We start from the raw sequence: 46,782 nt of genomic DNA on the forward strand, positions 1-46,782 counted from the left end.
TGGGCGGCGGCGTCCACATCTCAGCCTGTCCGGCGTTTCAGGACGGACACCGTGGTTCACCGCACGGGAGCGGTACGCCATTCCAGTCCGTCCGGCGCTTGAGGACGGACACCCCGGAGCCGCCGGACAGGGGCGGCACACCCCTGCCGAGGGCCGGCGGCCCCGGGGCACCCCGTACCCCGCCGAGGTCAGGAGCGGAGCTCCTGGGTGCAGCACTTGACGCTGCCGCCGCCCTTCAACAGCTCACCGAGGTCCACCCCGACCGGCTCGAAGCCCCGGGCCCGCAGCGGCCCGAAGAGCCCCACGGCCTCCTGCGGGAACAGCACGTGCCGCCCGTCGCTCACCGCGTTCAGCCCCATCGCCGCCGCGTCCGCCTCACGTGCGACGAGCGCGTCGGGGAAGAGCCGTGCCAGGACCGCGCGGCTGCCGGGCGAGAAGGCCCCGGGGTAGTACATGATCTCGTCCGCCTCGTCGTCGAGAACGGACAGCGCCGTGTCGAGGTGGTAGTAGCGCGGGTCCACCAGATCCAGTCCGATCACCGGCCTTCCGAAGAACTCCTGCGCCTCGTCGTGCGACAGCGGGCTCGACCGGAAGCCCCGCCCCGCCAGCACATACGTCGAGGTCACCGCGAAGTCGCCCTCGCCCTCGTTGATGTGCACCGGCTCATGGATCTCGGCGAAGCCGTGCGCGCGGAACCACTCCAGGTGTGCCGCGGCCTCCGCCTCCCGCTCGCGGTGGGCGAAGCGTGCGCCGAGCACGCGCCCGTCCACGACGGTCGCGCCGTTCGCGGCGTAGACCATGTCGGGCAGGTCGGGCTCAGGTTCGAGCAGTTCCACCGTGTGCCCGAGCGCACGGTAGCGCTCGCGCAGGGTCTCCCACTGGGCGAGCGCCAGCGGCAGATCGACGGGCTTCCCGGGGTCCATCCATGGGTTGATGGAGTACGTCACCTCGAAGTGCGTGGGTGGGCACATGAGGTAGCGGCGGGGTCTGGCGTCACGGGGCAATGAGGGCTCCTCACGAGCGGCAGCGCTGCGACGCACGGTTGTGCGTGTTGCCATGGTGCGGTGTACGGCGGCGCCGCGCAGTGATCCGAACGGGTGGTTCATCACACGTACGCCCCGAGTACAGCCGAGCGCAGAGACGATACGTATCGTCACGCCGCTGGTAGATTGACCCGTATGGCAGACACCAGGGTCCCCGACGCCTCCCGCCGCAGCGAACGCTCCCGCCGCGCCATCTACGATGCCGCGCTCTCCCTCGTCGGCGAGGTCGGTTACACCAGGACGACCATCGAGGGCATCGCCGCCCGGGCCGGCGTCGGCAAGCAGACCATCTACCGCTGGTGGCCCTCCAAGGCCGCGGTCCTCCTCGAAGCCTTCCTCGACCGGGCCGAGCAGGCCGCCCAGGGCGAGCCGGAGCTTCCCGACACCGGTGACCTGGAGGCCGACCTCAAGCTCGTCCTGCGCGCCACCGTCGACGAGCTGAACTCGCCGCCCTACGACGCCCCCGCCCGCGCCCTCGCCGCCGAGAGCGTCGTCGACCCCGCCCTCGGCGCCGAGTTCGTCCACAGGCTCCTCGAACCCTCCCTCCAGCTGTATGTACGCAGGCTGCGCGCCGCCCAGGACGCCGGTCACGTACGTCCCGGCGTCGACCCCCGCATCGCCCTGGAGCTTCTCGTCGGCCCCCTCGCCCACCGCTGGCTGCTGCGCACCCTCCCGCTCACCCACGAGTACGCGGACAAGATCGTCGAGTACGCGCTGTACGGCCTTGCGCCGAGGCGCTGAGTGAGGCACCGGCCACACGATCGGGGGGCGCGGCCACCCGGCGCGCGCGATGGTGCGACCATGGCAGGGTCCGCCAGGGGCGAGCAGCGAGGTGTGAGGGGATAGATGGGCGACGGTATCGGCCGCTACCGCGGCACGGAGAGCAGGATGTCCTGGGACCGTCGACTGCCGCAGTGGCTGCGCAGGCGCCCGAGCGAGGACTCCGGGAAGGCCTCCGATCACCGCCTGCCCCTGCTGCTGGCCGTCGCCGCCGCCGGACTGCCGCTCGCGCCCGCCGCGTACCCCTCGGGCTACAGCTGCTCCTGTGAGCGCATCGGGTGCCCCACCCCGGCCCGCCACCCCGTCTCCTTCGCCTGGCAGACCCAGTCCACGACCGACCGCGACAAGATCGAGCGCTGGGCGGCCGACGAGCCCGAGGCGAACTTCATCACCGCCACCGGCATGGTCCACGACGTCCTCGACGTGCCGCTGGAGGCGGGCCGCGCCGCCCTGGAGCGGCTCCTCGCCGAGGGCATCGACGTCGGCCCGGTCGCCGAGTCCGGGGGTGCCCCCACGCCGCAGGGCGTAGGGGGAGAAGAACGGATGCTGTTCTTCACCGCCACCCGCGGCACGCCCGAGGACGAGGACGAGTGGTGGCCGTGTGAGCTGGACTGCCATCCCGAGACGATGGACGAGCACCCGGGGCTGCGCTGGCACAGCCGCGGCAGCTACGTGCTCGTGCCGCCCGCTCGGCTCCCGAACGGCCTCACCGTCGAGTGGGCCCGCGGCCCCGAGCACCCGCTGCCGGACCCGCTGACGCTGCTCGAGGTGCTCGCCGACGCCTGCGCGACATACGCGGACCAGGCGGACGAGCACGACGACGACCGCCCCTCCGTGGCGTGGCCGCTGCACCGCTGAGACCACCCGGGCCCTGCCGCATGCCGACGCCGGGCCGGATGGGAAAGCCTCGTCGCCCCACAGCCGTGGACCGGTCAGCCGGCCTCGAACGCCGGGCGGGCTCGGTGAGCGGGTGCCGTCGCGCGGCCGGTGGGCCCGCGGTGGACCCGTGTGCCCGGCCTCGAACGCCGGGCGGGCCGATTCGGCGACACCGGCGGTGCGGAAGGCCGCCCGCCTACGACCCCTTCGCCGACGTCACACCCTGCAGCCGCCCCACTATCGTCACGGCAGGGCCCGTCGCGCCGCTCGGAGCCAGCAGGACCGCCTGGCTGGACATCCACTCCTTCGTGAGGGTGTTCTTCACTTCACCGGTCATCAGCGCCTTCACGTCCGGGCTGACCTTCGGCCGGTAACCCTGCGCCGCCGTCTGCCGGTCGAAGAAACGCATCGCGAAGAACACCAGTGCGCCGCCGTCCTCCGTGGCCAGACCGAGCGGCGCGAAGTCCCCGGTGTCCAGCGGCTGGTCGACGAACTGCGTCGACAGGCCCGGCCGTTGCGCGATCTGCTTGCGCTCCTCCCGCCAGCCGGTCGTGTGCACGCCGGCGGCGAAGTGGTCCGGCTTGCCGTCCTGCATGTACGAGGCGTACTCCTCGCTCAGATCGCGCGGGGCGACCGCCGTCGCCGTCGAGTCCGGCGCCATCGGCTCCGCCCAGCCGTCCTTGTCCGTACGGAACTTCGGCATCTCGTCGGGCGTGAGGATCGCCAGATAGGCGGCCTCCCACAGCTGGTCGTTGCCGTTCCGGACGAACGCCACCAGCCAGCGGCTGTCCTGCCGGCCGCTGTCGACGTCGCGGTTGCTGTCGGTGTCCGCGAAGAAGTACCGCGGCCAGCCCGCCTTTTTCGGCACGTGGAACTTCGCGTCCGTCAGCTCCAGCGGCCGGTGCTGCGGGTTGCCGTCCGGCTGCGTCACGCTGCGCGCCTTCAGGCCCGCCTGGTTGATCGCGCCGAGCGCGCCCGTGACCCTGCCCGCGTCGAGGGCAGGGTCGTACGCCTTGTCCGCCTTGTTGTACGCGTCGGTGAAGTCCTTCAGGGCCTGTGCGGCCTCAGTTGTCGTCGCCGCCGGTACGACTTCCAGTTCGCCGTGAACCGTCACGCACCCGCTCGCCGTCAGCGACAGCACCGTCGTCGCCGCGAGCCCCGTCGCCACCCGACCCAGCCTGCTCATCGGTTGCCTTCTGCGCCTTCTGCTTCTCGTCCCCCACTGACCGTCCGAACCCTACCGGGAGGAGGAACAGGGCGAGCGTCGGGACCAGATACAGCAGCCACACCGTGACCTGCAGCACGGTCGGATCGGGCTGGAAGTTGAAGACGCCCTTCAGCAGCGTGCCGTACCAGCTGTCCGGCGGGACGGTCGCGCTGATGTCGAACGCCTTGTCCGAGAGGCCGCCCAGGAACCGGGCTTCCTGCAGGTCGTGGACACCGTACGCGAACACACCCGCGGCCACGACGACCAGCATCGCGCCGGTCCAGGTGAAGAACTTGGCCAGATTGATCCGCAGCGCGCCCCGGTAGAACAGCCAGCCCAGCACGACCGCCGTCGCGATCCCGAGCAACACCCCGGACAGCGGGGCCGACGAGCCCTCCGCGTCGGCGGCCGCCCGTACCGACGCCCACACGAACAGCGCCGTCTCCAGCCCCTCGCGGCCCACCGCCAGGAACGCCGTCGCGACCAGCGCGCCCGTCCCCATCTGCAGCGCCGCGTCCAGCTTGCCGTGGAGCTCGGACCTCAGATGCCGTGCGGTGCGCCGCATCCAGAAGACCATCCAGGTGACAAGGCCGACGGCGACGATCGACAGCGAACCGCCGAGCAGCTCCTGCGCCTCGAACGTCAGCTCCTGCGAGCCGAATTCGAGGGCCGCGCCGAACGCGAGCGAGAGCCCGCATGCGACCCCGATGCCGATCCAGATCGGCTTCAGGGCGTCCCTGCGATCCGTCTTCACGAGATACGCGACGAGGATGCAGACGACCAGACTGGCCTCCAGGCCCTCGCGCAGGCCGATCAGATAGTTGCCGAACACGTCGGTGCGTCCTTCCTGTTGCGCTCGTTTCGCCCGCTACGAGAACAGCGCCCGGCCCCACCAGTCGTCCTTGCCGCGGACGCCCGGCGGGATCGCGAACAGCGCCGAACCCACGTGCTGGATGTACTCGTTGAGGACGTCGCTCGCGGCGAGGCTCCGCTGCACGGGAACGAAGCCCTTGGCGACGTCCCGCTGGTACGCGAGGAAGAACAGCCCCGCGTCCAGCCGGCCCAGACCGTCCGTGCCGTCCGTGAACGAGTAGCCGCGGCGCAGCATCATCGCCCCGCCGTTGGAGTCCGGGTGGGCGAGGCGCACATGAGCGGTCGGCAGCATCGCGGGCAGGAACGGCTCGTCGTGCTCCCCGGCCTTGCCGACCGGGGCGCCCTCGCGCTTGTCCCGGCCGAAGATGTCCTCCTGCTCCTGCAGCGGCGTGCGGTCCCAGGTCTCGATGTTCATCCGGATCCGGCGTGCCACGAGGTATGAGCCGCCCGCCATCCAGGCCGGGCCCTCCTTCCCGGACACCCACACGTGCTTGTCCAGGGCGGCCTTGTCGGTGCCCGGGATGTTCCGGGTGCCGTCCTTGAAGCCCATCATGTTGCGCGGCGTCTGCGCCTCGGGCGTCGTCGACGACGTCTTGCCGAAGCCGAGCTGCGACCAGCGGACGGCGACCTTGCCGAAGCCGATGCGGGCGAGGTTGCGGATCGCGTGCACGGCGACCTGCGGGTCGTCCGCGCAGGCCTGGACGCACAGATCGCCGCCGCTGCGCGCCGGATCGAGGTTGTCGCCGGGGAACTTCGGCAGCTCGACGAGCGCGGCCGGCCTGCGGTCCTTCAGCCCGAAGCGACCGTCGAAGAGGGTCGGACCGAAGCCGATGGTGAGGGTGAGCCGGGACGGCTGCAGGCCGAGCGCCTCGCCCGTGTCGTCCGGCGGGGCCTCGGCGAGACCGCCGTACGCGCCGTCGCCGACCGTCTGCCCGGCCGTCATCCGCTCGGCGGCCCGTGTCCAGTCCTTCAGCAACTGGACGAGTTCCGCACGGTCCTCGGTCTTCACGTCGAAGGACGCGAAGTGCAGCCGGTCCTGCACGGGCGTGGCGATACCGGCCTGGTGCGATCCGTGGAACGGCACCGCCGCGCCGCTCGCGGCGGCGAGGGCGGTCTCGTCCCCGTCGCGCGCCACGGCGGCGATCGCGCCGCCCGCCGCGGCGGCGCCGAGCGCGAGCCCGGCACCTCCCCAGCCGAGCAGGGCGCGCCGCGAGGGGGCGGCCTGGCCCGTGGTCGCCGAGGCTTCCTCCCGAGTGGCGTCGGCGGCTTCCCCGGCGGATTCCTCGGTGGCTCCCCCGACGGGCTCCTCGGTGGGTGTTCTGCTCATCGTCGCATCCTTCTGATGGTTACTTCACGGCTACTTCACGACCGCGGCGGCGAGCTTCGACAGAGGCTCGGCCAGCGCGTTCACACCGTCGGACAGCTCCTTGCGCTGCGGCTCGGTGACCTTGTCGTACGAGGTGAAGACGTACGAGGTCTTGTCCGTGCGGTACTTGTCGAGCAGCGTGTTCAGTGCCGCGAACTGCTTGTCGAGCTCGGCGACGAGCTTCGGGTCGTTCTTGGAGGCGACCGGCTTCAGCAGCTCGTACGACTTCTGCGCGCCCTCGACGTTCGCCTTGAAGTCGACCAGGTCGGTGTGGGAGTAGCGCTCCTCCTCGCCCGTGACCTTGCCGGTCGCGACCTCGTCGAGGAGTTCCTTCGCGCCGTTCGCCATCGACGTCGGTGTGATCTCGGCGGTGCCGACCTTCTTCACCCAGTCGGCGAGGTCCTTGTCGAGGGTGTCGGCGAGCGTCTTCGCCTCGGGGCCGAGCTTCTTGTCCTGCCACAGCGCCTTCTCCAGGCGGTGCCAGCCGGTCCACTCCTGGCCCTTCTCCAGGTCCCCGATGCCGTCCTCGCGGAGGTCGACCTTCGGGTCGATGTCGCCGAAGGACTCGGCGACGGGCTCGGTGCGCTCCCAGCCGATGCGGGAGTCCGCGTACGCCTTCTTCGCCGCCTCGGTGTCCCCGGCGCGGACGGCGGCGGTGAACACCTTCGCCTTCGGCAGCGTCTCGTCGGCCTGCTGCTGGACGTACGTGCGGTACTCGGCGACCGCCTTGTCCATCTCCGGGGACCGCTTGGCCACGGTGCCGCCGGTCACCTTGACCTGCCGGCGGATGCCCTCGCCCGTCATGCCGGGCTTGCAGGCGATCGCGTAGGCACCGGCCTTCACCTCGGCGGTGAGGCTCGCCTTGGTGCCGGGGCCGATGTTCTCGCGCTCGGTGACGATGCGGTCGTCCGGGAAGAGGATGTAGACCTCGGTGACCTTCGAGCCCTTGTTCTCGATGTCCAACTGGACGTGCCCGGCCGGGAACTCCTTCTTGGACACCTCGCAGGAGTCGTCCTTCGCGGTGACGGTGACGGCACCGTCACCACCCTTGGCGTCGCTCTTCTCGGCACAGCCCGTGACGGCGGTCAGAGCGGCCGCGGTCGCGGCGGCGGTGACGACGGTGAGGCGGACGGCTCGCATACAGGCTCCACGGAGGACGGGACGGGGGACGGAGTGGGGTGGTACGGCAGTGAGGCGGACCTAACTTAGCCGAGGCTTACCTGGGCGGTACCCCGCCGGATGGTGATTCAGCTCTCATGAGCGGCCTGAGACCATGGGCCGGTCACGCGCCGGTCAAGCGCTGGTCAAATGCCGCGCTTTGTCGGGACGGCCTCCCGGGGATGGTTCAATTCCGGCGTGATGGAACGACCCCATGGCATCGATGTACTGCGCGTCTTCTGCGGCGCCGACGGCCACCACGGCAACGCCCTCGGTGTCGTACGCGACGGACGTGCGTACCCCGACCGGCAGTCGCGGCAGGCGCTGGCCCGGGAACTCGGTTTCAGCGAGACCGTGTTCGTCGACGATCCCGAACGCGGAGTGGTCGACATCTACACACCGGGACTGCGGCTGCCGTTCGCCGGGCATCCGCTCGTCGGCGCGGCCTGGCTGCTCGACCTGGAGGTCGTGAACCCGCCCGCGGGTGAGGTGTGGGCCCGCCACGACGGCGAGTTCACCTGGATCACCGCGCGCACCGCATGGGCACCGCCGCGGACACTGCGCCAGTACGCGTCGGCCGCCGAGGTCGAGGCGCTGGAGGTGCCCCCGCCGGGGGTGGGGGTACCTCCCACGCCCGAAGGGCTGTGGGGGAGGGGCTACGCGTGGGGCTGGGAGGACGAGGCCGCCGGCCGGGTCCGTGCGCGGGCCTTCCCGGGGCGAATCGATGAGCGCGGCGGCAGCCGCTCCGGTGGAGCCGGGGCTTGCGCCGGGGGGATCGACGAGGACGAGGCGACGGGCGCGGCGGCGCTGCTGCTCACCGGGCAGCTGGGGCGGGCCCTGAACATCACTCAGGGCCGGGGTTCGCAGATTCTCACCGCCCCCGGCCCCGACGGCACGATCGAGATCGGCGGCCGCGTGCGCCTCGCCTGACGAGACGCTGACCAGGCGCTGACCAGGCACCGCCAAGGCCCGGTCGGGCCCGGTCGAGCCTCCGTCAGGCGCTGAGCGGGCCCCGCTCGTCCGGACCGCAGGCCTGGCCGAGCTCCCGGAACACCGCGCCGTTGAAGTCGAACGCCCGCTTGCACTCGTCGATGATGCGCTGCTTCTCCAGGTCGTCCGCGTTCACCCGGTCCAGCAGCTCCCGGTAACTCCGCTTGAACGCCGCCGGGTTGGCGATCCGCTCGAAGACGTAGAACCGGACGCCGTCGCCCTTGCGGTCGAAGCCCCAGGTCCGCTCGGCCTTGTCGCGGATGATCTGGCCGCCGGAGAGGTCTCCGAGATACCGGGTGTAGTGGTGCGCCACATACCCCGCGGGCCAGGTGCGGGCGCACTCCTCGACCCGTGCCGCGTACGCCGCGGTCGCGGGCAGCGGCCGCAGCTCGTCCTGCCAGTCCGCACCGCGCAGATGTGCGAGGTCGCGCTCCAGCTCGGACGTCCGGAGCAGCTCCGGCTGTATGAAGGGACCGGCGACGGGGTCGCCCGAGAGCGACTCGGCCGCGCCCTCCAGTGCCCGGTACACGAACCACAGCTGCTCGGTGTAGCGCGCATAGGCGTCCACCCCCAGCCGGCCGCCGAGCAGGTCGCTCATGAAGGTCGAGGTCTCCGCCTGGGTGTGCTGCTCGTGCGACGCGACGCGGATCAGGGTCGAGAAAGGCGTGTCCGACGTGTCCAGCGTGTCCAGCGTGTCCAAGGCGGACCTCCGAGGGGCCGAGGGGGACGGGAACCAGTAGGATCCTGCTGCTTAGGCTTACCTAAGTCAACTGGTTCCCGACGACCTGTCGGTAAAAACGCTACCCCTCTTCGCGGTCAGGGCAACGTCAGAATCTCGGTGCCGCTCTCGGTCACCACCAGCGTGTGCTCGAACTGCGCGGTCCGCTTCCGGTCCTTCGTCACGACGGTCCAGCCGTCGTCCCACATGTCGTACTCGTGGGTCCCGAGCGTCAGCATCGGCTCGATCGTGAAGGTCATTCCCGGCTGGATGACGGTGGTCGCGTGCGGGCTGTCGTAGTGCGGGATGATCAGCCCGGAGTGGAACGACGCATTGATGCCGTGCCCGGTGAAGTCGCGCACGACGCCGTAGCCGAAGCGCTTCGCGTACGACTCGATGACCCGCCCGATGATGTTGATCTGGCGGCCGGGCCTGACCGCCTTGACGGCCCGGTCGAGCGACTCCCGCGTCCGCTCGACGAGGAGCTTCGACTCCTCGTCCACGTCGCCGCAGAGGTAGGTGGCGTTGTTGTCGCCGTGCACGCCGTTGATGTACGCGGTGACGTCCAGGTTCACGATGTCGCCGTCGCGCAGCACCGTCGAGTCGGGGATCCCGTGACAGATCACCTCGTTGATCGACGAGCACAGCGACTTCGGGAAGCCGCGGTAGCCGAGCGTCGACGGGTACGCGCCGTGGTCGCACATGAACTCGTGCGCGACACGGTCCAGTTCGTCCGTGGTCACCCCGGGCTCGATGAGCTTCGCTGCCTCCGCCATCGCCTGCGCGGCGATGCGGCCCGCGATGCGCATGCGCTCGATCGTCTCGGCATTCTGGATCTCCGGCCCGGTGTACGGCGTCGGCGCGGGCTTCCCGACGTACTCGGGGCGCCGGATGTTTCCGGGAACGGAACGGATGGGAGAGAGCTCCCCTGGTACGAGCAGCGACTGGCCAGACATGCCAGCGAGTCTAACCAGCCGTGCTGGGGCAGCATGGCGTCAGAGGAAGGAGCCGACGATGGCCCTGTTCAAGAAGCGCACAGTGGGCAAACCGGGTGAGTGGTACTACTGCCTGGAGCACAAGAAGGTCGAGGAGGGCCCCGAGTGCCCTGCCAAGGACCGCTTCGGCCCGTACGCCTCACGCGAGGACGCCGAGCACGCGATGGCGACGGCCCGCGAGCGGAACCTGGAGTGGGAGACCGACCCCAGATGGCACGACGCTCCCCGTGACGAGGACACGGCCGACTGATCAGAGGGTGGCCCCCCGTACGGCCGCCGCCCCTTCCTCCGCCGCCGCTCGCTCCTTCTGGGCGCGGCGGCGGAGGGCGTCCTCGTCCGTCTCGGCGTCGTAGGTCACGAGCTTCGGAAGGGCCGCGGCGAGCAGCCCGACCGAGGCGATGCACGCCAGGCCGCCGGTCCAGAAGGCCGCGCGCGTCCCGGTCCAGCCGGCCATGGCGCCCGCGCGGACCTGGCCGAGCTGAGGGCCGACGCTGTACGAGAGGACCTCGATGCCGGCGAGGCGGCCCCGCAGGGACTCCGGCACGGTCTGGTTCCAGATCGTGGAGCGGCCGAGTCCGCTGAGCATGTCACCGGCCCCCGCGAACGCCAGGCACAGCAGCACCAGCCACACGTTCGTCAGCCATCCGGCCGCCGCGATCGCCAGCCCCCACCCGGCCGCGCCGAAGACGACGAACAGCCCGTGCCGCCGCACCCGCGACGTCCAGCCGCTGGTCAGGCTCAGCACGAGCGACCCCACCGACCCCGCCGCGTACATCAGCCCCAGCGACCACTGCGCGTCCAGCTCGTCCGCGAGGAACGGGAAGATCGTGTTGGGGAACGCGAAGAGCATCGCGGCCAGGTCGATCGCGTACGTACCGAGCAGCACCGGCCGGCTCCACGCGTACCGCGCGCCCTCCGCGATGCCCCGCAGTGAGGGCTTCTCCGCGTCGTGCGCGGGCGGCGCGGCGGTGAGCCGGCCGCACAGCAGCACGGAGACGACGAAACCGGCAGTCGTCGTCGCGTACGCCGCGGCGTGGCCCGCGTACGCCACGACCAGACCGGCCAGCGCGGGCCCGGCGATCGAGCCGAGCTGCCAGCGCAGGGCGTTCAGCGCGGCCGCGGCGGTCTGCTGGTCGTGCGGCACGATCCGGGCCAGCAGCGAGTCCAGCGCGGGCCGCTGGAGTCCTGCGAGGCCCGAGACACCAGCCGCGACCAGGTACAGCGGCCAGAGCACGGGCGTCGGCAACAGCGCGTTCACCAGCAGAATCAGGGCGAGCACGCCCAGCCCCGCCTCGGTGAGCAGGATGACTTTCCGCCGGTCGACGGCGTCCGCCAGCGCCCCGCCGTACAGCCCGAACACGACCAGCGGCACGAGCTCGACGGCACCCATCGCGCCCACGGCGAACGGGGAGCCGGTCAGCTCCTTGATCTGCAGGGGCAGTGCCACCATCGCCATGAAGCTGCTGAAGTAGGTCACCAGCCCCTGGCCCCACAGCAGCCGGAAGTCCCGCGACGACCTCCACGGGGCGAGGTCGGGAAGCAGCGCGCGACATCGTTCTCCCACGACCGGCCATCCTCCGCACCCGGCACGGGGCGGGCAACAGATTTACGCCCGGACGGGGCGCCGGATCCCCGGGCGCGCCCGGTACCGGCCGGCGGGCCGGGGTGTCCGTCCTCAGGCGCCTGATGGGCTCCACAGGAGCCGCGTGTCCCCCACACCCCGCCAGGGCCCCGCCGGGGTGTGGGGGCAGATTGAAGCGCGGGGTACGAGGGCGGAGCCCTCGAAACGGGTCCGGGGCGGAGCCCTCGGTTTAGGGAAGGGGCGCGGCGGGGGCTGTATCCGGGGCGGGGGCCGTATCGACGTGCGGCTCCGCCGCGTGGCCCGCCGCAGGTGTCGCCCGCATGCGCGCCCGCACCCGTGCCTCACCTACCAGCGCGGCGGCGGCGGGCCCGTGAGCTGGTCCGCGAGTCGGGAGAGGCGGTCACGGAATCGGCGCCGCCCACGCGGCGCGGGCGGCAGACCGTTCTCGCCGGCCGCCGCGCTCACCAGGTGCTGCACCGTGTCGAGGTCCACCTCCGCCCCGCCCTCCACCGTGAGCCCCTCGTGCGCGAGGCCCCGCACCTCTGCATCCCCGCCGTCCAGCGCCAGCACCGTCGCCCCGGAGCGCCGCGCATCGTGCACCCGCTCCAGCAGGCCCGCGTCCGCTCGCTTCGGCGCCACCACCAGCAGCGTCTCGCCGCGCCTGGCCGCCGCAAGACGGCCGAGCCCGACCGCCAGATGCGCCGGGTCCCCGGACCGCACCCGGTGGCGCACCAGCGTCGGCGCCAGCTCCGGCTGCCCGGACCACGCGGCCTCGTCCACGAGATGCGCGGCGAGATGCCACGGCTCGTACTCGGCCGTCCCCACCAGCAGCAGCCCGCCGCCCTGCGGGACGACGGACGACCGCAGCACCCCCGCGAACCGGCGGGCCGCCGCCGGCCATGCGGTCCCGGCGAGCACCTCACGCAGCAGTGCGACGCGTACGGCATCCATGGCCCGCATCCTGCCCGAACCGCGGCCCCCGGACCGGCCGTTGGCGGCAGCTCACCCGTACGGGATGTCGCCGGCAGCGGGCAGGATGCCCGCGCACCGGACCCGGGCCTCATGACGCCATGAGCTCCCCTGGATATGGGTGACGGAGTCGACGGCCGTCGCGCTGCCCCTCGCGTTACTGCTGTTCCTGGGCAGGGCACCCGGCCGGCTTCACCGTCGCGGCGGCCCGCGGGGCCTCAGGGCCCGTGGCGCGCGCTGATTCTCGCCGCGTATGCCGGGGCGCTCGTGCAGGGGATGCTGGACCTGGCCGGGGTCGCCCGGACCGACCGGTACGCGGTGCGGCTGCTGACCGGGCCGGTGCTGATCGTCGTCGCGATCGCCAGGCTCGTATGGGTCGATCTCGTCGAACGTCGGTCCGCCCGCGCCCACCCGACCAGCCAGTAATGTCGGGGGCATGACTTCAGAAGACAACGCCGCCGCCCCGAAGGCCTCCGCTCCCGCCAAGGACCCCTGGGACCTCCCCGACGTCTCCGGACTCGTCGTCGGCGTCCTCGGCGGCACCGGTGACCAGGGCCGGGGCCTCGCATACCGCCTCGCGCGCGCCGGTCAGAAGGTGATCATCGGCTCCCGGGCCGCCGAGCGCGCCGGGACCGCCGCCGCCGAACTGGGGCTGGGCATCGAGGGCGCCGAGAACGCCGAGTGCGCGCGACGCAGCGACGTCGTGATCGTCGCCGTGCCGTGGGAGGGTCACGGCAAGACGCTGGAGGCGCTGCGGGACGAGCTCGCCGGAAAGCTGGTCGTCGACTGCGTGAACCCGCTCGGCTTCGACAAGATGGGCGCCTACGCCCTGAAGCCGGAGGAGGGAAGTGCCGCCGAGCAGGCCGCCGCCCTGCTGCCCGAGTCGCGTGTCACCGCCGCCTTCCACCACCTTTCGGCGGTGCTGCTCCAGGACGAGTCGATCGAGGAGATCGACACCGATGTGCTGGTCCTCGGCGAGTCGCGCGCCGACACGGACCTCGTCCAGGCGCTGGCGGGCCGCATCCCCGGCATGCGGGGCGTCTTCGCCGGCCGCCTGAGGAACGCCCACCAGGTCGAGTCGCTGGTCGCCAATCTGATCTCGGTGAACCGTCGCTACAAGGCACACGCGGGTCTGCGCGTGACCGACGTCTGATCCGGCGTCCGAACCGGAGTCCCGGCGTCCGAACCGACGTCCGACGTCCGACGGCCGGGCGGCATGGGGGACACTGGACGGGCACCAGCAGCCCCCGGACAGGAGCCGACCCCCATGCCCCGCCTCGCCCTCTACGCCGTCGTCATCTGCCTGCTCGCCGTCGCCGCGGCAGTCGTGTCCTTCGCGCAGGGCAGCTGGCTCGGGATCGTGTGGGTGCTGCTGGCCGGAGTGTCCTCGAACATGGCCGTGTACTACGTCCGGCGCGCGAAGGCGGCGAAGACTACCGGCTGATCACCGCCGTACATTCCGGGTACTGCTCGGTCCAGAAGCGGTAGAGGTCCTGACCGCACGCGTACTCGCCCCGTGACACACCCAGCGCGTCCATGACGGCGAAGATCCCGTCGAAGAACGCGTGATTGACCTCGGGGATGAAGAGGACGCCGAAGACGGCGAGCAGCCCGAACGGCGCGAACGGCTCCACCTGGCGGCGCACCGTGTGCGACAGCCACGGCTCGATCACCCCGTACCCGTCCAGCCCCGGAACCGGCAGGAAGTTCAGGATCGCCGCCGTCACCTGCAGCAGCGCCAGGAAGGCGAGGGCGAACTGGAACGCCGGCGGTACGCCGTCCAGGGCGCCCAGCCAGAACGGCGCGGTGCACACGATCGCGAACAGGACGTTCGTCAGCGGGCCCGCGGCCGAGATCAGACTGTGCTTCCAGCGGCCCTGGATGCGGTGCCGCTCGATGAAGACCGCGCCGCCGGGCAGGCCGATGCCGCCCATGATCACGAAGATGACGGGGAGCACGATGCTCAGCAGCGCGTGGGTGTACTTGAGCGGGTTGAGCGTCAGATAGCCCTTGGCGCCGATCGTGAGGTCGCCGCTGTGGAGCGCGGTACGGGCGTGCGCGTACTCGTGGAGACAGAGTGAGACGATCCATGCGGACGTGACGAAGAGGAACACCGCGATGCCCGGGTCGGGGGCGAAGCCCGTCCAGACGGCCCAGCCGGTGACCGCCATGATCGCGGCGATGCCGAGGAAGACGGGGGAGATGCGGCGCTCGCTGCGGCGGGTCGCGGCGGTGGTCATGGGCGGGGCTCCTCGGTCCGGGGGCCTGGGGCGGCGGGCGGCGGGCGGCGGGACGAGAGTAGACCGTCCTCGTGACACGGGGGCAACGTCCCGGAGGACCGCGAGCGTTCCTGCCGATCGATGACAATGGGGCGGTGCACTACCGCGTACTCGGCACCACCCAGGCAGTCCATGACGACGGCACCCCCGCCGTGCTCGGCGGGGCGCGGCTGCGTGCGCTGGTGGCTGTGCTGGCGCTGCGCGCCGGGCGTACGGTCCCGGTCGGCGTGCTCGTCGACGAGGTGTGGGACGGGGAGCCGCCCGCCGACCCGGTGGGGGCGGTGCAGGCGCTCGTCGGGCGGGCGCGACGGGCGCTCGGGCGCGGCGCGGTGGTGTCGTCCGACGGTGGGTACCGGCTGGGCGCCGGGCCCGAGGCCGTGGACCTGCACCGCTTCGAGCGGCTCGCGGGGGAGGCGGCGCGGGCGCTGGCGCAGGGCCATGCGGGCCGGGCGGCGGAGCTGCTGGACGAGGCGTTCGCACTGTGGCGCGGCCCGGTGCTCGCCGATCTGCCGCACCGCACCGCCGAGGCGGCACGGTGGGAGGCGCGCCGCCTGGACGCCCGCCGCACCCGGCTCGCCGCGGCACTGGCCCTCGGCCGTGCGGAGGAGACGCTGCCGCAGCTCGCCGTGCTCTGCGGGGACCATCCGCTCGACGAGCCGCTGCAGGCGCTGCGCATCCGCGCCCTGCGCGCCGCGGGCCGTACGGCCGAGGCCCTCGCGGCGTACGAGACGGTACGCCGCGAGCTGTCGGCCCGGCTCGGCACGCACCCGGGCCCGGACCTGCGCGCGCTGCACGCGGAGCTGCTGAACCCGGACGAGGAGCCGGGGCCGGAGCCGAAGGCAGTGGCGGCCGGTGCGCCCGCCCCGGTGGGGAACCTGAGGGCGCGGCTGACCAGCTTCGTCGGACGCGAGGCGGACATCGAGGCCATCCGAGGGGACCTCGCGCGGGCGCGGCTGGTCACGCTGCTCGGGCCCGGCGGGGCCGGCAAGACGCGGCTGTCGCAGGAGGCCGCCGAGCGGGCGGCCGGGGCGTACGCCGACGGCGTCTGGCTGGTGGAGCTCGCGCCCGTCGGCGACCCGGAGAACGTGCCCGAGGCCGTGCTCTCGGCGCTCGGCGCGCGCGAGACCGTGCTGCGCGGCGCGGGCGCGGAGGAGCTGCGGGCCGCGTCCGACCTGCACGGCGACGACCCGCTCGTACGCCTCACCGAACACTGCGCGCGCCGCCGCATGCTGATCGTCCTCGACAACTGCGAGCACGTCGTGGCCGCGGCCGCTGCGCTGTGCGAGCAGATCCTGGAGCACTGCCCGGGACTCACGGTCCTCGCGACCAGCCGCGAACCCCTCGGCGTCCCCGGCGAGTCGGTGCGCCCCGTCGGCCCTCTGCCCGACCCGATGGCGCTGCGCCTTCTCGCGGACCGGGGCGCGGCCGCGCATCCGTCCTTCCGGGTGGAGGACGACCGGGAGGCGGCCGCGGAGATCTGCCGTCGCCTGGACGGACTGCCGCTCGCCATCGAGCTGGCCGCCGCCCGGCTGCGGATGCTCACGCCGCGCCAGATCGCCGACCGTCTGGATGACCGTTTCCGGTTGCTGACCAGCGGAAGCCGTACGGTGCTGCCCCGTCAGCAGACCCTGCGCGCCGTCGTCGACTGGTCCTGGGACCTCCTCGACGACGCGGAACGGTCGGTCCTGCGCCGCCTCTCGGTCTTCGCCCGCGGCTGCGACCTGGCGGCGGCGGAGCGGGTCTGCGCGTCCCCGGCCGCCGCCCTGGACGACACCTCCGCATCAGCCGGGGCCACAGCATCCGTCGAGGCCTGCGGATCCGTCGACGCCTCCGGATCCGTCGGCGCCCAGGACGTCGTCTCCGTGCTCGGGGCGCTGGTCGACAAGTCGCTGGTGGTCGCGGCGCCTTCGGCCGACGGGGCGATGCGGTACCGGCTGCTGGAGACGGTCTCCGAGTACGCGTCGGAGCGGCTGGACGAGGCCGGTGACCGGGCGGAGGCCGAGCGCGCCCATCTCACCTACTACCGCGAACTCGCCCGCCGCACCGACCCGTTGCTGCGCGGACCCGAGCAGATCAGTGCCGTCGCGCGGCTGGAGCTGGAGTACGACAACCTCCGCACCGCGCTGCGCCGGGCCGTGGCCGCCGGGGACGAGCAGGAGGCGCTCTGCCTGGTCCTCTCCCTCGCCTGGTACTGGCAGATGAGGGATCTGCGGGCCGACGCCCGGCACTGGGCGCAGGTCGCCGCGGCCCTCGGCCCCGACCCGTTCGCGCCTCCGCTCGCTCCGGCACCGCCGCTGGACGCGCCCGTCACGGACACCGCGCCGCCGCTGGCGCCCGAACCGCTCCAGGAGGCGCGGCGGGGCGTGCGGCTGATCGCGATGGTCAGCATGGAGCACGGCCTGGACGACTGGACGACGCCCGAGCGCCTGGAGTGGCTGCGCGGGGTCACCGAGGTCTACCGGCCCGGGCTCCCGCAGACCTGCCGGTTCCCCGGCACGCTCTGGTTCTTCGCGATCATGCTGACCGGGGACGGCGAGCAGTTGCTCCATGTGCTCGACGCGACCGTGCACGGCTGCGAGGAGTCCGGCGACGCGTGGGCGCTCGCCGCTGCGCTGCACATGCGCGCCAACCTCCTTGCCAACCATGCCGGCCGGGCGGGCGACGCGAGCCGGGACGCGGACCGCAGCCTGGAGATCTTCGACCGGCTCGGTGACCTGTGGGGCGCCGCTGGGGCGTTGTCCGCGCGGGGCGAGGCCCGCGAGAGGCGCGGCGAGTTCCGGCGCGCCGCCGAGGACTACGCCGCCGCGATCGACCGTGCCGAGCGGCTCGGCGCCCAGAGTCAGGTGCCGCTGCTCAGGACGAGACTGGCCGGGGTCCTGGGCGAACTCGGCCGCGACGAGGAGGCCGAGGCGATCCTCCGGGACGTGCTCGCCGGCGCCGGCGAGGGCACCGCCCGCGAGGTCGTCCCCGCGGCCCGCCTCTGCCTCTGCATGCACCTCGGCCGCCTCGGCCGTACTGCGGAGGCACGGGAGCAACTCGACCTGCTGGCCGAGGAGTTCCGCCCGGGCGCCCTCGCGATCTTCGAGGGTTTCTGGCTGGGCTGCGTCGCCTGGCTGGACTGCTTGGACGGCCGCTACGGCGACGCCTTGGACCACACCCTCCAGGCGCTTGAGAGCGCGCTGACCCCGCTGTCGCTGATGGTCGTGCCGCACATGCCCGCCGTCCATCTCGTGACCGCCGCCGAGGCGCTGGCCGGTCTCGGCCGGGAGCAGGCCGCTGACGCGGCCCGCCTGCTCGGCGCGTACGAGCATTTGCTCCCGGCCGGCCATGTCGTGGTGACGTCCGTCGAGCGGGAGAGCCGCGCCCGCGCCGAGCGGGTCGTCCGCGCGGCCCTCGGCGACACGGAGTTCGCCGCGCGGCGCGCGGAGGGCGGCGGCCTCACCCTCGAGGAGGCCGCCGCCCTCGTACGCGACCGCCTGGACCGGCTCAGGACTTCGTCCGGAACTTCCGTATGGCGACCGGAGCCATCACCGCGGTGATCACTGCCGACCAGATCAGCGTCACCCACACGTCGTGGGCGACCGGGCCGCCGTTCATCAGTCCCCGGGCCGCGTCGGCGAGCGACGACAGCGGGTTGTAGTCCGTGAAGGCCTGCAGCCAGCCCGGCATCGAGGCCGTCGGCGCGAAGATCGAGGATCCGAACTGCAGCGGCATCAGCACGAGGAACCCCATTCCCTGAATCGCCTGGGCGTTCTTCATGGTCACGCCCATGGTGAGGAAGATCCACATGATCGACGAGCCGAAGACCAGCGAGAGCCCGACGGCCGCGAGCAGCCCGGGGACGTCCGCCACGGACAGGCCGAGCAGGAAGCCGACCGTCAGCAGGATCGCCGTGGCGACGAGCATCCGGCCGATCTCGACGACGATCTTGGCGATCAGGACGGAGGACCGGGCGATGGGCAGGGACCGGAAGCGGTCCATGACGCCCGTCTGGAAGTCCTGGTTGAAGCCGGTGCCGACACCCATCGCGATGTTCATGCCCATCATCGCCATCAGGCCGGGCACCACATAGTTGACGTACTCCTGCTGGTTGCCCTTGCCGGCGATCGCGCCGCCGAAGACGAAGACGAACAGCAGCGTGAAGACGATCGGCATCAGCACGGCGTCGAACATCGACTCCGGGTCCTGCCGGATCCACAGCAGATTGCGGCGGACGAGCGCGCCGATGTGCCGCAGATTGCCCCGCAGGCCGATCCGGCCTTCGTCGGCGAGGTGGGCGTGGGTGGGGCTGACGGTGGTGGCGCTCACGCCGCGACCTCCTGGGGAATCGTGTCGTTGACGGACGCCGTCTTCTGTCCGGTGATGGCCAGGAACACCTCGTCCAGGCTGGGCAGATCGGTGCCGATGTCGGCAATGGCGAAGCCGCGGGCGCCCAGCAGGCCGACCACCGCGGTCAGCTGCTCGTCGCTGAGGATCGGAACGTACAGCACGCCCTCGTCCGGCACGGCCTGGGTGCCGGAGAGTCCGTCCAGGCCCGCCTCGCGGACCGCCGCGGCCATCGAGGGCACCTGCGCCGGGTCCGCGGGCCGGATCCGCAGGGTCCGGCCGCCGACCTTCGCCTTCAGCTCGTCGATCCCGCCCTCGGCGATGACCCGGCCCCGGTCGATGACCGTCAGCGCGCTCGCCAGCTGTTCGGCCTCTTCCATGTACTGCGTGGTGAGGAGGACGGTGACGCCCTCGGCGACCATCCGCTGGACCTCGTCCCACACCTCGTTGCGCGTGCGGGGGTCGAGGCCCGTCGTCGGCTCGTCCAGATAGAGCACGGCGGGCTGCCCGATCATCGAGGCGGCAAGGTCGAGGCGGCGCCGCATGCCGCCCGAGTACGTCGAGGCCGGGCGCTTGCCCGCCTCCGTGAGCGAGAAGCGCTCCAGCATCTCGTCGGCCCGGCGACGGGCGTCCTTGCGGGAGAGATCGAGCAGCCGCCCGATCATGTACAGGTTCTCCCGGCCGGACAGCTTCTCGTCCACCGAGGCGTACTGCCCGGTGAGGCCGATCGTGCGGCGCAGCTGGCGGGGCTGCTTGACCACGTCGAACCCGGCGACGGTGGCGCGTCCGGCGTCGGGGGCGATGAGGGTGGACAGGCAGCGCACGAGAGTGGTCTTGCCCGCCCCGTTGGGACCGAGGACGCCGAGGACGGTGCCCTCGCGGACATCGAGGTCCACGCCGTCCAGGGCCTTCGTCTCGCCGTAATGCTTCACGAGGCCTCGTACCTCGACGGCGTTCTTGTCGTTTCGCGTCATGCCGTACAAGGTGCCAGATGCCACCGACAAACCACCGACAGGCGGCCGACAGCCTGTGGACAACCGCACCGATACACAGTGGACGCGGCGCCTGCCCGGGCTTGGCGTAGTCGCCGAAGCCCGCCCGGTCGAGGACGACGCACGGTTCGTCCCCCACCACCCAGGCGTCGTGTCCCGGCGCGACGCCGAGGACGTCGCCGGGCCCCACCTCCACGGACTCGCCGTCGTTCATGACGATCTTCATCCGCCCGCTGACGATGTATGCGGCGTGCGCGGTCTCGCAGCTCTCGGTGCCGGCGAGGGGCTTGACGTGCTTGGACCACTGCCACCCCGGCTCGAAGGCGGCCCGGCCGATGGGGCCGCGGTCCGTGGAGAGAACGTCGAGCCTTCCCTTGTCGTCCTCGAACGGCCGGGTCTCGTCGGCGGAGTCGAGGTTCTTGGAGAAGATTCCGGCCATGATCATCCGCCTCCCCGGGCGGAGCGGGCGGTTCCCCGAGTCCGGTTTCAGGCCACGCCCGGGTGCCGCAGTCAACCCCCGCACGCCGACAGCCCGCCGACGGGGGAGGATCGGCGGGCTGTCGTTGGTGCCAGGAGTGGCTAGGGCGGTGGTGCCTGGTGCCGTGTCCGGCGCGTTGCGGTGCCGTCCGGCGTGTGGTGCCGTCAGTGGAACGTGTGGTGCCGTCAGTGGAAGGTGTGCTCCTCGGCGGGGAAGGCCCCGCCGACGACGTCGTCCGCGAAGGCCTTCGCCGCGTCGCCGAGCGTCTGACGGAGGTTCGCGTACTGCTTGGTGAAGCGCGGCACCTTCCCGCCCGTCAGCCCGGCCATGTCGGTCCAGACGAGGACCTGTGCGTCCGTGTCGGGACCGGCGCCGATGCCGATGGTCGGGATGTGGAGCGAGCGGGTGACCTCGGCGGCCAGTTCGGCCGGTACGAGCTCCAGCACCACGGCGAACGCGCCCGCCTCCTGCGCCGCCTTGGCGTCGCGGAGCAGCCGGTGCGCGGCCTCGTCGCTCCGGCCCTGGACCCGGTACCCCATCGTGTTGACGGACTGCGGGGTCAGGCCCAGATGGGACATGACGGGGATGCCGGCCTGGACCAGCAGCTCGGTCTGCGGCAGGGAGCGCTCCCCGCCCTCCAGCTTGACGGCACCGACCCCGGCGTCCTTGACCAGCCGGGTGGCCGAGCGCAGCGCCTGGACCGGGCCCTCCTGGTACGAGCCGAAGGGGAGGTCGCCGACGATCAGGGCACGCTTCGTGCCCCGTACGACGGCGGCGGACAGCAGGGTCATCTCGTCCATCGTGACGGGCACGGTGGTGTCGTAACCGAGATGGCAGTTGCCCATCGAGTCGCCGACGAGCATGACCGGGATACCGGCCTCGTCGAACACGGACGCCGTCATGGCGTCGTACGCGGTGAGCATGGGCCACTTCTCGCCCCGCTCCTTGGCGGCGGTGACGTCGTGGACGGTGATGCGGCGAGTGCCCTTGCCGCCGTACAGCGCCTTGCTGCTGTCGGCGGGCTGCGTCTGGGCAGCCTGAAGCGTCATGGTGAACGGCTCCTTCGTCATCTCGAGGCGCCCTCACGGCGTCCCCGGACCAGATCCATGGTGGCATCCCCCTGCCCGTCACGTGAAGTGGTGCCGTTCACACCCCCGCAGTGTTTGAGCCATCCCGGTCATCTTTCTATACGAAACGGTCTCGTATCGAAATTCCGGGAAGTACTGGGACCATGTCCACACCACCGGGGGCGCCCCCCGCCCCGCCCCGTGTACCGGAAGCCGTGCACCGACGCCGCTGGGCCATCCTCGGCGTCCTCATGTTCACCGTCCTCATCATGGTGCTGGACCACTCGGTCCTGAACGTCGCGGTCAAGACCATCGCCACCCCCGCGCCCGTCGGCATCGGCGCCACCCAGGCCGAACTGGAATGGGCGATCAACTCCTACACGCTCGTCTTCGCCGCCCTGCTCTTCACGGCCGGGCTGCTCGGTGACCGCACGGGCCGCAAGAAGGCGCTGCTCGCCGGCATGGTCGTGTTCGGCATCGGCTCGGCGCTGGCCGCGTTCTCCGGCTCGGCCGCCGAACTCATCGCGTACCGCGCGGTGATGGGTGTCGGCGCCGCGTTCGTCATGCCGGCCACGCTCGCCGTCCTGATGAATGTGTTCGAACGGGACGAGCAGCCCAAGGCCATCGGCATCTGGGCGGGTGCCGTGGGCATCGCCATCGCGCTGGGCCCGCTCACCGGCGGGCTGCTGCTCGAACACTTCTGGTGGGGCTCGATCTTCCTGGTCAACGTCCCCGTGGTGATCGTCGGCTTCGCCGCGATGCTGCTGCTGGTCCCCGACTCCCGGGACCCGGGCCCCGGCCGGATCGACCCGGTCGGCGTGCTGCTGTCCATCGTCGGACTCGTCCTGCTCGTGTACGGGATCATCCGCGGCGGCGAACTCGCGTCCCTCACCGACCGGGGTGTGCTGCTGCCCCTGCTCGGCGGCCTGGCCGTGCTGACGGCGTTCGTGCTGTACGAGCTGCGCATCGACCATCCGGCGCTCGACTTCTCGTACTTCAGGAACCCCGCGTTCTCCGCCGCGATCACCGCGACCGCGCTCGCCTTCCTGTCGATGATGGGCGTGGCCTTCTTCTCCGTCTTCTATCTGCAGACCGTGCGCGGGCACAGTCCGCTGGAGGCCGGGCTGCTGGTCCTGCCGCTCGCGGTGGCCCAGTCGGCGTTCGCGCCGCGCGCCCGGCTCACCGTCGCCCGGTTCGGCGCCAAGGCGACCTGCACGGCCGGAATGCTGATGATCGCCACGGGGCTCGCCTCCTTCGCCGTCTTCGACGCCTCGACACCGTTGTGGGCGATCGAGATCGCCTTCTTCGTCCAGGGCGCCGGAATGGGGCACGTGATGTCACCGGTCACGACCACGGTGATGCAGGCGCTGCCACGGGAGAAGGCGGGCGTGGCCTCCGCGATCAACAACACCTTCCGGCAGATCGGCGGCGCGCTGGGTGTGGCGGTGCTCGGCTCGATCCTGTCCGCGACGTACCGGACCGCGATCGAGCCGACCCTCGAGGCGTCGGCGGCCGTGCCGGCCGAGGCCAAGGGCACGGCGGGGGAGTCGCTCGAGGCGACGCTGAGTGTCGTGGAGAAGCTCGGGCCGTCCGCAGAGGTCCTGATCGGGCCCGCGTACCACGCCTTCATCGGCGCCATGCACCTTGCGTCACTGGCTGCGGCGACCGTGACGGTCGTAGGGGCCCTGGTCGTGGCACGGTACCTTCCGGGGCGTGTCCGTCCGGAGTCGGACATGCCGCCGCACGTCCCGGGGGAGGCGGCGGAACGGTCGGAGGCGGGAGCGGCCCGGGGATGAGCGACCGTCGGGTGGGCCCGGCGGACGAGCCCCTCGGTCCGGGGCGCCGGTACGGGACGGAAGAGCGGAGGCGAGGGCGGGTGCGAGGCGAGGTCGGGACGGTCGGCGCGGGTGTCGTCGAGGGAACGGGCGAGGGAACGGGCGAGGGAACAGGGGAGGGAACGCGCGTGGGCGTACCCGCCGGAAGGTCCGGCCGCCCCGGCGGAGGGGCGTCCCGCCGTGGCCGCCCCCGGAGCGAGGCGGCGGAACGGGCGATCCGCACCGCCGTGGTGACCCTCCTCGAGGAGGGCGTGCCGCTCGGCGAGATCTCCATCGAGCGCATCGCCCGCACCGCGGGGGTCGGCAAGGCGACCATCTACCGGCGCTGGAGCGACAAGGAGGAGCTCTTCGTCGAGGTCCTCCGCGACATCGAGCCCCCGGACCCCGAACTGCCCGGCACCTCCGCCCGCGACGACCTGGTCGTGATGCTGGAGTCCGTGCGCGTGCGCGGTCTCGCGCAGCGCTCCTCGGCGCTTCTGCACAACGTGGTGGCGCAGATGAAGAGTCACCCCAAGCTGTGGACTGCCTACGTCGCGACGGTCATCGATCCCCGGCGTGTGACCGTCCTGGAGATTCTGCGGCGCGGGATCGCGGACGGGGAGATCCGCGGCGACGTCGACATCGACCTCGTCAACGACCTCATCGTCGGTCCCATGCTCGTGCGCGCCGTGATGCGTCCGGACGCCCCGCTCGCCGACGACCTGGCGGAACGCATCGTGTCGGCGGCGCTGGAGGGGCTGCGTCCGCCGGCGCCGGCCTTCCCGTGACGTGCACTATGCGCGTTCTGTCACAGCCGCCGGACTGCCGCCACTGATCGGAACCCGCCGCGCCGCCGGGCCGTCCTCGTGACCGTACGGCAGCAAGCCGTCGGTCATCGCCTAGGGTCAGGACGGGCGGGCACCGACGTGCGGGCCGGGCGGTACATGGGCAAGGCGGCAAGTCGGCAAGGCAGTGAGGACAACGGGATGCGTCAGGCGTACATGACCGAGACGGGGCACGACGGCGGGAAGGACCCCCGCCCCAGGTCCCGCGTCCGGGCATGGCTCGACCACCGGCGGGGCGACACGGGGATCTGGCGGCGCGGCATCCTGCTCGCGATCTGCGCCGTGGTCCTCGCGCTGGTGATGATCTTCCACGCGCAGATCCCGAACCGGATCGGCAACCTGGGCAGCCTCACGGAGACGTTTCTGCCCTGGCTGGGCGCCTTCGTTCCGCTGCTTCTGGTGTGCGCGCTGCTGCGGCGGTCCGCGTCGGCGCTCATCGCGGTGCTGGTGCCGTCGGTGGTGTGGCTGAATCTCTTCGGCGGACTGCTGACGGACAAGGCGGACGACGGGGGAGACCTCATGGTCGCCACGCACAACGTGAACGCCGACAACACCGACCCGGAGGGCACCGCGCGCCAGGTGGTGGAGTCCGGTGCGGACATCGTGGCGCTGGAGGAGCTGACGGCGGACGCGGTCCCGGTGTACGAGAAGGCGCTGGCGTCGGCGTACCCCCACCACTCCGTGCAGGGGACGATCGGGCTGTGGAGCAAGTACCCGATGAGCGACACGCGGGACGTCGACATCCAGCTGGGCTGGAAGCGGGCGATGCGGTCGACCGTGTCGGCGCCGGGGGGCGAGGTCGCGGTGTACGTGGCCCATCTGCCGTCGGTGCGGGTGAAGTTGAACGCGGGCTTCACCGCGAGCCAGCGCGACGAGAGCGCGGACGCGCTGGGGGAGGCGATCGCGCGTGACGCGGTGCGCAGGGTGATCCTGCTCGGCGACCTCAACGGCACCATGAACGACCGCTCCCTGAACGCCGTCACCTCCCAGATGCGGTCCACGCAGGGCGCGGCGGGGGACGGCTTCGGCTTCAGTTGGCCGGCGTCGTTCCCGATGGCCCGGATCGACCAGATCATGGTGAAGGGCGTCGAACCGGTCTCCTCCTGGACCCTTCCGCCCACCTCCAGCGACCACCTCCCGATCGCGGCGCGCGTCAGGCTCTGACCGTTCCCGCCCGCCCCTTCCCGCGCATCGGCACCGCGGGAAGGGGCGGGGCCGCGGGAAAATCCCTTCGCAACCCCCCGTTCACGCCCGGGAACAATCCATCTGAGAGTCTTTGTTCCGTAGGAGAACTAATCCGGAAAGGCTCTCTTCATGCCCCTGGCGCTGCTCGCGCTCGCCGTCTCCGCCTTCGGCATCGGCACCACCGAATTCGTGATGATGGGCCTGCTCCCCAACGTCGCCGACGATCTCGGCACCTCCGTCCCCACCGCCGGGTACCTCGTCGCCGCGTACGCGATCGGCGTCGTCATCGGCGCCCCGCTGCTCACCGCCTTCGGCTCGCGCCTCCCGCGCAAGCGGATGCTGCTGCTCCTGATGGCGCTGTTCACGGTCGGCAACCTCGCCTCCGCGCTCGCCCCCGGTTTCGGGACGCTCCTCGCGAGCCGCGTCCTCGCCGGACTGCCGCACGGCGCGTTCTTCGGGGTCGGCGCGGTCGTCGCCGCGCGGCTCGTCGCGGAGGGGCGGCAGGCGCGGGCGGTGGCCAGGATGTTCCTCGGCCTCACGGTCGCGAACATCGTCGGCGTGCCCGCCGCCACCCTCCTCGGCCAGCACCTCGGCTGGCGCGCCACGTTCCTCGTCGTCACTGCGATCGGTCTGGTCGCGATGGCCGCACTCGCCCGGCTCGTGCCGTACGTACCCGTCGAGACCCACCAGAGCCTCGGCCGCGAGCTGCGCGCGCTCGGCAACCGGCAGGTGCTGCTCGGACTGCTCACCGCGGTGTTCGGATTCGCGGGCGTCTTCGCCGTCTACTCCTACCTCGCGTCGATGACGACCGAGGTGATGGGTCTCGGCGAGTCCTCCGTCACGCTCGTCCTCGCCCTCTTCGGCATCGGCATGACGCTCGGCGCACTCGCCGCGGGACCCCTGACCGACCGGGCCCTGCGCCCCACCCTCTACGGGTCGCTCACCGCCCTGGCCCTGGTCCTGGTCGCCTTCCGGTTCACCGCGCACATCCCGTGGGCTGCCCTCGTCACGGTGGTCGTCCTCGGCGCGGTCGGCTTCATGACCACCACTCCTCTGCAGATGCTGGTCATGCGCAAGGCCCAGGACGCCCCCACCCTGGCCTCCGCCTCCAACCACTCCGCCTTCAACCTCGCCAACGCGGGCGGCGCCTGGCTCGGCGGCGCCGCCATCGCGGCCGGCTGGGGCTGGATGTCGCCGTCCCTCGTCGGCGCGGTCCTCGCCGTCGTCGGCCTCGCCATCGCGGTGACGGCCGGCCTGCTGGACCGTACGGCGAAGGGGGCCTCCCGCGTCGTCGCGGGAAACCCCCTCACAGGCGGTCCGGCCGGCCGGCAGGTCAGTGCGTCGTCTCCCGCCAGCGGTTCGTGATCGGCAGGCGCCGGTCCTTGCCGAAGCCCTTCGCCGAGATCTTCGTGCCCGGCGGGTACTGGCGCCGCTTGTACTCGGCCGTGTCGACGAGCCGCAGGGTCCTCGCGACCAGCTCCTCGTCGTAACCGGCCGCCACGATCGCGTCCTTGCCCTGGTCGCGGTCGACGTACAGCTCCAGGATCCGGTCCAGGACGTCGTAGTCCGGGAGGGAGTCCGAGTCGAGCTGGCCGGGGCGCAGTTCGGCGGACGGCGGCTTGACGATGGAGTTCTCGGGGATCGGCGGGGTCTGGCCCCGCTCCTCGGCCGCCCGGTTGCGCCACTTCGCCAGCCGGAAGATCGACGTCTTGTAGACGTCCTTGATGGGGCCGTACGCGCCGACCGAGTCGCCGTACAGCGTCGAGTAGCCCACCGCCAGCTCGGACTTGTTGCCCGGGGCGAGCACGATCTGGCCCTCCTGGTTGGAGACCGCCATGAGCGTCGTGCCGCGCAGCCGCGACTGGAGGTTCTCCTCGGCGAGACCGGTGAGGCCCAGCGCCGACATGTACGCGTCGAACATCGGCTCGATCGTCACCGTCCGGAAGTTGAGCCCCGTGCGGCGGGCCAGCTCGGCGGCGTCACCCCTGGAGTGGTCCGAGGAGTACTTGGACGGCATGGAGATGCCGTACACGTTCTCCGCGCCGAGCGCGTCGCAGGCGATCGCGGCGACGAGCGAGGAGTCGATGCCTCCGGACAGGCCGATCAGGACGGACCGGAAGCCGTTCTTGGCGGCGTACGCGCGCAGGCCGACGACCAGCGCGGAGTACACCTCCTCGTCGTCGTCGAGGCGCTCGGCGTAACCGCCCGTCAGCTCCGGCTCGTACGCCGGGAGCGGTTCCTCGGAGATCACGACCCGCTCGATCGCGAGGCCGTCGTCCACGACGCCCGTCGGGGGCTCGGGGGAGGCCGCGGGCAGGTCGAGGTCGAGGATCACGCTGCCCTCGGCGAACTGCGGGGCGCGCGCGACGACTTCGCCGTCGTGGCCGACGACGATCGAGTCGCCGTCGAAGACGAGCTCGTCCTGGCCGCCGATCATCGCCAGGTAGGCCGTCGTGCAGCCGGCCTCCTGGGCGCGCTTGCGGACCAGCTCCAGGCGGGTGTCGTCCTTGTTCTGCTCGTACGGCGAGGCGTTGATCGAGATCAGCAGCCCGGCCTCGGCGGACCGGGCGGCCGGGACGCGGCCGCCGTCCTGCCAGAGGTCCTCGCAGATGGCGAGCGCGATGTCGATGCCGTGGACGCGGATCACCGGCATGGTGTCGCCGGGCACGAAGTAGCGGAACTCGTCGAAGACGCCGTAGTTGGGCAGGTGGTGCTTGGCGAAGGTCAGCACCACACGGCCGCGGTGCAGCACGGCCCCGGCGTTCTGCGGGGCGCCCGCGGGCTGTCCGTACCGCGGCTGGGCCTTCTCGGAACGGTCCAGATAGCCGACGATCACGGGGATCTCCCCGAACCCCTCGTCCGCGAGACGCGCGGCGAGCGTGCGCAGGGCGGCCCGTGACGCCTCCACGAAGGACGATCGCAGGGCCAGGTCCTCCACGGGGTAGCCGGTCAGCACCATCTCGGGGAACGCGACGAGGTGCGCTCCCTGCTCGGCGGCGTGCCGGGTCCAGTGCACGACCGACTCGGCGTTGCCGGCGAGATCGCCGACGGTCGAGTCGATCTGATTCAGAGCGAGGCGAAGTTGAGGCACGGGGACAGTGTAATCGTCTCTCTGACGCAATGTCCCGGTGGGGAAATGTGGGCCGCCCCACTCCTGCGGCCCCCTGTGGCACGGGAGCGGGGCGGGACCGGGGCACCTTCGGGGACCCTGCGGTGAGCTACCTGCTGCGGTACGCGAGGGTCGTCATCATCCCGGACTCCGAGTGGTAGATGTTGTGGCAGTGCAGCATCCACAGGCCCGGATTGTCCGCGTCGAAGTCGGCCACCAGCTTGCGGTGCGGCAGCAGGATCGCCGTGTCCTTGCGGGCGCCGTGCCCCTCGATCCCGGCCAGGGCGTAGGTGTGGCCGTGCAGATGGACGGGATGCCACATGTCCGTGGCGTTGATGACCACCAGCCGCACCCGCTCGCCCAGCTCGACATCGTGGAGCGTCTCCGGGTCGTAGGGCTTGTGGTCGATGCCCCACTCGTACGTCTTCATGTCACCGGTCAGCTTGATCTTGAGCAGCCGGTCCGGCCTGCGCCGGGTCAGGGCCGTGGAGTCGTCCGGTCGCAGGCGGGCGGCCGACGTCAGCACCTTCCGGTCGAGCTCGGCCGGGCGCGTGGAGGCCGGCGGAACGGCCCCGCTTCCCGTGCGCAGGACGGCCATGGCCGAGCCCTTCTTGCCCTCGGCGAGCGCGGTGAGCGGAAAGACCCCGTCCTTCGCGGTGATCAGCACGTCGTACCGCTCGGCCATGCCGATGAGCAGGGCGTCGGTCCTGTAGGGGCGCACGGCGTAGCCGTCGGTGTGGGTGACCGTCATCTCGTGGCCGCCGAGCGCCACCCGGAAGGCCGTTTCGCCGCCGGCGTTCATGATGCGCAGCCTGATGCGGTCGCCGGGCTTGGCCCTGAACTGGGTGGGATCGTCCGCCGTGCGCCCGTTGATGAGGTAGTACGGGTAGGCGACATCGCCCGCGTGGCCGCCGAGGAGCTTGCTGTGGGCGCCCCTCATCAGGCGCCGTGGGCCCTTCCCGTGGTGCGCCGACGGTGAGGCGTCCGCGGCCGGTCCCCGCGCCGCCGCAAGCCCGCCGCCGCCGGCCTCCACCGGTCCGTCGGGCCGGTCCGACGCGCCTTCGCCGTCCGCGGCCCGGCCCTCGTGTCCCGCGCCGTGCCCCATGCCGGGCTTGCCGTGCCGGAGCTGGGCGAGGACGTCGTCCGGGGTGGAGCCGCCGACCCCGTCGATCCAGTCGTCCAGCATGACGATCCACTCGTGGTCGTACGAGAGCGGCTCACGCGGGTCGTCCACGATCAGCGGCGAGTACATCCCGCGGTCGATCTGCACGCCCATGTGGGGGTGGAACCAGTACGTACCCGGGTGGGGCACCAGGAACCGGTAGTCGAACGTCTTGCCCGGCCTCACCGGCGGCTGCGTGATGCCCGGCACGCCGTCCATGTCGTTGCGCAGCGCGATGCCGTGCCAGTGCACCGTGGTCGGCTCCGGCAGATGGTTGGCGAGCCTCAGCGCCAGCGTGTCACCCGCCGTGATCCGCACCGCGCGGCCGGGCAGCAGGCCGTCGTACGTCCAGGACCTGAAGGTGCGTCCCGCCCCCAGTTCGACCGTGGTCGGGGTGGCCGTGAACGTGTGCTTGCGGAGCGGTCCGGTCGGATCCGGATGGGCCTCGTCGACCTCCGTGCCGCTCGGTTCGACGAACCCCTCGGGAGTGTCCACCGCCGCGGGCGCGCCGTGGCTGCCCTGCCTTCCCGTGCCACCGCTCGAACAGGCGGCGAGCAGCCCGGATCCCGCGGCGGCGATCCCTGCGCCGAGCACGGCGCGACGGGTGGGAGAGGGCTGACGGGTGTGCTCCATGCGCATGACTGTGTGCACCTCGCTGTGGGTGAAGGCGGGCAAAGGCGTGCGGCCGCCACCGCCGACCGGGCAGGACGGGGCGGCCGGGCGCGCTCCTACTGGCGCGGCACCGACGAGATGGCGAGGACGGTCCGGCGCGGTGACGGGTTCGGCGATATGGGCGGGGCCGGCCGCGACCGCGCCCCCGCACCGCCGTCCCCGGCGGATCCGCGGAGCACGAGGGGCCGGGCGGTGAGCAGCCCGAGACCCGTCGCGGCGATCTCGAACAGCAGGGCCAGGAACAGTGACAACTGCCCGTACATGGCCCTCCGTTCGCTCGTCATACGGGGCACACTACCCCCACCGGGTATGACTCCCCGGGAAGGACCCGCGCCCGACACGGCCTAACATGAGCCACTATGCACGATGTGCACGGATCATCCAGGATTGTCGCCCTGCTCATCGCGCTGGGCTCCGTCGTGTACACCGCCTGGGTACTCGAACTCGTCCTGGGCACCGGGCTCGATCCCGTCCACGCGTACGTCAGCGAACTCGCCGCCGCCGACCAGCCGCTCGGCGGACTGTTCCGCGCCGCCGACCTGGCCGCCGGACTGCTCGTCCTCGCGGGTGCGTGCCGGGCCCTGCTGCGGCTGCCCCAGCGCCCCTGGTCGGCCGCCGGCTGGGCCGGCCTGCTGCTGTTCGGCGCGGCGACGGCCGCCGACTCGCGGCTGCCGCTCAGCTGCGCCCCCACCGCGGATCCCGAGTGCGCGGCACGCGAGACGGCGGGGCTCGTCCCGGCGACCCACAGCGCGCACGCCGTCACCTCCAGCCTCGCCATGGCCGGAGCGCTCACCGGACTGGTGACGCTCACCGTCGCGGCCCGCCGCTACTGCTGGTGGCCGCCCCTCGCCCGTACCGGACCGGTCCTCGTGGTCCTCGAACTCGCCGCGACCGTCTGGACCCTGGCCGCCGTCGCCGCCTTCCAGGCGGGGCGCGGCACCTGGGCCCTCGGCGCCGGACAGCGCGCGCAGGTGCTGCTCGTGGCAGGGTGGCTGGCGGTACTCGCGCTGTCGGTGGCGCGGGAGGGGAGACGCGCAAGGTGAGCCTCGGATGAGTTTCGTACGCATCGGCGGCGTACCGCACCACGTCGTCGTCGAGGGCAGCGGCCCCGTCTGCGTCCTGAGCGCGGGCCTCGCCATGAGCTGGTTCGACTGGGACCCCGTCGTCCCCCTGCTCGCACCCCACCGCACCGTCGTCCGCTTCGACCGTCCCGGCCACGGGCTGAGCGGACCGGCCGCCGTGCCCCCGTCCGCCGCGGGCGAGGCCCACCGGATCGCCGCACTCCTCGACGCGCTCGGGCTCGCCGACCGGCCCGCCACCGTCGTCGGCCACTCCATCGCCGGCTTCCACGCCGAAGTCTTCGCGCGCCTCCACCCGACGCGTACCTCCGGCATCGTCCTGGTCGACTCCAGCATCGAGGAGCACGCCCGCGCACCCGCCGCCCCCGCCGTGCGTACGGCCGTAGTGCGCGGTGCCGGCACGGCGCTGACCGCCGTGGGCGCGCCCGCCGCCCTCGGGCCCCTGACCCGCCGCGCCGTGGTCCGGCTCTCCCGTGCGAGCGGTGGCGACCCGGCGCCCGCCGCGCTCGTACGCCGCTGCTACGGCACCTCACGGGTGCTGCACGGAGCCCTGCTGGAGAACACCCACTACCGCGCGGTCGCCGCCGAACTGCTCGCCCTGCGCGAGCGGTTCCCGCTCCCGGAGGGGCTCCCGGTGACCGTGCTGGCCGCATACGACGGGCGTGGCGGGCGGTTCGCCCTGGGGTGGCTCGAGCGGCAGCGCACGCTGGCCCGGCGGCTCGGCGGTGCCCGCTTCGAGGCCGTCGAGCCGTCGGGCCATCTGGTGATGCTGGACCGCCCGGACGCGGTGGCCCGGGCGGTGCTGGATCAGGAGCGGGATCGGAATCGGGATCGGGATCGGGATCGGTTGGCAGCGGACCCGGCGCGGGTCGAGAAGCAGGCCGAGGCGCAGGTCAGGCCCGCGCGTACACCTGCTCGACGAACGACGCGATCTGGTCCTCCGACAGATGCTGGGCCAGATCGGCCTCGCTGATCATCCCGACCAGCCGCTTGTTCTCGATCACGGGCAGCCTGCGGATCTGGTGGTCCTGCATCTCGTGCAGCACCTCTTCCACATCAGCGTCCGCGTCGATCCAGCGTGGGGTGCCCTTGGCCATGTCACCGGCGGTGATCCGCGACGGGTCATGGCCCATTGCCACACAGCCGACGACGATGTCGCGGTCCGTGAGTATGCCGCAAAGCCTTTCGTCGGCGTCGGATATGGGCAGTGCGCCCACGTTCAGTTCGCGCATCAGCTGCGCGGCGCGGTCGAGCGTTTCGTGCGCGGGGATCCACTGGGCCCCCGGATGCATGATGTCCTTGGCGGTGGTCATGGAGTTCGTACCTCCTGAGTGCGGCCCACGCGACGACCGTTGTCCCCCGACGTCACCCGTGGTTGCCCGAAGGTTGCCCGGACGGGCGGTGAGCAGCCTCTCCGACGTGCACGTCGGTACGCAGCGGGGCGGCGAGCCCACCAGCTCGTGCCGGCCGACGCCGAGAAGGCCGTATTCGACGTTACCGCCGACGCCGTCGAGGTGCCCGACGGGACGCCACGGGATCCCGACGGCCGCAGGCTGCCGCTGTGCTCGGGGGTCCGCCCGCCCCGGGCGCGGTGGCGGTCCGGGGCGGGCGGAGGCCGAGCCGGGTCAGCCGCGAGGCGCCGCGCCCCGCTGCTTCAGCAGGTCGGCCATCAGCGCCAGCTCGGACTGCTGGGCATCGACCATGCCCTGGGCGAGGGACTTCTCCGTCTCCACCGTGCACAGGTCGGCACAGCCCCGCGCCATCGTGACGCCGCCCTTGTGGTGGTCGGTCATCAGCTGCAGATAGAGGATCTCGGCCTGCTTGCCGTTCGCCTTGGCGAGCTGGTCCAGCTCGGCCTTCGTGGCCATGCCGGGCATCAGCGAACCGTCACGCGCCTCGTGTCCGCCGTCCCCGCCGTGGCCGGCATGACCGCCATGCCCAGCGGGGGACCCGCCCTCGTCCGACGACGCCATCCAGGCCATCGGCTCGGTCCCCGACTCGACCTTCGGCAGCCCCCAGAGATCCAGCCAGCCCAGCAGCATGCCCCGCTGATTGGCCTGCGTGTTGGCGATGTCGTACGCGAGCCGGCGCACGTCCTCGTCCTGCGTGCGGTCCCGGACGATGAAGGACATCTCCACCGCCTGCTGGTGATGGACCGCCATGTCGCGGGCGAAGCCGGCCTCTGCGGAGTCCGCCGCAGGAACCTTCGCCGCCGCCGCCGTGCTCGTACCACCGTCGTCGCCCGCGGACGCGACCGTGGCCGCGCCCGCGAACAGCAGGGCCAGCACGACGGCCGCGATCGACGCCCAGTGGGTACGGGTCAGCTTGGGCGTCACGCGCCCAGTCCGCCCGTGCACGCGGCACCCGGCTCCGGCGTCTGCGGACCCTGGACGTACTTGGTGAAGAACTGGTCCACCCGCGGGTCGTCGGCGCTGTCCACGGTGACCTGCTTGCCCCAGGCGCTGAGCATGATCGCCCCGGCCTGGTCCTTCACCGGGCTCATCAGCGAGTACGGGGTCTTGCCGACCTTGTCCTTCAGCTTCGTCACATCGCCGGCCGGGGCCTTGTCGCTGTAGGTGACCCACACCGCGCCGTGCTCCAGCGAGTGCACGGCGTTCACATCGGGGATCGCCTTGTCGTAGACGTCGCCGTCGCAGTTCATCCACGCCTGGTGGTGGTCACCACCGACCGGCGGCTTCATCGGGTACGTCACCGCCTCGGTGACGTGGTTGCGGCCGAGCTTCTTCGCGTCCCAGGACTTCTCGTCCTTGACGGGCGCCTTGGCGGCGGCCTCCGCCTGCTCCTTCTTCTCGGACTCCTTGTTCAGTACGTACGTACCGAATCCGACGAGCCCGGCGACCACGACGGCGCTGATCGAGATGGTGATGATGCGGCTGCGGCGCTCGCGGGCCTGATCGGCGCGGCGCATCTCCTCTATACGGGCCCGGCGGTCATTGCTGCTGGTCTTGGCGGCCATACGTCTTCGTCCTTCTTCTGCGATGTGTCGATACGTCGATGCGTCGTTGCGCCGCTCGCGATGCGGTGCGATGCAGTGCGGTGCGAGGTGGAACGGTCTGCTAGGTCCGCAGCACCTGAAGGACGTGGAGATCCGGAGCGCGGGGGAGCGCACCCGTGCGGGACGCCCGGCCGGCGTGGAGCGCCGGAGCGGGGGAGGACGGCGGCGCGGCGCTGTCCAGGGCCCCGGCCGGCGGCGGCGCCGTGAGCACGGCCGGGCTGAGATGCGCGGAGAGCCCGCAGTCGCCGCGGTCGTACGGACAGGTGTACTCGGCCCCGGCCGGGACGGTGGGCGCGGCCGTGACGCCCGGGTGGGCGCCGGCGTGGTCCAGGTCCCCTCCCGTACGGGTGTCCGCCCGGCCGCCCGTACAGATGAAGAGCGCGGCGAGGAGCGTCGCCACGGCACTCACCAGCGCCGTGGGACGCCCGGTGTGTGCGATGCGGTTGTGCCGCAGGCCCCCCATGGGCGCTGATGGTAGTGGCGGCGGCGTGCCGCATGTCATACGGGGTGCGTAATCTGGGCGAAACCCCGGGTCGTGATACTGAAGCTCCTCCCTACGCCCTGGCGGTGGTGCACAGGCCGTCTGAACTGCAAGGATGTGGCTTATGGACAAGCAGCAGGAATTTGTGCTCCGCACGCTCGAGGAGCGCGACATCCGGTTCGTGCGCCTGTGGTTCACCGACGTACTCGGCTTCCTCAAGTCGGTCGCGGTGGCCCCGGCCGAGCTCGAGCAGGCGTTCGACGAGGGCATCGGCTTCGACGGTTCCGCGATCGAGGGCTTCGCTCGGGTCTACGAGTCCGACATGATCGCCAAGCCTGACCCGAGCACCTTCCAGATCCTGCCCTGGCGCGCGGAGGCCCCCGGCACCGCCCGGATGTTCTGCGACATCCTCATGCCCGACGGCTCCCCGTCCTTCGCGGACCCGCGTTTCGTGCTCAAGCGCATCCTGGCCAGGACCTCGGACCTGGGCTTCACCTTCTACACCCACCCCGAGATCGAGTTCTTCCTGCTGAAGGACCGGCCGCTGGACGGCTCCCGCCCCACCCCCGCGGACAATTCCGGGTACTTCGACCACACCCCGCAGAACGTCGGGATGGACTTCCGCCGCCAGGCCATCACGATGCTCGAATCCATGGGCATCTCGGTGGAGTTCAGCCACCACGAGGGCGCGCCCGGCCAGCAGGAGATCGACCTGCGGTATGCGGACGCGCTGTCGACCGCCGACAACATCATGACGTTCCGCCTGGTCATGAAGCAGGTCGCGCTGGAGCAGGGCGTCCAGGCGACCTTCATGCCGAAGCCCTTCTCCGAGCACCCCGGCTCCGGGATGCACACCCACCTGTCCCTCTTCGAGGGCGACCGGAACGCGTTCTACGAGTCGGGCGCCGAGTACCAGCTCTCCAAGGTGGGACGTTCCTTCATCGCCGGCCTGCTCAAGCACGCCGCCGAGATCTCGGCCGTCACCAATCAGTGGGTCAACTCCTACAAGCGCATCTGGGGCGGCTCGGCCCGCACCGCCGGCTCGGGCGGCGAGGCCCCCTCGTACATCTGCTGGGGCCACAACAACCGCTCGGCGCTGATCCGTGTCCCGATGTACAAGCCGGGCAAGACGGGCTCCTCGCGCGTCGAGGTCCGCTCCATCGACTCCGGCGCGAACCCGTACCTGACGTACGCGGTGCTGCTCGCCGCGGGCCTCAAGGGCATCGAGGAGGGGTACGAACTTCCCGCCGGAGCCGACGACGACGTCTGGGCCCTGTCGGACGCCGAGCGGCGCGCGATGGGCATCGAGCCGCTGCCGCAGAACCTGGGCGAGGCGATCTCGCTGATGGAGCGGAGCGAGCTGGTGGCCGAGACGCTCGGGGAGCACGTCTTCGACTTCTTCCTGCGCAACAAGAAGCAGGAGTGGGAGGAGTACCGCTCCGAGGTCACGGCCTTCGAGCTGCGCAAGAACCTTCCGGTGCTGTAAGCGCAGGTCAGCGCGGGTCTTGCGGCTGAACGCGCACTCCGGGCCGACGGTCGCCGACCGTCGGCCCGGAGGCGTTCTACCGGCCCCCTGGGCCGTCTGCGGGCCATGGGGCGAGTCAGCGCCGCCAAGAGATTGGCTGTCCACGGCCCTCTCTGAGATCAGCCGACGCTGCTGGACATGCGGTCGCAACAGACCCGGTGGCTCTGGGCGGCCTGCCGGCGTACCCGCAACTGCTGCGACAGGCCCGTTTGCGGTACCGCTGCGCCGTGTCAGCACCGGGTTGCGCAGCCCGGTCCACGCCAGGTGACCATGCCGGGGACCCAGCGGGTCACCCTTTCGGCCGGGTTTCGCTGTGGACCATGGACCTGGGCGTGTCCGCCCGGACTCGAGCGTTCAGCGCACCTCGGCAGGCGCGTCGGCGGCGGTTGCTCGGGGCGACCTGACCGGGGCGCGGCCGAACCGTCGCCACTCGGCGATCACAGGCGTCTGCGGGATGGATGGCATGTCGGGAGCCTTGTTACGTGTCGGCTCGGACGATGGTGGCGAGGACGCCGTTGAAGGCCTCGGTGGAGGTGGGGTGGGTGTAGACGGTGTCGCGGAGTTCGGCCGCCGTGACACCGTGCCGCATGGCGAGCGCGACGGTGTTGATGAGTTCCTGCGCTTCGATGCTGAGCAGGGCGGCGCCCAGGATCTCGTCGGTGTCGGCGTCGATGACGAACTTCATGACTCCGCGGGTCTCCTCGACGATGTACGCACGCGGCATGGGGAGGATCTCGGCGACCGGCTGGCTTGCGATCTTGACTCGGTGCCCGGCCGCGCGGGCTTCCTTCTCGGTGAGTCCGACGGTTGCCAGTGGGGGAGTGATGAAGAGGGTGTGGGGGATGGCGACCCGGTCGGCGGTGGAGCGTTTGCCCTCGCCGATGAGCTGGTCGAGGACGATGCGGCTGTCGTCGAGGGAGATGTAGGTGAACTGCGGCCCGCCGTTGACATCGCCGAGGGCGAAGATGTGCGGCTGGCTGGTGCGTAGGTGCTCGTCGACTTCGACCGCGCCGCGCTCGGTGGTGCGCACACCGGCAGCGTCCAGCGCCAGATTGCCGGTGGCCGGTGCGCGGCCTGTGGCGGCCAGGATCGCGTCGGCTTCCAGGGTGTGTTGTTGGCCGTCTTTTTCGTAGACGACGGTCGCGGAGGTCTCGCCGTCACGGATTTCCGTGCTGTCCGCACCGACGATGATCTCGATGCCTTCGTCCACCAGGATGCCCTCGGCGACAGCGGCAACGTCGTCATCCACGAGGCGAAAGATCTTCGGTCCTGCCTCGAGCACGGTGACCTGGGATCCGAACTGCCCATAGATCGAGGCGAATTCCAGGCCGAGGTAGCCGCCTCCGATGATCGCCAGCCGTCCCGGCAGGATGGTCGTGTCGATCAGTTCGCGGCTGGTCACGGTGTACTGGCTGGTCCGCAGGCCGGGAATATCGAGGACGATCGGCTCCGACCCGGTGTTGATCAGGATCGTCTCGGCGGTGACCGTCAGGCGGCCGTCGCCGGTCTCGACGCTCACGGTGTGCGGGTCGGTGAACGCGGCCGCGCCGGTGATCACCGTGACGGTGTCCATGTCGTTCAACACGTCGTAGCTGACGCCGCGGAACAGCTTGGTCAGCGCCTGCACCTCGCCGACGGAGCGCTCGTACCACTCCTGCGGCACGTCCTCCGGCCGACGTTTGCGGGAATGGTGGACAAGTGCCTTGGTCGGTACGCAGCCGACGTTCGGGCAGGTGCCGCCGTACATCCTCTCCGACCGCTCGACCAGCACCACGCGCTTGCCGAGCCGACCCATCGTCGTGGCCACCGTCTTCCCGCCCTTGCCGAACCCGATCACGAGCACATCGGCGTGAAGGCTTTGGTTCGTGTTGCCCATGTCCGCTCCCGTTTCGAAATAGATGAGCGCGAAATAGATGAACAGGAAAGGGACTCGTATCGACCGGTTGTGCATCGGGCCGGGTGTTGCCACCTCTTTCATCTCAACAGCACCATCAACACCGTGCCGCTGCAACTGGCCACCCGCGCGGGAAACACTGGACCGTTTTGTGGGGGCCGGGGCCGTGGAAGGCGCTATCGATGGGGTGGCTGCGGACGGGCCCGCAGGGGCTCGCTGCCGTGTCCGGACCGGCCACGGGTACGGGCACCTTCGGGGTGCAGCCGTTCCCCGGGGCGCTGCTGGTCCCGGTGCGGCCTCCGCACCGGGACGACCCGCTGCGGCTGCGGCTGCGGTTCGGCTACCGGCGTACGGACGGGTCGGCGGAAGCCGGCCGCAGCAACGGGGCCGACGCCGGTCGGAAGGGGCTCGTTTCGGATCCTTCGAGGCGGCACCAGAGGCGTACAAGCGCCTGCGCAACAAGGGCAGGAGTGGGAGGAGTACCGCAGCGAGGTGACCGCTTTCGAGCTGCGGAAGAACCTGCCGGTGCTGTAAGCGCAGGTCAACGCGGGTATCGCGCCTGCACGGCACTCCGGGCCGACGGTCACCGACCGTCGGCCCGGAGCTCTTTTTGACAGCGCACGGAGGGGAGAGGAATGTGGAAATAGCCTGAAGAATGTCATGGGCCAAAAAGTGCTCGGAGGTGCATGGGAATGCGCCACAAGATCGTTGCTGCACTCCTCGCAGGGGTCGCAGGACTCACGCTCGGCGTGATGCCGACAACCGGGGCGTTCGCCTCGAGCCAGACCAGGGACGACGACGACTGTTCCGGATGGCGCGGCGGGTACGAGTACCGCCAGAGCTGTGACGAAGACGATGACGACGATGACGACTACAGCAGCCGCAAGTTCTTCCACCATTTCGACGACAGGTTCGAGGACGTACTGATCATCGTTGTCGCCGTGCCGTAGTCCCGACCACCGAGACCACCAAGACCACCGACCGACATCACCCGGACTCACCGTCCGTCACACGAGGTGGCGGCGGTCCGCGAGCGGGGCCGGGGCCTCCTGGACCACCCAGCCGTTGCCGTCGGGGTCCTGGAAGAAGACGAAGGAGTTCCACTGCTCGCCCTTGCCCGGAGCCCAGCCCGTCGGGGCGACGTGCTGGACGGCGCTGACCCCGACGCCGCGGGCGAGCAGTTCGTCGTGCGCGGATTCGATGTCCGGAACGCAGAGCTGGAGACCCTGGATCGCACCCGGGGTCATGGTCGTCTGCCCCGGTGCGGGCGGCATGCCCGAGCCGATCACGATCGAGCAGGGCGAGCCCGGTGGGGTCAGCTGGATGATGCGTACGCCGTCGCCGATGCTGGTGTCGTGGTCGACGACGAAGCCGCACTGGTCGGCGTAGAACGTCTTGGCCCGGTCGACGTCGGTGACCGGGATGACGATCACTTCGATGGTCCATTCCATGGGCGCCGCCCGGGGGTGGTTCCGTACGGGCCGGACCAGCCGGCCGTCAGCGTTCGGCGAGTGTGACCGGGGCCTCCTGGACGACCCAGCCGTTGCCCTCAGGGTCCCTCAAGAAGAGGGAGGAATTCCAGGTCTCCCTTCCCTTGCCCTCCTCCCGGCCGGACGGCCCCACCCGCTGGACCGGGCCGACCTCGACCCCGCGGTGCACGAGGTCGTCCCTGGCCTCGTCGTTGTCCGTGACACAGAGCTGCAGGCCCTGGAGCGAGCGCGGGGCCATCCGCGGCCGGCCGGGCGAGTCGGGCAGGCCGGCCTCGATGACGACGGAGCAGCGGGAACCGGGCGGGGTGAGCTGCACGAAGCGGGCGCCCTCGAAGGGAGACACATCGACGTCGGCCGTGGAACCGCATCCGTCCACGGAGAACTCCTTGGCCCGGTCCACGTCGGTGACCGGGACGGTGACCACCTCGAGGGTCCATTCCATGGGGTGTCTCCGAACACTCGGTCACTCGGTCACTCGCCCCTGGGGGTTCGGGCTCAGCCGGTGAAACGCCAGCGGGTCTGGGTGTAGCGCTCGCCCCTGCCGAACCCGAAGGCGGTACGGGGCGCCACCCCGAAGACCAGGGCGCGGCCCCCGTGGTCCCTGGAGGCGAACGCCTCGTCCCGCACCTCGAAGTGCCAGTCCGGGCCGTACTTCGCCTCCCACGCCGCCGCCAGCCCGGCCAGCCGCTCCTCGTCGGTGACCCGGACCGCCTCGCCCTCCACCACCAGGTCGCAGCCCTCGCCGTAGGCGTTGGTGCCGGTGGTGAGGACGACGTGCGGGTTGGCGGCGAGGTTCAGGGCCTTGCGCTCCTGCTCCCCGGTGGCGAAGTGGAGTGCTCCGTCCGCCCACACCGCCATCAGCGGGGTGACATGGGGCCGCCCGTCGGGACGCACGGTCGAGAGCCAGAAGATCTCGGCCTTCTCCAGACGCGACACGACCTCGGCCCAGGGAGTCGCGGTGGCGCCGGGAGAGCTGTAGCGCGTGTCCAGATCGGTCTGCGGTTCCTGCGTCTTCGTCTGCGTCTGTGCCTGAGCAGGCATGGCGGAGTCCTCTCGGTCCCTCGTCCTTCACATCGTCCCCGTGAAGTGCTGACTCCGCCCGCCGACCGGACTCATCGCAAACCGTCCCCTCCGGTTAGGCTCGGACCGGGACCTTGATCGGGTGCGTGATCGGAGGCGGCGGGATGACGGTGCCGGGGCGCAGAAGCAGTACGTTCACCCGTTTGCTGCGGCACGGCTTCACCCATCCTGCGGTCGCCGAACGCTTCCTCGACCTGCCGGAGATGGCCCCCGTACGGACCGACTCCGTGCTCCTCGACGCGCTGGGTGCCACCGCCGACCCCGACCTGGCGCTGCGGGGGCTCGTACGTCTCGTCGAGGCACAGGCCCCCGACGAGCGGCAGGGGCTCCTCGACACCCTGATCTCCGCGAAACCGCTGCGGGACCGGCTGCTCGGCGTGCTCGGCGCGTCCGAGGCACTGGGTGATCATCTGGCGCGGCACCCGCGCGACTGGTACGCGCTGGTGACGTACGAGGCGGTCGATCTGCACCCCGGCGTGGAGGAGTTCGAGCGCGGCCTCGCCGAGGCGACCGACCCGGTCTCGCTGCGCGTCGCGTACCGCCGCTGCCTGCTGTCCATAGCGGCGCGCGACGTGTGCGGGACCACGGATGTCGCCCAGACGGCGGCCGAGCTCGCCGACCTCGCGACGGCGACGCTGCGCGCGGCGCTCGCCATCGCCCGTACCGCCGCGCCCGAGGACGCCGCCCTCTGCCGGCTCGCGGTGATCGCGATGGGCAAGTGCGGCGGCCATGAGCTCAACTACGTCTCCGACGTCGACGTCATCTTCGTCGGGGAGCCTGCGGACGGGGCCGACGAGTCCAAGGCGCTCAAGGCCGCGACCCGGCTCGCCTCCCACCTCATGCGGATCTGCTCGGAGACCACGGTCGAGGGCGCGATCTGGCCCGTCGACGCCAATCTGCGTCCGGAGGGCCGTCACGGCCCGCTGGTCCGTACGCTCTCCAGCCATCTCGCGTACTACCAGCGGTGGGCGAAGACCTGGGAGTTCCAGGCGCTGCTGAAGGCCCGGGCGGTGGCCGGGGACCCCGAGCTGGGCGCCGAGTACATCGAGGCCGTCTCCCCGCTCGTCTGGCAGGCGTCGGAGCGCGAGAACTTCGTCCCCGACGTGCAGAAGATGCGCCGCCGGGTCGTCGACAACATCCCCGTCGCCCAGATCGACCGCGAGCTGAAACTCGGCCCGGGCGGGCTGCGCGACGTCGAATTCGCCGTCCAGTTGCTGCAGTTGGTGCACGGACGCAGTGACGCGTCGCTGCGCAGCGGCACCACGCTCGATGCGCTGAGGGCGCTCGCGGCCGGCGGATACGTGGGGCGCACGGACGCGTCCCAGCTCGACGAGGCGTACCGGTTCCTGCGGGCGATGGAGCACCGCATCCAGCTGTTCCGGCTGCGCCGCACCCACCTCGTACCGGAGAGCGAGGAGGACCTGCGCCGCCTCGGACGCTCGCTCGGGCTGCGCACCGACCCGGTCGCCGAGCTCAACAAGGAGTGGCGGCGGCACGCGGCGGTCGTACGGCGGCTGCACGAGAAGCTGTTCTACCGGCCACTGCTGGACGCGGTCGCGCAGCTCGCGCCCGGCGAGATCCGGCTCAGCACCCAGGCCGCCAGGCAGCGCCTCGAAGCGCTCGGCTACGCCGACCCCGCCGCCGCCCTGCGCCATCTGGAGGCCCTGTCGTCCGGGGTCACGCGCAAGGCGGCGATCCAGCGGACGCTGCTGCCCGTGCTCCTGGGCTGGTTCGCCGACTCGGCCGACCCGGACGCCGGCCTGCTCGGCTTCCGCAAGGTGTCCGACGCGCTCGGCAAGACGCCCTGGTACCTGCGGCTGCTGCGCGACGAGGGCGCCGCCGCGGAGAACCTCGCACGCGTCCTGTCCGCCGGCCGCCTCGCCCCCGACCTGCTGCTGCGCGCCCCGGAGGCGGTGGCCATCCTCGGCGACCCGGAAGGGCTGAAGCCGCGCAGCCGGGACCACCTGGAGCAGGAGGTGCTGGCCGCGGTCGGCCGCGCGGACGGCGCCGAGGCTGCGGTCGCGGCGGCCCGCGGGGTGCGGCGGCGCGAGCTGTTCCGCACGGCCGCGGCGGATCTGATCGGCTCGTACGGCACCGAGGAGAGCCCCGCCGAACAGGACCCGGGCGCGCTCGTCGACCGCGTCGGCTACGCGGTCACCGACCTCAACGCGGCGACGATCGCGGGCGCGCTCCGAGCGGTCGTGAGCAACCAGTGGGGCGACACCCTCCCCACCCGTTTCGCCGTCATCGGCATGGGCCGCTTCGGCGGGCACGAGCTCTCGTACGGCTCCGACGCGGACGTCCTCTTCGTGCACGAGCCGCGCGAAGGCGTCGACGAACAGGAGGCCGCGCAGGCCGCGAACACCGTCGTCGCCGAGATGCGGCGCCTTCTGCAACTCCCTACCGCCGACCCGCCGTTGCTGATCGACGCGGACCTGCGTCCGGAGGGCAAGACCGGCCCCCTCGTGCGCACCCTCGCCTCGTACGCCGCGTACTACCGGCGCTGGTCGCTCGTCTGGGAGAGCCAGGCGCTCCTGCGCGCCGAACCGATGGCGGGCGATGCGGAACTGGGCGCGCGCTTCATCGAGCTGATCGACCCGCTGCGCTATCCCGCGGAGGGGCTCGGCGAGGACGCGGTCCGCGAGATCCGCCGGCTCAAGGCACGCATGGAGACGGAACGCCTCCCGCGCGGTGCGGACCCGACCCTTCACACCAAGCTGGGCCGCGGCGGCCTCAGCGACGTCGAGTGGACGGTCCAGCTCCTCCAGATGCGCCACGGCTGGGTCGAGCCCGGGCTGCGCACCACGGGCACCCGCCGGGCCCTCGCGGCCGCCCATGCCGCGGGTCTCCTCTCCACCGAGGACGCCCAGATCCTCGACGACGCCTGGGTCCTCGCCTCCCGCGTCCGCAACGGCGTCATGCTGGTCCGCGGGCGCGCGGGCGACACCTTCCCTTCGGAGTCCCGTGAACTGGGGGCGGTGGGGCGGTACCTGGGGTACGGGCCGGGGCACGTGGGCGAGATGGTCGACGACTACCGGCGGACGACGCGGAGGGCGCGGGCGGTGGTCGAGGAGCTGTTCTACGGGGCGTAGAGGGACCGTGTCCAGGGCGCGAGCCCGCCGGAGGGACAGCCCCATGAGGCGCGTGCGAAGGCGTCCCGGGGTGCTGCGCTCGCAGGCCGTGCGCCACTGAAGGCGCGCAGCCGCGCTGTCCGCGGGCACGAGCCCGGTGGGGCGCTTGCGGCCGTGACCACCGGGCCGTCGGGGTGTGGGGGATCCGCGGTGCGAGGTGAAGGCGGCTCTCCACCTCTTCAGCCCGTCCGGCGTCCGAGGACGGACCCGGGGTTCACTGGACGGTGCTCAGGACGATGAGGCCGCCCCGGGTGGAGTCGGAACGGCACCGGTACCCGTACCGGGGCGGGCCGTACGCCCACCGCACTTACTGGCTGTGACCGGGGGCCCTCAGATGCCGCCTCGGCGACATGTCAGCGTCGTGCGACGTTCAGTTCCACCGGGGTGGAGGGGACAGCCCCCTCCACGACCGCGACCTGTCGTGGCAGGCGGTGCGGCATCGCCCCGTACAGCACGTACGACACGCCGTAGCCGAAGGCGAGGCACAGGAGGCCGCCCACCGCGTCGAGCCAGAAGTGGTTGGCCGTCGCGACGATGACTATGAGCGTGAGGGTCGGGTACAGCACGCCGAGGATCTTCACCCACGGCGCCGACGCCAGCGCGACGATGATGAGCCCGCACCACAGCGACCAGCCGATGTGCATCGACGGCATCGCCGCGTACTGGTTCGACATGTTCTTCAGATTGCCCGAGGCCATCGAGCCCCAGGTGTGGTGCACCAGCACGGTGTCGATGAAGTTCTGGCCGGTCATCAGGCGCGGCGGGGCCAGCGGGTACAGGTAGTACCCGACGAGGGCGACGCCCGTCGTCGCGAAGATGACGGATCGCGCCGCGGCATAGCGGCCGGGGTGCCGGCGGTAGAGCCAGACGAGCACGCCGATGGTCACCAGGAAGTGCAGGGTGGCGTAGTAGTAGTTCATCGTCACGACCAGCCATGTCACCGAGTTCACGGCGTGGTTGACCGTTTGTTCGATCGCGATGCCGAGCGCCTTCTCGGCCTGCCAGATCCAGTCGGCGTTGCGCAGGGCCTGCGCCTTCTGCTCCGGCACCGCGTTGCGGATGAGGGAGTAGGTCCAGTAACTGACCGCGATGAGCAGGATCTCGAACCAGATCCGGGGCCGCCGCGGCGCTCGCAGTCCGCGCAGCCGTCCGCGCTCCGGGGCCGGACTCTCCTCGCTCACCATGGGTGACGGAGGGGCCGTCCGGCCTTCCAAAGTCTTCACGGTCGATTCACCCATAGGGAGAGAGTCTGCCAGATGCGCCACTCTCGTCCGATCATCCCCCGGGCGGGTTCCGACGGCAGGCGGTACGTCCTGAGTACTACCTAGGAACTGGGTGCAACCCCGGGTCCCGAAGCCGTTGAACCGCGTACGACCAACTCCGGCATGAAGACGAACTCGCTGTGGGGCGCGGGCGTCCCGCCGATCTCCTCCAGCAGCGTCCGTACCGCCGCCTGGCCCATCGCCGGCACCGGTTTGCGGATCGTCGTCAGCGGCGGGTCGGTGAAGGCGATGAGAGGGGAGTCGTCGAAGCCGACGACCGAGATGTCGTCCGGCACTTCGAGTCCGCGCTGCCGCGCCGCGCGGATCGCGCCGAGCGCCATCATGTCGCTCGCGCACACCACCGCCGTGCAGCCGCGGTCCATCAGCGCGGACGCCGCGGCCTGGCCGCCCTCCAGGGTGTAGAGGGAGTGCTGGATGAGCTCCGCCTCGATCTCCTGGTCCGTCAGGCCCAGCTGTTCCCCGACCGCCTTGACGAAACCCTCTATCTTCCGGAGAACCGGGACGAATCGCTTCGGGCCGAGCGCCAGGCCGATCCGGGTGTGGCCGAGGGCGACGAGATGCGTCACCGCGAGCCGCATCGCCGCCCGGTCGTCGGGCGAGATGAACGGGGCCTGCACCTGCGGCGCGAAGCCGTCGACGAGGACGAACGGCACGCCCTGGGCGCGCAGCTTCTCGTAGCGCTGCATGTCGGCGCTGGTGTCGGCGTGCAGTCCGGAGACGAAGATGATGCCGGAGACCCCGCGGTCCACGAGCATCTCGGTGAGCTCGTCCTCGGTGGAGCCGCCGGGGGTCTGGGTGGCCAGCACGGGCGTGTAGCCCTGGCGGGTCAGCGCTTGACCGATGACCTGGGCCAGGGCCGGAAATATCGGATTCTCCAGCTCTGGCGTGATAAGTCCGACAAGTCCGGCGCTGCGTCTGCGCAGCCGGACCGGGCGCTCATAGCCGAGGACGTCGAGTGCGGCGAGCACCGATTCGCGGGTGGTCGTGGCCACGCCTGGCTTGCCGTTGAGCACTCGGCTGACCGTGGCTTCGCTGACCCCCGCCTGGGCTGCGATGTCGGCAAGCCGTGCGGTCATGGGATTGGACTGTACCGGTCGCATGTCAGATTGCCCACCAGGTGCTGGAGTCGGCGGGAAGGCGAACGGTCCCACCGGTGAACTCGGGTGTCGCGGACGACAGGAGCACGCGACCCGGTACGGGCAGCTCCACTTCCGTGCCGCGCGTGTTGGTGGTGCAGACGAACCCGTCGCGGGCGAGGGCGAGGACGCCCTCGGGCGCGTCCAGCCAGGTCACCGATTCACCCGCGCCCAGCCCCGG

Annotated in this window: 43 protein-coding genes and 2 pseudogenes; 18 read left to right on the forward strand and 27 right to left on the reverse strand. The window is 71.5% G+C overall.

From position 1 onward, the window contains the following. Positions 1 to 188 precede the first annotated feature (188 nt). Positions 189 to 1,058 carry a dimethylargininase gene (gene ddaH / locus ACWCP0_RS18295; RefSeq protein WP_451079810.1) on the reverse strand — a complete coding sequence of 290 codons (870 nt, stop codon included), beginning with the start codon at positions 1,056 to 1,058 and terminating at the stop codon, positions 189 to 191. Positions 1,059 to 1,178: 120 nt separating this feature from the next. Here ddaH and ACWCP0_RS18300 point away from each other — a divergent pair, with 120 nt between their 5' ends. Both ACWCP0_RS18300 and ACWCP0_RS18305 read left to right on the forward strand, forming a co-directional pair. Beyond that, entirely contained in the window at positions 1,179 to 1,784 is a 606-nt protein-coding gene (locus ACWCP0_RS18300; RefSeq protein WP_451079811.1) for a TetR/AcrR family transcriptional regulator, read from the forward strand. A 105-nt stretch (positions 1,785 to 1,889) separates the two neighbouring features. After that, the gene (locus ACWCP0_RS18305; protein WP_451079812.1) at positions 1,890 to 2,681 is read left to right on the forward strand and encodes a bifunctional DNA primase/polymerase; all 792 of its coding nucleotides are present in this window, start codon (positions 1,890 to 1,892) and stop codon (positions 2,679 to 2,681) included. Positions 2,682 to 2,895: 214 nt separating this feature from the next. Here ACWCP0_RS18305 and ACWCP0_RS18310 read toward each other — a convergent pair whose 3' ends face one another. The 4 genes from ACWCP0_RS18310 to efeO are packed head-to-tail and all read right to left on the reverse strand — an operon-like array spanning position 2,896 to position 7,285. After that, positions 2,896 to 3,876, reverse strand: a complete 981-nt coding sequence (locus ACWCP0_RS18310) for a hypothetical protein (RefSeq protein WP_451079859.1) — start codon at positions 3,874 to 3,876, stop codon at positions 2,896 to 2,898. Then, positions 3,764 to 4,738: an iron uptake transporter permease EfeU gene (efeU, locus tag ACWCP0_RS18315; protein WP_451079813.1), complete on the reverse strand. Its 975-nt coding sequence runs from the start codon at positions 4,736 to 4,738 to the stop codon at positions 3,764 to 3,766. The genes ACWCP0_RS18310 and efeU overlap by 113 nt, the downstream gene beginning before the upstream one ends. 36 nt (positions 4,739 to 4,774) lie before the next feature. After that, positions 4,775 to 6,106, reverse strand: a complete 1,332-nt coding sequence (efeB, locus tag ACWCP0_RS18320; RefSeq protein ID WP_451079814.1) for an iron uptake transporter deferrochelatase/peroxidase subunit — start codon at positions 6,104 to 6,106, stop codon at positions 4,775 to 4,777. A 30-nt stretch (positions 6,107 to 6,136) separates the two neighbouring features. Then, on the reverse strand, positions 6,137 to 7,285 hold the full coding sequence (gene efeO, locus ACWCP0_RS18325; RefSeq protein WP_451079815.1) for an iron uptake system protein EfeO: 1,149 nt from the start codon (positions 7,283 to 7,285) through the stop codon (positions 6,137 to 6,139). Positions 7,286 to 7,504: 219 nt separating this feature from the next. Between efeO and ACWCP0_RS18330 the strand changes: the two genes are divergently transcribed. Beyond that, on the forward strand, positions 7,505 to 8,233 hold the full coding sequence (locus ACWCP0_RS18330; protein WP_451079816.1) for a PhzF family phenazine biosynthesis protein: 729 nt from the start codon (positions 7,505 to 7,507) through the stop codon (positions 8,231 to 8,233). A gap of 64 nt (positions 8,234 to 8,297) precedes the next feature. Here ACWCP0_RS18330 and ACWCP0_RS18335 read toward each other — a convergent pair whose 3' ends face one another. Beyond that, positions 8,298 to 8,984 carry a biliverdin-producing heme oxygenase gene (locus tag ACWCP0_RS18335; protein WP_451079860.1) on the reverse strand — a complete coding sequence of 229 codons (687 nt, stop codon included), beginning with the start codon at positions 8,982 to 8,984 and terminating at the stop codon, positions 8,298 to 8,300. Between the two features lie 125 nt (positions 8,985 to 9,109). Further along, complete coding sequence (map, locus tag ACWCP0_RS18340) at positions 9,110 to 9,967, reverse strand: type I methionyl aminopeptidase (protein WP_451079817.1); 858 nt, start codon at positions 9,965 to 9,967, stop codon at positions 9,110 to 9,112. Between the two features lie 58 nt (positions 9,968 to 10,025). On the opposite strand from map, the gene ACWCP0_RS18345 reads away from it, so the two are divergent. Continuing rightward, the gene (locus ACWCP0_RS18345) at positions 10,026 to 10,256 is read left to right on the forward strand and encodes a hypothetical protein (RefSeq protein WP_451079818.1); all 231 of its coding nucleotides are present in this window, start codon (positions 10,026 to 10,028) and stop codon (positions 10,254 to 10,256) included. Here ACWCP0_RS18345 and ACWCP0_RS18350 read toward each other — a convergent pair whose 3' ends face one another. Together ACWCP0_RS18350 and ACWCP0_RS18355 are read right to left on the reverse strand one after the other, a co-directional pair. After that, on the reverse strand, positions 10,257 to 11,570 hold the full coding sequence (locus ACWCP0_RS18350) for an MFS transporter (protein WP_451079819.1): 1,314 nt from the start codon (positions 11,568 to 11,570) through the stop codon (positions 10,257 to 10,259). Between the two features lie 363 nt (positions 11,571 to 11,933). Further along, entirely contained in the window at positions 11,934 to 12,539 is a 606-nt protein-coding gene (locus tag ACWCP0_RS18355; RefSeq protein ID WP_451079820.1) for a hypothetical protein, read from the reverse strand. A 285-nt stretch (positions 12,540 to 12,824) separates the two neighbouring features. On the opposite strand from ACWCP0_RS18355, the gene ACWCP0_RS18360 reads away from it, so the two are divergent. The 3 genes from ACWCP0_RS18360 (at position 12,825) to ACWCP0_RS18370 (ending at position 14,001) form a co-directional block, all read left to right on the forward strand. Beyond that, positions 12,825 to 12,983: a hypothetical protein gene (locus tag ACWCP0_RS18360; RefSeq protein WP_451079821.1), complete on the forward strand. Its 159-nt coding sequence runs from the start codon at positions 12,825 to 12,827 to the stop codon at positions 12,981 to 12,983. A gap of 10 nt (positions 12,984 to 12,993) precedes the next feature. Next, positions 12,994 to 13,710, forward strand: coding sequence for an NADPH-dependent F420 reductase (gene npdG / locus ACWCP0_RS18365; protein ID WP_451079822.1), 717 nt, complete (start codon positions 12,994 to 12,996; stop codon positions 13,708 to 13,710). 63 nt (positions 13,711 to 13,773) lie between these two features. Beyond that, positions 13,774 to 14,001 (forward strand): hypothetical protein, encoded by a 228-nt coding sequence (locus ACWCP0_RS18370; RefSeq protein WP_451079823.1) that lies wholly within the window; start codon positions 13,774 to 13,776, stop codon positions 13,999 to 14,001. Here the strand turns inward: ACWCP0_RS18370 and ACWCP0_RS18375 are convergent. After that, positions 13,991 to 14,797 (reverse strand): site-2 protease family protein, encoded by an 807-nt coding sequence (locus ACWCP0_RS18375; RefSeq protein ID WP_451079824.1) that lies wholly within the window; start codon positions 14,795 to 14,797, stop codon positions 13,991 to 13,993. The two genes, ACWCP0_RS18370 and ACWCP0_RS18375, sit on opposite strands and share 11 nt — an antisense overlap. A 134-nt stretch (positions 14,798 to 14,931) precedes the next feature. On the opposite strand from ACWCP0_RS18375, the gene ACWCP0_RS18380 reads away from it, so the two are divergent. Next, on the forward strand, positions 14,932 to 18,375 hold the full coding sequence (locus tag ACWCP0_RS18380; protein WP_451079825.1) for a BTAD domain-containing putative transcriptional regulator: 3,444 nt from the start codon (positions 14,932 to 14,934) through the stop codon (positions 18,373 to 18,375). Here the strand turns inward: ACWCP0_RS18380 and ACWCP0_RS18385 are convergent. The 3 genes from ACWCP0_RS18385 to panB all read right to left on the reverse strand — a co-directional run bounded on the left by ACWCP0_RS18385 (position 18,323) and on the right by panB (position 21,681). Next, complete coding sequence (locus ACWCP0_RS18385) at positions 18,323 to 19,144, reverse strand: ABC transporter permease (RefSeq protein ID WP_451079826.1); 822 nt, start codon at positions 19,142 to 19,144, stop codon at positions 18,323 to 18,325. The two genes, ACWCP0_RS18380 and ACWCP0_RS18385, sit on opposite strands and share 53 nt — an antisense overlap. After that, on the reverse strand, positions 19,141 to 20,136 hold the full coding sequence (locus ACWCP0_RS18390; protein WP_451079827.1) for an ATP-binding cassette domain-containing protein: 996 nt from the start codon (positions 20,134 to 20,136) through the stop codon (positions 19,141 to 19,143). Before ACWCP0_RS18390 ends, ACWCP0_RS18385 begins: the two co-directional genes overlap by 4 nt. A 681-nt stretch (positions 20,137 to 20,817) precedes the next feature. After that, positions 20,818 to 21,681, reverse strand: a complete 864-nt coding sequence (gene panB / locus ACWCP0_RS18395) for a 3-methyl-2-oxobutanoate hydroxymethyltransferase (protein WP_451079828.1) — start codon at positions 21,679 to 21,681, stop codon at positions 20,818 to 20,820. Positions 21,682 to 21,863: 182 nt separating this feature from the next. Between panB and ACWCP0_RS18400 the strand changes: the two genes are divergently transcribed. From ACWCP0_RS18400 to ACWCP0_RS18415, 4 genes are all read left to right on the forward strand, one after another. Further along, a complete protein-coding gene (locus ACWCP0_RS18400) occupies positions 21,864 to 23,495 on the forward strand; it encodes an MFS transporter (RefSeq protein ID WP_451079829.1) in 1,632 nt (543 codons plus the stop codon). Between the two features lie 167 nt (positions 23,496 to 23,662). Further along, positions 23,663 to 24,301, forward strand: a complete 639-nt coding sequence (locus tag ACWCP0_RS18405) for a TetR/AcrR family transcriptional regulator C-terminal ligand-binding domain-containing protein (protein ID WP_451079830.1) — start codon at positions 23,663 to 23,665, stop codon at positions 24,299 to 24,301. 198 nt (positions 24,302 to 24,499) lie between these two features. Then, complete coding sequence (locus tag ACWCP0_RS18410; protein ID WP_451079831.1) at positions 24,500 to 25,522, forward strand: endonuclease/exonuclease/phosphatase family protein; 1,023 nt, start codon at positions 24,500 to 24,502, stop codon at positions 25,520 to 25,522. Between the two features lie 150 nt (positions 25,523 to 25,672). After that, positions 25,673 to 26,908, forward strand: a complete 1,236-nt coding sequence (locus tag ACWCP0_RS18415; protein WP_451079832.1) for an MFS transporter — start codon at positions 25,673 to 25,675, stop codon at positions 26,906 to 26,908. Here the strand turns inward: ACWCP0_RS18415 and ACWCP0_RS18420 are convergent. The 3 genes from ACWCP0_RS18420 to ACWCP0_RS18430 form a co-directional block, all read right to left on the reverse strand. Further along, positions 26,877 to 28,634: an NAD+ synthase gene (locus ACWCP0_RS18420; protein WP_451079833.1), complete on the reverse strand. Its 1,758-nt coding sequence runs from the start codon at positions 28,632 to 28,634 to the stop codon at positions 26,877 to 26,879. The genes ACWCP0_RS18415 and ACWCP0_RS18420 overlap by 32 nt on opposite strands. 127 nt (positions 28,635 to 28,761) lie before the next feature. Continuing rightward, positions 28,762 to 30,447, reverse strand: coding sequence for a multicopper oxidase family protein (locus tag ACWCP0_RS18425; RefSeq protein ID WP_451079834.1), 1,686 nt, complete (start codon positions 30,445 to 30,447; stop codon positions 28,762 to 28,764). Positions 30,448 to 30,542: 95 nt separating this feature from the next. Then, entirely contained in the window at positions 30,543 to 30,770 is a 228-nt protein-coding gene (locus tag ACWCP0_RS18430) for a hypothetical protein (protein ID WP_451079835.1), read from the reverse strand. A gap of 75 nt (positions 30,771 to 30,845) precedes the next feature. Here ACWCP0_RS18430 and ACWCP0_RS18435 point away from each other — a divergent pair, with 75 nt between their 5' ends. Together ACWCP0_RS18435 and ACWCP0_RS18440 are read left to right on the forward strand one after the other, a co-directional pair. Continuing rightward, positions 30,846 to 31,529 (forward strand): DUF998 domain-containing protein, encoded by a 684-nt coding sequence (locus ACWCP0_RS18435; protein WP_451079836.1) that lies wholly within the window; start codon positions 30,846 to 30,848, stop codon positions 31,527 to 31,529. A 7-nt stretch (positions 31,530 to 31,536) separates the two neighbouring features. Beyond that, a pseudogene (locus ACWCP0_RS18440) lies at positions 31,537 to 32,370 on the forward strand (alpha/beta fold hydrolase); the annotation flags it as partial. Positions 32,371 to 32,458: 88 nt separating this feature from the next. On the opposite strand, the gene ACWCP0_RS18445 reads toward ACWCP0_RS18440, so the two are convergent. From ACWCP0_RS18445 to ACWCP0_RS18460, 4 genes are all read right to left on the reverse strand, one after another. Further along, entirely contained in the window at positions 32,459 to 32,878 is a 420-nt protein-coding gene (locus tag ACWCP0_RS18445; protein ID WP_451079837.1) for a CBS domain-containing protein, read from the reverse strand. 312 nt (positions 32,879 to 33,190) lie between these two features. After that, complete coding sequence (locus tag ACWCP0_RS18450) at positions 33,191 to 33,901, reverse strand: DUF305 domain-containing protein (RefSeq protein WP_451079838.1); 711 nt, start codon at positions 33,899 to 33,901, stop codon at positions 33,191 to 33,193. After that, entirely contained in the window at positions 33,898 to 34,542 is a 645-nt protein-coding gene (locus ACWCP0_RS18455; protein WP_451079839.1) for a DUF3105 domain-containing protein, read from the reverse strand. Before ACWCP0_RS18455 ends, ACWCP0_RS18450 begins: the two co-directional genes overlap by 4 nt. A 100-nt stretch (positions 34,543 to 34,642) precedes the next feature. Beyond that, positions 34,643 to 35,044, reverse strand: a complete 402-nt coding sequence (locus ACWCP0_RS18460) for a hypothetical protein (protein ID WP_451079840.1) — start codon at positions 35,042 to 35,044, stop codon at positions 34,643 to 34,645. Positions 35,045 to 35,186: 142 nt separating this feature from the next. On the opposite strand from ACWCP0_RS18460, the gene glnA reads away from it, so the two are divergent. Beyond that, complete coding sequence (gene glnA, locus ACWCP0_RS18465) at positions 35,187 to 36,548, forward strand: type I glutamate--ammonia ligase (protein WP_451079841.1); 1,362 nt, start codon at positions 35,187 to 35,189, stop codon at positions 36,546 to 36,548. Between the two features lie 517 nt (positions 36,549 to 37,065). On the opposite strand, the gene ACWCP0_RS18470 is transcribed toward glnA, so the two are convergent. Continuing rightward, a complete protein-coding gene (locus tag ACWCP0_RS18470; RefSeq protein WP_451079842.1) occupies positions 37,066 to 38,565 on the reverse strand; it encodes an FAD-dependent oxidoreductase in 1,500 nt (499 codons plus the stop codon). 381 nt (positions 38,566 to 38,946) lie between these two features. Here ACWCP0_RS18470 and ACWCP0_RS18475 point away from each other — a divergent pair. Both ACWCP0_RS18475 and ACWCP0_RS18480 read left to right on the forward strand, forming a co-directional pair. Then, a pseudogene (locus ACWCP0_RS18475) lies at positions 38,947 to 39,015 on the forward strand (glutamine synthetase); the annotation flags it as partial. Positions 39,016 to 39,173: 158 nt separating this feature from the next. After that, positions 39,174 to 39,431 (forward strand): hypothetical protein, encoded by a 258-nt coding sequence (locus tag ACWCP0_RS18480; protein ID WP_451079843.1) that lies wholly within the window; start codon positions 39,174 to 39,176, stop codon positions 39,429 to 39,431. Positions 39,432 to 39,488: 57 nt separating this feature from the next. Here ACWCP0_RS18480 and ACWCP0_RS18485 read toward each other — a convergent pair whose 3' ends face one another. The 3 genes from ACWCP0_RS18485 to ACWCP0_RS18495 are packed head-to-tail and all read right to left on the reverse strand — an operon-like array spanning position 39,489 to position 41,012. Further along, the gene (locus ACWCP0_RS18485; RefSeq protein WP_451079844.1) at positions 39,489 to 39,932 is read right to left on the reverse strand and encodes a VOC family protein; all 444 of its coding nucleotides are present in this window, start codon (positions 39,930 to 39,932) and stop codon (positions 39,489 to 39,491) included. Positions 39,933 to 39,978: 46 nt separating this feature from the next. Next, positions 39,979 to 40,413 (reverse strand): VOC family protein, encoded by a 435-nt coding sequence (locus ACWCP0_RS18490; protein WP_451079845.1) that lies wholly within the window; start codon positions 40,411 to 40,413, stop codon positions 39,979 to 39,981. Between the two features lie 53 nt (positions 40,414 to 40,466). Then, on the reverse strand, positions 40,467 to 41,012 hold the full coding sequence (locus ACWCP0_RS18495; RefSeq protein WP_451079846.1) for a pyridoxamine 5'-phosphate oxidase family protein: 546 nt from the start codon (positions 41,010 to 41,012) through the stop codon (positions 40,467 to 40,469). A gap of 143 nt (positions 41,013 to 41,155) precedes the next feature. Here ACWCP0_RS18495 and ACWCP0_RS18500 point away from each other — a divergent pair, with 143 nt between their 5' ends. Then, positions 41,156 to 44,143 (forward strand): bifunctional [glutamine synthetase] adenylyltransferase/[glutamine synthetase]-adenylyl-L-tyrosine phosphorylase, encoded by a 2,988-nt coding sequence (locus ACWCP0_RS18500; protein ID WP_451079847.1) that lies wholly within the window; start codon positions 41,156 to 41,158, stop codon positions 44,141 to 44,143. 392 nt (positions 44,144 to 44,535) lie between these two features. Here ACWCP0_RS18500 and ACWCP0_RS18505 read toward each other — a convergent pair whose 3' ends face one another. The 3 genes from ACWCP0_RS18505 to ACWCP0_RS18515 form a co-directional block, all read right to left on the reverse strand. Continuing rightward, entirely contained in the window at positions 44,536 to 45,420 is an 885-nt protein-coding gene (locus tag ACWCP0_RS18505; RefSeq protein WP_451079848.1) for a phosphatase PAP2 family protein, read from the reverse strand. An 86-nt stretch (positions 45,421 to 45,506) separates the two neighbouring features. Continuing rightward, positions 45,507 to 46,541: a LacI family DNA-binding transcriptional regulator gene (locus ACWCP0_RS18510; protein WP_451079849.1), complete on the reverse strand. Its 1,035-nt coding sequence runs from the start codon at positions 46,539 to 46,541 to the stop codon at positions 45,507 to 45,509. A 25-nt stretch (positions 46,542 to 46,566) separates the two neighbouring features. Next, a partial coding sequence (locus ACWCP0_RS18515) for a DUF3459 domain-containing protein (protein WP_451079850.1) occupies positions 46,567 to 46,782 on the reverse strand: 216 nt, incomplete at its 5' end.

This window comes from Streptomyces sp. NPDC001970 (assembly GCF_053594115.1).

Coding starts and splice junctions, on each gene's coding strand:
- ACWCP0_RS18305 (WP_451079812.1), top strand. CDS start 1,890: ATGGGCGACGGTATCGGCCGCTACCGCGGCACGGAGAGCAGGATGTCC.
- ACWCP0_RS18330 (WP_451079816.1), top strand. CDS start 7,505: ATGGAACGACCCCATGGCATCGATGTACTGCGCGTCTTCTGCGGCGCC.
- ACWCP0_RS18425 (WP_451079834.1), bottom strand. CDS start 30,447: ATGGAGCACACCCGTCAGCCCTCTCCCACCCGTCGCGCCGTGCTCGGC.
- ACWCP0_RS18505 (WP_451079848.1), bottom strand. CDS start 45,420: ATGGGTGAATCGACCGTGAAGACTTTGGAAGGCCGGACGGCCCCTCCG.
- ACWCP0_RS18510 (WP_451079849.1), bottom strand. CDS start 46,541: ATGACCGCACGGCTTGCCGACATCGCAGCCCAGGCGGGGGTCAGCGAA.
- ACWCP0_RS18500 (WP_451079847.1), top strand. CDS start 41,156: ATGACGGTGCCGGGGCGCAGAAGCAGTACGTTCACCCGTTTGCTGCGG.
- ACWCP0_RS18345 (WP_451079818.1), top strand. CDS start 10,026: ATGGCCCTGTTCAAGAAGCGCACAGTGGGCAAACCGGGTGAGTGGTAC.
- ACWCP0_RS18400 (WP_451079829.1), top strand. CDS start 21,864: ATGTCCACACCACCGGGGGCGCCCCCCGCCCCGCCCCGTGTACCGGAA.
- ACWCP0_RS18435 (WP_451079836.1), top strand. CDS start 30,846: ATGCACGATGTGCACGGATCATCCAGGATTGTCGCCCTGCTCATCGCG.
- ddaH (WP_451079810.1), bottom strand. CDS start 1,058: ATGGCAACACGCACAACCGTGCGTCGCAGCGCTGCCGCTCGTGAGGAG.
- ACWCP0_RS18480 (WP_451079843.1), top strand. CDS start 39,174: ATGCGCCACAAGATCGTTGCTGCACTCCTCGCAGGGGTCGCAGGACTC.
- ACWCP0_RS18390 (WP_451079827.1), bottom strand. CDS start 20,136: ATGACGCGAAACGACAAGAACGCCGTCGAGGTACGAGGCCTCGTGAAG.
- efeB (WP_451079814.1), bottom strand. CDS start 6,106: ATGAGCAGAACACCCACCGAGGAGCCCGTCGGGGGAGCCACCGAGGAA.
- npdG (WP_451079822.1), top strand. CDS start 12,994: ATGACTTCAGAAGACAACGCCGCCGCCCCGAAGGCCTCCGCTCCCGCC.
- ACWCP0_RS18460 (WP_451079840.1), bottom strand. CDS start 35,044: ATGGGGGGCCTGCGGCACAACCGCATCGCACACACCGGGCGTCCCACG.
- ACWCP0_RS18300 (WP_451079811.1), top strand. CDS start 1,179: ATGGCAGACACCAGGGTCCCCGACGCCTCCCGCCGCAGCGAACGCTCC.
- ACWCP0_RS18415 (WP_451079832.1), top strand. CDS start 25,673: ATGCCCCTGGCGCTGCTCGCGCTCGCCGTCTCCGCCTTCGGCATCGGC.
- ACWCP0_RS18485 (WP_451079844.1), bottom strand. CDS start 39,932: ATGGAATGGACCATCGAAGTGATCGTCATCCCGGTCACCGACGTCGAC.
- glnA (WP_451079841.1), top strand. CDS start 35,187: ATGGACAAGCAGCAGGAATTTGTGCTCCGCACGCTCGAGGAGCGCGAC.
- ACWCP0_RS18375 (WP_451079824.1), bottom strand. CDS start 14,797: ATGACCACCGCCGCGACCCGCCGCAGCGAGCGCCGCATCTCCCCCGTC.
- ACWCP0_RS18495 (WP_451079846.1), bottom strand. CDS start 41,012: ATGCCTGCTCAGGCACAGACGCAGACGAAGACGCAGGAACCGCAGACC.
- ACWCP0_RS18490 (WP_451079845.1), bottom strand. CDS start 40,413: ATGGAATGGACCCTCGAGGTGGTCACCGTCCCGGTCACCGACGTGGAC.
- ACWCP0_RS18445 (WP_451079837.1), bottom strand. CDS start 32,878: ATGACCACCGCCAAGGACATCATGCATCCGGGGGCCCAGTGGATCCCC.
- efeO (WP_451079815.1), bottom strand. CDS start 7,285: ATGCGAGCCGTCCGCCTCACCGTCGTCACCGCCGCCGCGACCGCGGCC.
- panB (WP_451079828.1), bottom strand. CDS start 21,681: ATGACGCTTCAGGCTGCCCAGACGCAGCCCGCCGACAGCAGCAAGGCG.
- ACWCP0_RS18470 (WP_451079842.1), bottom strand. CDS start 38,565: ATGAAAGAGGTGGCAACACCCGGCCCGATGCACAACCGGTCGATACGA.
- ACWCP0_RS18410 (WP_451079831.1), top strand. CDS start 24,500: ATGCGTCAGGCGTACATGACCGAGACGGGGCACGACGGCGGGAAGGAC.
- ACWCP0_RS18430 (WP_451079835.1), bottom strand. CDS start 30,770: ATGACGAGCGAACGGAGGGCCATGTACGGGCAGTTGTCACTGTTCCTG.
- ACWCP0_RS18370 (WP_451079823.1), top strand. CDS start 13,774: ATGGGGGACACTGGACGGGCACCAGCAGCCCCCGGACAGGAGCCGACC.
- map (WP_451079817.1), bottom strand. CDS start 9,967: ATGTCTGGCCAGTCGCTGCTCGTACCAGGGGAGCTCTCTCCCATCCGT.
- ACWCP0_RS18355 (WP_451079820.1), bottom strand. CDS start 12,539: ATGGATGCCGTACGCGTCGCACTGCTGCGTGAGGTGCTCGCCGGGACC.
- ACWCP0_RS18455 (WP_451079839.1), bottom strand. CDS start 34,542: ATGGCCGCCAAGACCAGCAGCAATGACCGCCGGGCCCGTATAGAGGAG.